This is a genomic window from Marinifilum sp. D714, from assembly GCF_030851345.1.
GTDB lineage: Bacteria > Bacteroidota > Bacteroidia > Bacteroidales > Marinifilaceae > Marinifilum.
Window position 1 is genome coordinate 346,030 of the sequence record NZ_JALPNU010000003.1, and the last position, 57,671, is coordinate 403,700.

General features: G+C 36.2%; 52 protein-coding genes (2 of these 52 only partly in view). 17 read left to right on the forward strand and 35 right to left on the reverse strand.

What is annotated here, in order from left to right:
* Positions 1–311 carry the 3' end of a hypothetical protein gene (locus M0051_RS04990; RefSeq protein ID WP_306740449.1) on the forward strand. The gene continues 1,885 nt to the left of window position 1, outside the view, so 311 of the gene's 2,196 nt are visible here — the last part of the coding sequence; its start codon lies beyond the left edge, outside the window; the stop codon is at positions 309–311.
* A 13-nt stretch (positions 312–324) separates the two neighbouring features.
* On the forward strand, positions 325–828 hold the full coding sequence (locus M0051_RS04995) for a GNAT family N-acetyltransferase (protein WP_306740450.1): 504 nt from the start codon (positions 325–327) through the stop codon (positions 826–828).
* A gap of 393 nt (positions 829–1,221) precedes the next feature.
* On the opposite strand, the gene M0051_RS05000 is transcribed toward M0051_RS04995, so the two are convergent.
* The 10 genes from M0051_RS05000 to M0051_RS05045 form a co-directional block, all read right to left on the reverse strand.
* Positions 1,222–1,971 (reverse strand): TlpA disulfide reductase family protein, encoded by a 750-nt coding sequence (locus M0051_RS05000; RefSeq protein ID WP_306740451.1) that lies wholly within the window; start codon positions 1,969–1,971, stop codon positions 1,222–1,224.
* A gap of 73 nt (positions 1,972–2,044) precedes the next feature.
* Positions 2,045–2,233 carry a hypothetical protein gene (locus M0051_RS05005; RefSeq protein ID WP_306740452.1) on the reverse strand — a complete coding sequence of 63 codons (189 nt, stop codon included), beginning with the start codon at positions 2,231–2,233 and terminating at the stop codon, positions 2,045–2,047.
* A 35-nt stretch (positions 2,234–2,268) separates the two neighbouring features.
* Positions 2,269–2,913: a hypothetical protein gene (locus M0051_RS05010; protein WP_306740453.1), complete on the reverse strand. Its 645-nt coding sequence runs from the start codon at positions 2,911–2,913 to the stop codon at positions 2,269–2,271.
* 60 nt (positions 2,914–2,973) lie between these two features.
* Positions 2,974–3,933, reverse strand: coding sequence for a hypothetical protein (locus tag M0051_RS05015; RefSeq protein ID WP_306740454.1), 960 nt, complete (start codon positions 3,931–3,933; stop codon positions 2,974–2,976).
* 18 nt (positions 3,934–3,951) lie between these two features.
* Positions 3,952–4,998, reverse strand: coding sequence for a hypothetical protein (locus M0051_RS05020; RefSeq protein ID WP_306740455.1), 1,047 nt, complete (start codon positions 4,996–4,998; stop codon positions 3,952–3,954).
* Positions 4,999–5,044: 46 nt separating this feature from the next.
* The gene (locus tag M0051_RS05025; RefSeq protein ID WP_306740456.1) at positions 5,045–6,292 is read right to left on the reverse strand and encodes an MFS transporter; all 1,248 of its coding nucleotides are present in this window, start codon (positions 6,290–6,292) and stop codon (positions 5,045–5,047) included.
* 268 nt (positions 6,293–6,560) lie between these two features.
* Positions 6,561–7,289, reverse strand: coding sequence for a hypothetical protein (locus M0051_RS05030; protein WP_306740457.1), 729 nt, complete (start codon positions 7,287–7,289; stop codon positions 6,561–6,563).
* 275 nt (positions 7,290–7,564) lie between these two features.
* Entirely contained in the window at positions 7,565–9,115 is a 1,551-nt protein-coding gene (locus M0051_RS05035) for a DUF4041 domain-containing protein (protein WP_306740458.1), read from the reverse strand.
* A gap of 252 nt (positions 9,116–9,367) precedes the next feature.
* Entirely contained in the window at positions 9,368–9,790 is a 423-nt protein-coding gene (locus M0051_RS05040; RefSeq protein ID WP_306740459.1) for a hypothetical protein, read from the reverse strand.
* Positions 9,790–10,440 carry a serine protease gene (locus M0051_RS05045; protein WP_306740460.1) on the reverse strand — a complete coding sequence of 217 codons (651 nt, stop codon included), beginning with the start codon at positions 10,438–10,440 and terminating at the stop codon, positions 9,790–9,792. Before M0051_RS05045 ends, M0051_RS05040 begins: the two co-directional genes overlap by 1 nt.
* A 1,438-nt stretch (positions 10,441–11,878) precedes the next feature.
* Here M0051_RS05045 and M0051_RS05050 point away from each other — a divergent pair.
* Both M0051_RS05050 and M0051_RS05055 read left to right on the forward strand, forming a co-directional pair.
* A complete protein-coding gene (locus tag M0051_RS05050; RefSeq protein WP_306740461.1) occupies positions 11,879–12,796 on the forward strand; it encodes a carboxypeptidase-like regulatory domain-containing protein in 918 nt (305 codons plus the stop codon).
* Between the two features lie 286 nt (positions 12,797–13,082).
* The gene (locus M0051_RS05055; protein ID WP_306740462.1) at positions 13,083–13,787 is read left to right on the forward strand and encodes a hypothetical protein; all 705 of its coding nucleotides are present in this window, start codon (positions 13,083–13,085) and stop codon (positions 13,785–13,787) included.
* A gap of 452 nt (positions 13,788–14,239) precedes the next feature.
* Here the strand turns inward: M0051_RS05055 and ovoA are convergent, their stop codons facing one another.
* Positions 14,240–16,375, reverse strand: a complete 2,136-nt coding sequence (gene ovoA / locus M0051_RS05060) for a 5-histidylcysteine sulfoxide synthase (protein WP_306740463.1) — start codon at positions 16,373–16,375, stop codon at positions 14,240–14,242.
* Between the two features lie 887 nt (positions 16,376–17,262).
* Positions 17,263–17,511 carry a hypothetical protein gene (locus M0051_RS05065; RefSeq protein ID WP_306740464.1) on the reverse strand — a complete coding sequence of 83 codons (249 nt, stop codon included), beginning with the start codon at positions 17,509–17,511 and terminating at the stop codon, positions 17,263–17,265.
* On the opposite strand from M0051_RS05065, the gene M0051_RS19740 reads away from it, so the two are divergent.
* Complete coding sequence (locus tag M0051_RS19740) at positions 17,449–17,595, forward strand: GlsB/YeaQ/YmgE family stress response membrane protein (RefSeq protein ID WP_373568301.1); 147 nt, start codon at positions 17,449–17,451, stop codon at positions 17,593–17,595. The two genes, M0051_RS05065 and M0051_RS19740, sit on opposite strands and share 63 nt — an antisense overlap.
* Positions 17,596–17,598: 3 nt before the next feature.
* On the opposite strand, the gene M0051_RS05070 is transcribed toward M0051_RS19740, so the two are convergent.
* Together M0051_RS05070 and M0051_RS05075 are read right to left on the reverse strand one after the other, a co-directional pair.
* On the reverse strand, positions 17,599–17,916 hold the full coding sequence (locus M0051_RS05070; RefSeq protein WP_306740465.1) for an antibiotic biosynthesis monooxygenase: 318 nt from the start codon (positions 17,914–17,916) through the stop codon (positions 17,599–17,601).
* Positions 17,913–18,860 (reverse strand): hydrogen peroxide-inducible genes activator, encoded by a 948-nt coding sequence (locus M0051_RS05075; protein ID WP_306740466.1) that lies wholly within the window; start codon positions 18,858–18,860, stop codon positions 17,913–17,915. The genes M0051_RS05070 and M0051_RS05075 overlap by 4 nt, the downstream gene beginning before the upstream one ends.
* Positions 18,861–19,082: 222 nt before the next feature.
* Here M0051_RS05075 and M0051_RS05080 point away from each other — a divergent pair, with 222 nt between their 5' ends.
* The 6 genes from M0051_RS05080 to M0051_RS05105 all read left to right on the forward strand — a co-directional run bounded on the left by M0051_RS05080 (position 19,083) and on the right by M0051_RS05105 (position 25,961).
* Entirely contained in the window at positions 19,083–19,781 is a 699-nt protein-coding gene (locus M0051_RS05080; RefSeq protein WP_306740467.1) for a 5'-methylthioadenosine/adenosylhomocysteine nucleosidase, read from the forward strand.
* Between the two features lie 15 nt (positions 19,782–19,796).
* Positions 19,797–20,276 (forward strand): S-ribosylhomocysteine lyase, encoded by a 480-nt coding sequence (locus M0051_RS05085; protein ID WP_306740468.1) that lies wholly within the window; start codon positions 19,797–19,799, stop codon positions 20,274–20,276.
* 99 nt (positions 20,277–20,375) lie between these two features.
* Entirely contained in the window at positions 20,376–20,825 is a 450-nt protein-coding gene (locus tag M0051_RS05090) for a DUF3592 domain-containing protein (RefSeq protein WP_306740469.1), read from the forward strand.
* A 131-nt stretch (positions 20,826–20,956) separates the two neighbouring features.
* Entirely contained in the window at positions 20,957–21,547 is a 591-nt protein-coding gene (locus M0051_RS05095; protein WP_306740470.1) for a DUF4251 domain-containing protein, read from the forward strand.
* A gap of 117 nt (positions 21,548–21,664) precedes the next feature.
* Positions 21,665–23,638 (forward strand): peptidase U32 family protein, encoded by a 1,974-nt coding sequence (locus M0051_RS05100; protein ID WP_306740471.1) that lies wholly within the window; start codon positions 21,665–21,667, stop codon positions 23,636–23,638.
* A gap of 208 nt (positions 23,639–23,846) precedes the next feature.
* Entirely contained in the window at positions 23,847–25,961 is a 2,115-nt protein-coding gene (locus M0051_RS05105; RefSeq protein ID WP_306740472.1) for a M3 family metallopeptidase, read from the forward strand.
* 91 nt (positions 25,962–26,052) lie between these two features.
* Here M0051_RS05105 and M0051_RS05110 read toward each other — a convergent pair whose 3' ends face one another.
* The 8 genes from M0051_RS05110 to M0051_RS05145 form a co-directional block, all read right to left on the reverse strand.
* The gene (locus M0051_RS05110; protein WP_306740473.1) at positions 26,053–26,640 is read right to left on the reverse strand and encodes a TetR/AcrR family transcriptional regulator; all 588 of its coding nucleotides are present in this window, start codon (positions 26,638–26,640) and stop codon (positions 26,053–26,055) included.
* A gap of 158 nt (positions 26,641–26,798) precedes the next feature.
* Positions 26,799–27,740 (reverse strand): NrfD/PsrC family molybdoenzyme membrane anchor subunit, encoded by a 942-nt coding sequence (gene nrfD / locus M0051_RS05115; RefSeq protein ID WP_306740474.1) that lies wholly within the window; start codon positions 27,738–27,740, stop codon positions 26,799–26,801.
* Positions 27,741–27,900: 160 nt separating this feature from the next.
* On the reverse strand, positions 27,901–28,434 hold the full coding sequence (locus tag M0051_RS05120) for a 4Fe-4S dicluster domain-containing protein (RefSeq protein ID WP_306740475.1): 534 nt from the start codon (positions 28,432–28,434) through the stop codon (positions 27,901–27,903).
* Positions 28,431–30,665 carry a molybdopterin-dependent oxidoreductase gene (locus M0051_RS05125; RefSeq protein WP_306740476.1) on the reverse strand — a complete coding sequence of 745 codons (2,235 nt, stop codon included), beginning with the start codon at positions 30,663–30,665 and terminating at the stop codon, positions 28,431–28,433. Before M0051_RS05125 ends, M0051_RS05120 begins: the two co-directional genes overlap by 4 nt.
* Before the next feature lie 196 nt (positions 30,666–30,861).
* Positions 30,862–31,707 carry a sulfurtransferase gene (locus tag M0051_RS05130; RefSeq protein ID WP_306740477.1) on the reverse strand — a complete coding sequence of 282 codons (846 nt, stop codon included), beginning with the start codon at positions 31,705–31,707 and terminating at the stop codon, positions 30,862–30,864.
* Between the two features lie 66 nt (positions 31,708–31,773).
* Positions 31,774–32,814 carry a porin gene (locus tag M0051_RS05135; protein WP_306740478.1) on the reverse strand — a complete coding sequence of 347 codons (1,041 nt, stop codon included), beginning with the start codon at positions 32,812–32,814 and terminating at the stop codon, positions 31,774–31,776.
* A gap of 90 nt (positions 32,815–32,904) precedes the next feature.
* Complete coding sequence (locus M0051_RS05140; protein ID WP_306740479.1) at positions 32,905–34,779, reverse strand: rhodanese-like domain-containing protein; 1,875 nt, start codon at positions 34,777–34,779, stop codon at positions 32,905–32,907.
* 59 nt (positions 34,780–34,838) lie between these two features.
* Positions 34,839–35,372: a rhodanese-like domain-containing protein gene (locus M0051_RS05145; protein ID WP_306740480.1), complete on the reverse strand. Its 534-nt coding sequence runs from the start codon at positions 35,370–35,372 to the stop codon at positions 34,839–34,841.
* 362 nt (positions 35,373–35,734) lie between these two features.
* Between M0051_RS05145 and M0051_RS05150 the strand changes: the two genes are divergently transcribed.
* A complete protein-coding gene (locus M0051_RS05150; protein WP_306740481.1) occupies positions 35,735–36,430 on the forward strand; it encodes a Crp/Fnr family transcriptional regulator in 696 nt (231 codons plus the stop codon).
* A gap of 52 nt (positions 36,431–36,482) precedes the next feature.
* Here the strand turns inward: M0051_RS05150 and M0051_RS05155 are convergent, their stop codons facing one another.
* The gene (locus M0051_RS05155) at positions 36,483–38,534 is read right to left on the reverse strand and encodes a helix-turn-helix domain-containing protein (protein ID WP_306740482.1); all 2,052 of its coding nucleotides are present in this window, start codon (positions 38,532–38,534) and stop codon (positions 36,483–36,485) included.
* Between the two features lie 257 nt (positions 38,535–38,791).
* Here M0051_RS05155 and M0051_RS05160 point away from each other — a divergent pair, with 257 nt between their 5' ends.
* Together M0051_RS05160 and M0051_RS05165 are read left to right on the forward strand one after the other, a co-directional pair.
* On the forward strand, positions 38,792–39,379 hold the full coding sequence (locus M0051_RS05160; protein ID WP_306740483.1) for an ankyrin repeat domain-containing protein: 588 nt from the start codon (positions 38,792–38,794) through the stop codon (positions 39,377–39,379).
* Between the two features lie 71 nt (positions 39,380–39,450).
* A complete protein-coding gene (locus tag M0051_RS05165; RefSeq protein ID WP_306740484.1) occupies positions 39,451–40,533 on the forward strand; it encodes an acyltransferase in 1,083 nt (360 codons plus the stop codon).
* 54 nt (positions 40,534–40,587) lie between these two features.
* On the opposite strand, the gene M0051_RS05170 is transcribed toward M0051_RS05165, so the two are convergent.
* Complete coding sequence (locus M0051_RS05170; protein ID WP_306740485.1) at positions 40,588–42,585, reverse strand: urocanate hydratase; 1,998 nt, start codon at positions 42,583–42,585, stop codon at positions 40,588–40,590.
* Between the two features lie 11 nt (positions 42,586–42,596).
* Entirely contained in the window at positions 42,597–44,087 is a 1,491-nt protein-coding gene (hutH, locus tag M0051_RS05175) for a histidine ammonia-lyase (protein WP_306740486.1), read from the reverse strand.
* Between the two features lie 686 nt (positions 44,088–44,773).
* Between hutH and M0051_RS05180 the strand changes: the two genes are divergently transcribed.
* Positions 44,774–46,096, forward strand: a complete 1,323-nt coding sequence (locus M0051_RS05180; RefSeq protein WP_306740487.1) for a M48 family metalloprotease — start codon at positions 44,774–44,776, stop codon at positions 46,094–46,096.
* 630 nt (positions 46,097–46,726) lie between these two features.
* On the opposite strand, the gene ftcD is transcribed toward M0051_RS05180, so the two are convergent.
* Complete coding sequence (gene ftcD, locus M0051_RS05185; protein ID WP_306740488.1) at positions 46,727–48,427, reverse strand: glutamate formimidoyltransferase; 1,701 nt, start codon at positions 48,425–48,427, stop codon at positions 46,727–46,729.
* Positions 48,428–48,563: 136 nt separating this feature from the next.
* On the opposite strand from ftcD, the gene M0051_RS05190 reads away from it, so the two are divergent.
* Positions 48,564–49,457: a LysR family transcriptional regulator gene (locus M0051_RS05190; protein WP_306740489.1), complete on the forward strand. Its 894-nt coding sequence runs from the start codon at positions 48,564–48,566 to the stop codon at positions 49,455–49,457.
* Between the two features lie 295 nt (positions 49,458–49,752).
* Here M0051_RS05190 and M0051_RS05195 read toward each other — a convergent pair whose 3' ends face one another.
* The 7 genes from M0051_RS05195 to M0051_RS05225 form a co-directional block, all read right to left on the reverse strand.
* Entirely contained in the window at positions 49,753–51,057 is a 1,305-nt protein-coding gene (locus tag M0051_RS05195) for an IS1380 family transposase (RefSeq protein WP_306740490.1), read from the reverse strand.
* A 190-nt stretch (positions 51,058–51,247) separates the two neighbouring features.
* Positions 51,248–52,060: a hypothetical protein gene (locus tag M0051_RS05200; RefSeq protein WP_306740491.1), complete on the reverse strand. Its 813-nt coding sequence runs from the start codon at positions 52,058–52,060 to the stop codon at positions 51,248–51,250.
* 260 nt (positions 52,061–52,320) lie between these two features.
* Positions 52,321–52,902 (reverse strand): hypothetical protein, encoded by a 582-nt coding sequence (locus M0051_RS05205; RefSeq protein WP_306740492.1) that lies wholly within the window; start codon positions 52,900–52,902, stop codon positions 52,321–52,323.
* Positions 52,903–53,250: 348 nt separating this feature from the next.
* Positions 53,251–53,784, reverse strand: coding sequence for a hypothetical protein (locus M0051_RS05210; protein ID WP_306740493.1), 534 nt, complete (start codon positions 53,782–53,784; stop codon positions 53,251–53,253).
* 1 nt (position 53,785) lies between these two features.
* The gene (locus M0051_RS05215; RefSeq protein ID WP_306740494.1) at positions 53,786–54,610 is read right to left on the reverse strand and encodes a hypothetical protein; all 825 of its coding nucleotides are present in this window, start codon (positions 54,608–54,610) and stop codon (positions 53,786–53,788) included.
* Positions 54,611–54,626: 16 nt separating this feature from the next.
* Entirely contained in the window at positions 54,627–55,205 is a 579-nt protein-coding gene (locus M0051_RS05220) for a hypothetical protein (RefSeq protein ID WP_306740496.1), read from the reverse strand.
* Between the two features lie 444 nt (positions 55,206–55,649).
* Complete coding sequence (locus M0051_RS05225; RefSeq protein WP_306740497.1) at positions 55,650–56,060, reverse strand: lipocalin family protein; 411 nt, start codon at positions 56,058–56,060, stop codon at positions 55,650–55,652.
* A 62-nt stretch (positions 56,061–56,122) separates the two neighbouring features.
* Here M0051_RS05225 and M0051_RS05230 point away from each other — a divergent pair, with 62 nt between their 5' ends.
* Entirely contained in the window at positions 56,123–56,437 is a 315-nt protein-coding gene (locus tag M0051_RS05230) for a hypothetical protein (RefSeq protein WP_306740498.1), read from the forward strand.
* 141 nt (positions 56,438–56,578) lie between these two features.
* On the opposite strand, the gene M0051_RS05235 is transcribed toward M0051_RS05230, so the two are convergent.
* Both M0051_RS05235 and M0051_RS05240 read right to left on the reverse strand, forming a co-directional pair.
* Positions 56,579–57,208: a lactate utilization protein gene (locus M0051_RS05235; RefSeq protein WP_306740499.1), complete on the reverse strand. Its 630-nt coding sequence runs from the start codon at positions 57,206–57,208 to the stop codon at positions 56,579–56,581.
* Between the two features lie 299 nt (positions 57,209–57,507).
* A protein-coding gene (locus M0051_RS05240) for a class I SAM-dependent methyltransferase (protein ID WP_306740500.1) crosses the window boundary here: on the reverse strand, positions 57,508–57,671 show its end. It continues 628 nt past the right edge of the window; only the last 164 of its 792 coding nucleotides appear in the window; its start codon lies off the right edge, out of view — the gene reads right to left on this strand; it ends in the stop codon at positions 57,508–57,510.

Here is a 57,671-nt window from a genome sequence, read left to right on the forward strand (position 1 = left end):
AGGTTAAAGCATCCAGAGATGGAAACTACAAACTGAGCTTTTTGTATGCAAATGGAAATGGAGATATGAATACCGGGGACAAATGTGCCAGTAGAAGCCTCTGGCAAAACAAAGGATATATAGGCTCTATTGTTTTTCCTCAAAGGGGAAAAGGCAAGTGGAATGAATACGGATACTCCAATTCTTTTTATGTAGATCTAAAAAAAGGTTATAATTTTTTCAAAATTAGTTTCGAAGAGTTCAACAACAACATGAATGGTGAGCGTAACGATGTTCGTATTGATAAAATTAAATTATTAAGATTGAACTAATTAAATGAGAATCATGAAAGTTGTATTGGAAACAGAGCGTTTACAATTAAGAGAATTTACTCCTGAGGATGCACAGAGCATGTTTGATCTAAATGCCGATCCTGAGGTTATCAAATATACCGGCGATCCCCCGTTCGAATCTGTCGAACAGGCCAAATCATTTCTTCAGAATTACAATGACTACAAAAAGAATGGCTTCGGAAGATGGGCCATGATAACAAAAGCAGAAAATGAATTCATTGGCTGGTGTGGATTAAAACTAAACGAAGAAAAGCTCATTGATCTTGGCTTTAGAGTCTTCAGGAAACATTGGAACAAAGGATACGCCAGCGAAGCAGCAAAAGCTTGCATAAGATATGGTTTTGAGACATTAGGATTCGAACAAATCATAGGACGAGTTCTTTCCGAGAACAAAGCTTCCATTAAAGTTCTTGAAAAGTTGGGAATGCAATATTGGAAAAGTGGTACATGCCATGGATTTGAAAATGCCAGATACTACAAAATCATCAAAGCATAATCAATTGCCATAAAAATATCCCTGCAAATTAAAACTCGCAGGGATAACATCGATTAGTTAGTATAGTGGTTAGCCAAAATCACACTTAATTTGCCTCTTTGCAAAACAACATATTTCTCAATGTAAAGCAAGTTAACATTACCCCAATTAAGCTTAATTCAGGTTAAATCTTCATACTTATCACTCTCCCAAAAACCAGGATATATGCGTACAATTCGCACACACAAGGCAGGTAGCTGAGCGATTGGCCCAGTCGAAATTAAAGAAAGAAGCTACAGCCGTATTTAATTGCGCTTCTCGCTCATAAAATAATACCCCTCCACATATCGGACACTTCAACTGATTTCCCTTTACTTCTACTCTTTGCGGTTCTGGTTTATTAAATAATCCCATCTATTTTAAATTTAATTTTAACACTTTCTCAATCTCATTCCTGATTTCATCCCCATCACCTAAAACGACCTCTCCATTTTCACTCACTACACTTTCAACACCCCCCATCACCTGTCGAACAATGCCATTTCTATCTATTACAATGGTTTTAGGATAAGCTGTTATTCCAATTTGATCGATAAGCGCTCTTCCCTCCACCAAATGGTAAAAATCAAAAGGATAATCTTGCAATACCTTTTTTACCTGATCTGCACTATTAAAAGTAATGGATACAAAGCGTACTTTTCCCTCATACTCCTTCTTAATTTGATTCAAAACCGGCATCTCTTTTTTACAGGGTCTGCAACCATTAAACCAAAAATTCAGTACCAAGGGAGCATTCAATAAACTATCAGAACTGCAAGTATTACCTTCCAAATCATGGAGTTTAAAATTTGGAAACTTTTTCCCCACCATTTCATACACCTTCTCGGTACCCGACAAATTAATCTTAACGCCTCCATCCATAACCATTTGCCTTTTGTAGACAATCACAAGAGAATCATTTCGTCTTGTTTCATCCACAACAATCAGATTCACATTAACAGTAGGCTTTGATTTGTTCTTGTGAATCAATACATCTTTTATCTGATCAAACTCGGCCTGATCGATAATTCTGCTTTTACCAAACTCCTTGTAATATTTGGTTTGCGACATAAGACCAAATGAAAAAGCCATAAAGGATAACAGAAATAATGTAATTCTTTTCATATTGCTTTACTTTATCAATTCTACAAACTCTTTATAATTGCCCTAACTAATTCCATTCGTTTGTCCGAAAAAATTACTCCTTCTTTCTTCCAACATTAAACAAGTAGAAAATTAAAAAACCAACTCCCACACCAATCAGAGCACCAGAAAGAAAACTTGTCCATTCATCATCAACAATTAGAATTTCATTACTGAAAGAATACAATAGAATACCAGCCACTAAGGCTACCAATGCAAATACTAGTTTATTTGTTTTTCTCATGAATTTATTTTTAGATGAAGTGCCCCAAGCTTCCTTTATTTCACCTCAAATGTCACAGGCGTAATTTTGATTTGATCCGGCAGATTCCTAAACATACTTCTATTCATTTCAAACACACCCTTTTTCTTTAGCCTCACACCAAACTCCCATACCGTGTTATGTACGCCATTTACTATACTTGTGGTAACCGACCTGGCATTCACCTTAAAAATTTCATTCTCTTTAATTACGGCTGTAAGCGATCCATTAAACTTACCTCTTAACTTGATTGTAATTTCCGCTCCCACTTTTCCTTCCTTGGGCATCTCAATCTTAAAAATCTCTTCGGGCTGTTCTATCACCTCAACAATTACTGTATTCGAAACAAACTCCCTGCCCATCATCTTTATGGTATAAGGCCCCAATACATTCTTTCCTATCTTATTGGGCACTTCGCTTACAAAAGTTCTAAAATCATGATTCTGTTGATAGTCACCAAAGAAACCATCCCAACTTTTTGTATCTCTACCTTTAAAAATATCACTCTCAATTCCTTCCAGTGTCAAACGCACTTTTACACTTTTGCCCATAACAATAGTATCGCTTAAAGCACTAGCCTTCAAATTCAACTCTTTTTGTGCGCAGGCCGACATCGTATAGCAGAAAAGCAGCAATACCATCAAATTCAATTTATTTTTCATTTTATACAGTTTCATTAGCTAAGCAATCTATTTTCAATTCGTTCTATACAGCAAAGGTCATTAGTTTATACTCTTCCTAATTCCAAACCTCTTGTTTTGATAATCAATCACGATTACATCATTCAGAAAAAGAGCATTTCCCGTCAAACCGAACACATTGTTCGATTCATAGAAAAAATCATACTTATTAGATGGATCGTAGTACACCTTAAGTTGAGGCAATACTTTCTCCCCAAATCTTAATTCAACATTGGATTCCAAACCAATGATTTTTTTCTTTTCGCCCCACGAGTTGATCAACAATGAATCAACAGCCTGGCTATCGCAAATCATTCTGGCATTTTTCTCGGGAGCCGATAATTGAAACATACTTGCTCCAGTATCAAACATCACCCTAAAATCTTGTCCATTGGCAGAAAATGGCAATAACAACCTGTTGTCTTCATTTTCCTTTAAAAACTGAAAGGGAATAAAAGAATATTCTGATACATCCACTGCCGAAGGATTGGCTATACTCATCCTATTGTTCGGATAATCTATAATGAGAATCTTATTTTTTAAAGCATCTACCCCAATGGACCCTATTAATATTTCGACTTCAGGACTAAGGGAATCAACTGGAACTTTCACTCCATACCCCTGAAAACAAGCCGCATTCACATTGCAATCAAATTCACCTCCAATCTTTACATTCAAATCATTGATATGTGGGCATTCATGCGTTTGCACCTTACACAAATTAATGGTATCCAACTTACTCTTCAAATCGGGATACTTTGGATAAAAGCTACCAATAGTATTTCCTCTAATTACAGTCTGATTCGAACCAAGATCCAACTGCATTAAAAAACGATTCGGCAAATTTTCAATCTGTACCGGCAACAGGATTGCCAATTTCTCGATATATCTCCCCGAAACACTATCATTCACCCATTTAAATTCAGCAAATTTCTGCGCTTTCACTTCATTCTGCATAAAAGCCAAGGCAAGAGTCACAAATACAAGTATTCTAAATTTCATATATTCAGTTCACAAACATTAAAAATCAAAGTCAAATCCACCATCCGAAACAGAATCAAACCAGCCACCGCCATCCGATTCAAATGCCGATTCGAACACACCACTATCACTGGTATCCAAAAACGAATCTCCTTCAAGCAAAGTACTTCCATCTGAAGCCGATAAGTCTTCAATGCTTACATCCTTATCAAAAATACTTCCCTCAACGGCATCCATTCCCGATTCTCCAACCTCGCCAAACAAATGCCCTTCCTCATTAATAATTTCCGCATCAGAAACATGAATATTCCTGTCAAAACAAAGCTCCGACCACAACACTGAGTACAACAAGAAATCGCCAAATCCATAGTATGTATAAGGAGTTCCTGCATAACTCGAAGGCTTAGCCTCTTCTCTGCTCTTTTCGGCCTGCTCTTTCTGAACAATCATTCGCTTGGTCGATTGAATCTTCACATCATCCACTCGCATTCGCTTTTGCAACTCAAAACTCAGGTTGTTTAGGAATGAATCAAACTTCTGCTTGCTATCATTGATATAGCGGTCGTAACGCTTTTGATTTTTAAACACGCCATTCAGCTTATTTTTCAGCTGTTCACCCTTCAAATCACCAAACTCCTTCAACAATCCACTTACAATAATCTCAATAGGATATTCATTTACCTTGTGGTTTCGATTCACACTAATCTCAATCAAATACTTAAACTCCTCATCTTCGTGCTCCAAGACCATCCACAAAGAATCAAAGTATTTCGACATGCTTTCATCAATCTCAATAGAGTACTTGTCCATGGCAAAATCCAAATCAGCCTTCTCTCCTTTGGTATCGAAATAAATCTCAATATCATCATGATTGATTCGAATCACATTATCAATCCCCATGCAAGCAAATGTGGAATGCATCTGTTGTATGATCGAGATGGCCTTTAAAGTTTCAATCTCTTTCTTATCACCAACTTTTCCTCCTGTAATATGATAAAACAGTTTCCTGAAACTCCCCTCAGGCTTCTCAACCTTAATGTGAGTCAATTGCTCCGGATCAACCGTTACTTTTCCTCTTAAAAACATATCTGAGTTTTAATATTTTCCTTCCTTTATTCTTATTACTTTATCCTTATTCTTTACCAATTGATTTCTTAACTCCAAACATCAACACCCCACTTGCCAGCATAATCCCCATCAAAATCAAAAAAGAAACAGTAGCTCCAATGTTCTCATACATTTTCACTCCCAAAATTATTATATAACTAGATAAACCTACAATTAAAAAAGAAAATCCTTGAAACAAACCTTTGTGCTTCAAAGGTGAACTTCGGTATACTGAATAAAACATTACAGAAGAAAGTAAACTATCCGAAAGCACAATCATAATCATGACGTTTAGAAATACCACATTGCCACTAATAATATTCGACAAAGGCTCATAGCCCAACACCAAAGTACAGGCCAACACACAAATGGCAATTCCTAACAGAATAAAATTAAATATCACCTTCCAATTCATTCGTTTCAAGCGTGATACCACAAAAAGAAATATCAACAAAAACATAATAGACAAATAAGGTAGCAAGCCATCTGTAAACCAACTTAAATCTATACTATTCGGCAAATAATCTCTCATGGCAAAAGTAAACGACAAATTTTTCTGATTCAATACAAAACGAATTAATACTCCAATCGATATCATAGCAACCAATATCAATTTATTAATCCTTCTAATTGAAACTTCAGTCTGATCCTCCTTCTGTTCTGCTACCAAATCCAATTTTCTATATGCTTTCTTAAACATGAGGAAACACATTAAAGCGAGTCCCGCAAAAACAAATGCAGCAATAAACACCGCTAGGTATCCCAACTGATTCTTCAGAACATTAGCCAAGAAAGCTGCCAACATTGCAGCAACACTTACAATTATAGAATACCATATAAAACCCGGTAAAGCTTTTATCTCTTTGCCCTGTTCGTTATAAATATTACCCAAAAACACAATCTGGTTAGGCGTTATAATAGCATGACCAAAGCCCATAATTAATAATACCATTACCACAAGCCAATTAACATTTGGAATAAAAACAAACAACAAATACATCACTATCATCATCAGAAACCCCAGCTTAACAAACTTTATCCGGTCGCATACATCACCTATCCAACCTGAAAATAAAGACCCTACCACAAACATCCCATAAAATAGACTGTATTGTATGCCAGCTGTTTTAGCTTCTACTCCAATTCCATTGGTTAAGTACTGCATCAATATTGCCATTACCATATAAAAGGCAATTCTTTCAAATGCTTTCGATAGCAGCAAAAAGAAAATTCCATTTTTCTGCTCTGCATTCAATCGTGTTCTTACATCCATATCAATCATTAATCTTATTCTACCAACTCACCCCAACTTTCTCCACACTCAAATTCTTACACTCAACTCCCCTTCTCCTCTAGGAGAAGGGGCTGGGGGTTGAGGTCTTTTCATAACACACCATTAAGCTAGCAAACTTCCACATCTCCCAACAAAGGCAACTATAATCCCTGCCCAAAATCTACACGAAAAGGTGTTGTACTTGTTGTTTATTTATTGATCTAATTATATTATAATCTCTTGATAGTGTATTTTCAATGTGAACCCATTAATTATTTTCGTAAAAAAAGAATTCATGAATGGAGATAATACTCTTTCTGCTTATTTGCACTAGATCTTCCGTCTCTTTTAAAAAGATTCCTAACGATTTTTCGTTGTATACAAATTTCATTTCATCAGAATAATCATTCGTAACATACATATCTCCATTAAGCTTAAAGAAAGGAATCACCAACTTACTCTTTATTTTAATTCCCTTATTTACAATCTTTCCCTTTTCAAGTTTTTCACGAATAAACTTTTCATCTTTGACGTCCGATGCTGCTTTTACATATGCAGTCATCATATTAATCCATTCTGTTGAACTAACTAAAAACCACTTAATTTTATCGAAATCAATTCCATATTCGTTAATCCACCCTTGGCTTGTAAATGCAAGTAATACATATTTATTTCCATCTAAAACGGGATTATCCTGACGAGTAAACTCTTGAATTTCATAGGTAATTACAGATACCGAAGACAAATCCTTAAGCTTCTTACCATCAAAGTCAAGTGTTTTTAATGAAAAACTTTTCATTTCGGGTCTATTTGATAAAATCCATTCAGTTGCTGTTAATTCAGCACGTTCTTCCATTTGCTGAACAGCAGCAATACCTGTACCTATAGCCACTAAGGCTCCTGCAGCAATCGCAGCAGCTTCCTTTTCTTGAGCCTTAACGTTATTTGGAATTAAATAAACTACAATCAAAAACAGTATTGCAATGGGCTTTCTCATGATTAAAATTCTTTTTAGGTTAGATACTTTAAGTTTTATATAATTACTTGGTTTAAGTATTGGTTAGTATCAATCTGCACTAATGAGAGCATTGATTGATTTATTCATTTACAAATTCAATCATTTTCAACCTTACTTTCTCATGGTAAAAGTCTTCTACTCCTGTGAATTTCCAATTCACAGGTTTCGAGTTTGGGTTTTACAATCCTACAAAATCAATTTTCAAATTCTTTACCCATAAGTCCTGATTACAAATCAGGATTAGCGAGGGGGTATTAGTTTACTCCAACCATCTTTTGTTCTCTTCGTTTTAATTCAACACTTTCACGATATTCTTTAGCTTCTGCTTTCATAGTCCACAGAGTTTCTAGGTTAAGATTATCAATTTTTTCTTTAATTGTAGTTATCGGAACAGTAAAGAACTCTTTTCTATAATTCACTTTATTAACTCTGTTATTTTCAAACACATCGTGTAATTCCTTTTCTAATTTAGGGGCATCTTCTGAATGTATCATAGCGTGAACATCAAAAGAAAAAGGAACCGAGGCATCGCCAAGTTCTTTTACTCTATCCATTGGTTCCAATCTTCTTGTTAATCCAATTTTCACAACTTCTTCTCCAAACGAACCAATATTAGAAATGATATAGACGTGACCTCGCTTAGTTTGTTGTGCCATAGATAAAGCTCGCTGGCCTCGTTCTTCCGCATCCGATAACTTTTGTTTTATTAGAGCTAGTTCTTCTTCAAGCTTAGCTCTATCGTCCGCTGCTGCTTGAGATAGTTTCGCTTCAGCTGCTTTCATAGCTTTTGCTAGTAGTTTTTCTTCTTTTTCTGCTGCTTTAAGAGCTCTTTCTACTTCTCTTCTAACCTTTTCTTCTTCACGCATTGCTTCGCGAATAGCTTTTTGCTCTTCTTGGTCTCTTTTCTTAAGTTCCTGTACAGTTACAGCTAACTTCAATTGTTCCATTACAACATCAAAATATCTTTCATTAATTCGAGCATTTCTAAATGGTTTTCCATTGTGATTAACAATTCTATAAGCATCTTTTAGCTCTTGCTTGAGCTTGCCAAAATTGTCGTGCTTTACTTTTGACATTATTGTATCAACTTTTCCGTTAAACGCATCAATAACAAACTCAATGGCTGTTTCTTTTCGGTGAGTTTCTACGTAATCACAATCTCCAACCTCTCTATTCTTAATCATTGATTTTATCAAGGCTCTTATTTGAGTTAATTCCTGTCCAGCTTCTTTATGTGTATATTCTTCTGCTAAATCATCTAATAAACTTCTGTTAGGTATCAAATACTCATCACCATAGCCTTTGATTATATTTTTCATAGCTTTTACTGTTTGAGAGTATTGATCTGCATATTGTTTCGCTTCCCAAGCTTCACCTGCAGTTTCCTCAGCCTTTTTATTTGCCTCATCCTCTATTTTCTTAGCTAAACTATGTGCTTGCTCTAAAACGGCCTCTGCCTTTTCTTTTACCTCCTTGGCCGTAATTCTTGCATCTTTTTTAACAGAAGCAGCTTCAATTTCAGCTTTTTCTTTTAACTCTTCAACTTCCTTACGAGCAACTTCTTGATTTTTTTGTATTTGTTTTGAGATTCTTTCAAGTTCAACTTCAATATCCCTTATCACTTCATATTTTCTTAAATACTCAGTATCTCGTTTGTACTTTTCACTTTCCGCCTTATAAGAATCAAACTCTTTGTCTTTCTTAATTAATTCTTTCTTTTTCTCATTAAGGTCATTTTTCAACTTCGATTTTTGCAGCAAAATAACTATCAGAAAAACACCTACTATAATTAATAACACCTCCATACTTAAATTCTTACTGGTTAATATTCAACTCTTTGCTTGTTACTAGTTTTAATTCCCACAACGGCAAATTGTATAGTGCGTAGGGCATTAGAAAACACTTTCTTGTCAAATCGCTAAGTAGCCAAAGTATAGGTTTGACACCTGCAGTTTGACTATTCGTCAAAGCTGCGCTTCGGCGGTGCTGTATAAAGCACGAATGATTAAATACTCACTTACTGCCCTATGCGCTATACAAAATGTTGGGTACAGTTATTAATTTACACAATATGCATTTAATCCCATCTTCCCGGCAATCGACAGCATAACGGCAACTGCTGGAGCTAATAATGTGGCAGCAAAACCCAAAGTCGCACCTAAGGCAGCAGAAATAACTGAAATCCAAATCGCCTTAACAACAGGAGATTCCATATTAAGTTTTTTTCTTTCCTCCTCATAATCTGGATGATTACAAACAAACTTCTTAAACTCAGCTTTAAATTTTTCGAGAAAAGGCTTAGTATCTGCTGATTGTAAGCCACCAAAAGGAACATTATCCTTTGGTCCATTTGCGGAGAGCCACTTTTCTACTGCATCTTCTTCTCCATATTCATCAATCAATGTCACAATTGAATTTCGCTGATATGCTTTTAATTCTGATAACCAATTATCTAATGTTATATTTTGTATTGCTCCCATTATATCATATCATTTAAATATTCTGCTGAAATACAATGTGTTGTTTGATGTAATTCTTGAGGATTAATACCCCCAAGAGAAATACCACCTCCTTGAGTTGGAGCATATGCACCTATTAATACACCAATTATTTTACTTAGTCTTGGGGAAAATATTAATCCTCCAGATTGTCCAGGTCTTGCCTGAGTATTAATTACAGCATGCTTTGACTTAATAGAATTAGATTCTAAAAGTACTTTAGCACCAATTTCAGTCTCTTGAAATGTTAATACTCTTCTTCCAGCGACACAATGAGGATAACCAAAAATGCCAACTTTATCTCCAACATTTACTTCGTCAAACGAACCAATTTGAGGCAATTGTCCAGAAAATGTAATATCGGCTTTCAGTACACACAGGTCTTTAATTGGATCCATTTCTAACACTGTCGTTTGTACTGGTTGGCAGCTTGTGTCAGAAGTATCTTGATAAGCATTGATGTCTCTAATATGTGGAGCAAGAATTACAAGATTTGATGGGTCAGAACCAACAACATGTTTTGATGTTGCAATCTTTCCATCATTAGTAATAATAAATCCAGTACCTAGCATACTGACTCCACTGGGTGTTATTTTTCCAATAACCACCACAATTTGTGTAAAAATATTCATGTTATGTTTGTTTTAATTGTACCCAAAGCACATATAAATGCATTATCGCATTTATTTCTCTTATATCGCTTATTGCACAATACATACCATATCGGTCAGCATCGTGCACCTTTCCTTCGGTATATTCTCACATCCCTTTTGCGCGAACTAGGAACAAATCCTTTCTAAGGTTCTCTTTTCCTAAAACTCTCTCACTCCCCCAAATCTACCAAACCCCACCCTCAATTCAAAACTTATGCTCAACTAATTTCACTCACAAAGCTATTGCCCATTCAAATTATCCAGTTAAACTAATTCAATCCAAATCAATGCCATTTAAAATACCCTCAAACGGCCAATAATTGCAAACAAAATGCAGAAAACAGCAATCAAGTTGACAAACAGAGAAAAGCTATTCATACCAATAAAACACACTTTCATCATGATTAATTGAACTTTAGAGTGACTCAAAGTTCATTTCCGGCAAAAACACACCCATTTTATTAATTATCATATTTTGAATGATTCTAAACAGTAATTATTTAAGTTTTCTTAAAATTATCGGGAATAGTAGTAAATTCAATAAATACAGGTTAAACATCTCAACTTTTTAAAACCTTACATTTCAAGTTTATTTTGTATTGTTAATTATTCTTTCATACATTCGATATGAGTTTAGCTAAACAATACGATATATATTATCAATTTACTGCATTAGCGAAGAACAAGAGAAGGATTTGTGAGAATGAAAAGAATGCATCGTTAAATGCGAGCCCTTACATGACTGACAGATTGATTTAAGATTAATCCAAATCAAATTACACAGTCATTTAGCCCTCTTACACATACTTTAGATACATTAAATCGTTTTACAGGTACACTTACACGTACTACAGGTACATTTAACCTGACAATCAGTCCTCTTCATCATTGTCCAGATCCATTTAATCTGACAATTAGTCCTCTTAACGTTACTCCAGATACCCTTAATCAGTTTACAGGTACACTTACACAAGGTCCAAATCCAATGAATTTGTAAATCTGCCTGCTTCATCATTGTACAGAGCCATATAATCTAACAATTAGCACTCTTAGCTTTACTACAGATAATCCTGATCAGTTTACAAGCACATTTACAAGTAGTCCAGGTACTTTTAACTTGTAAATCAGCCCTCTTCATCATGATTCAGATCTATTAAATACTACAATTGATCCTTTTAATGACACTGCAAATATTCTTATACATAGTACAGATTCATATTATTTATAAATGAAAACTGGCAAACCATATATATTCCTCCCTTTAAACCTTAGGCAACCACTGCTACCATAAGGATACAGGCAACTGTATCAAACTACTACCCTCCTCACACTTTTGTGAGTTGAATACCAATTTACTTTCTTAATTTCCGGTAAGTGCTAAAAACAAGAAGTCACTTATTGATTAATATTCAAAAAAATGATAGCAAGACAATCAAGTAAGCTAGCAAGCTATCAGCACCTCGAAGAGGCGTTGAACGACAACCAATCGGTATTCGAAACCGATGAATCTACAAAAGCTCAAATCATGGTATTTACAGGCTATCATACCAGATTGCGCACATTACGTAACGATTTGAATGAGCCAACACAGTGGATCACTAAGGCAAAGCGAGAATTGTTCGAAGAACTTTCAGACAATTCCAAGCTGGTAATCGTAGCGCTCATACGTTTCGCCAACGATACCAACAACCAGGAGCTGATCAATAAGCTGGATACCATACAGGAAAAATTATTGAGAACCTCTCAAAGCATACGTCTCGATGCTGCAGAACAATTGCACGATTTGGCGCTTGAAAACCAAACCGAATTGGCCAACTACTCTATTACAGCTGAATTCATAACTGCTTATAAAAAATGCATGGATGATATCGAGGACAAAAATGCAGAGAGAATTCGCATCAAAGAACAGAACAAACTCAACAAAAAGGAGTTTGAAGAATTGATTCGAACTACCGATATCTTTCTGAAAGAAAAGCTCGACTGGTCTATCGAAAGCTATCGTGTTTCTCATCCCGATATGGTAAATGCCTACTTTAGCGCACGCAAACTACAAAAGACTAACACCTCACATATCGACGTGCGAGGATTTATTGTAGACAAGGAAACTGGATCAGCCATTTCCTACGGTGAGGTAAGCGTTGTAGAGAACGATATGCAAACCAAAATCACTAAAAATGGGTACTTCTCATTCAAGAATTTCCCTGATGGTGAATTCACGCTAAAGGTAGAGAATATCAATTACGAAACTACAATGATTACCATTCGTCGTTACAGCAACCAATACCTTAACATTAAAGTAGAGATGCAGCCACAACCGGTTCCTCATCCGGCATAAAACAAACATCCTTACTGATGTTTATATAATAACTGTAAAGCCAAGGCATCCCCTTGGCTTTATCTGTAAAATGCTTTATGAATGAATAAGCAGAGTTCGATGTATAGCAGACATGGCATTTACACGATATTTACAAGTTTTAATTTCACCATCAAGTATTTATCAGATACACTTCATCAAATCTAACTTCAACAAAATACCATTACCCAAACAAACAATTTATCCTAATCCTTATTTTATTTTGAATTATTATCCTTACTTTTAATCAAAACATACAATAAACACAATGACAAAATATTACATTATTCCTGAAGCCTTCGAAGAAGCCATGAAGGCAAAAAACTTAAGCTCTGAACAAATTTTTGAAAAGTTAAAATTAAAACAATCAATCTTTGAATCTATTTTTTCCGGAGTGAAACGAATAGATGAATACAGCATTTTAGTACTAACAGAAATATTCGAGTTCGATTTTCATAAGATCATTGAGAAATCACAAGATCCTCACTACTCATTCAAAAATAAATGGGAGCAAAACCATAAGGATCAAGAAAAGTCACTTCCTATTATCACTGAACCTGATTTCACAAAAGATTACAAACTAAAACCAGCTGAAAAGCATTACCTAACACAACACAAGTGCACTTCATGTAACCATCTAATATTAGAAGCGCTAAACTACTGCCCCAACTGTGGGAATCAACTCCCTGAGCAAGTACGCTTTTGTAATGCCAATCAAGCCTTCGAAACTTCAACTGATCAACACAGGTTGATTTATCCTAATGTCCTAAAAACACGACTAAGGAAGCTAGGTCTTTTAATTCATGATCTGTCTACATCCCTTCCATTAACAAAACCAGCCTTCCAAGCTATTATGAAAGGGCAAATGACTGTTAGACCTGACATACAAAAATTAATATCTAAAAAATTAGAAGCTCCTGTTCATTACTGGTCTGGCGAAGCTGAAGAAATCATAACTGAGAACGACGAATAAAACACAACACATTTCTTCACATCCGGCTTGAAGACAAAACAAACCATATTATCCGTCGCAATAAACACACACAAAAAACATCAATCCCACTTGCGACGATTCCATTTAAAACATATTAACCCAGGGTGGCAGTCGCTCTCGCTCCTTTACCCTGGGCTATTAAGATATTTGCCCTTCAGGCAAACCCTCCAAATAACAATCCCTTCAATCAAGAACCGTCACCAATTTATCACAATCCCGATTCAAACCAGTTCGGTATGAGCAACGCAGGTGGGGTACCCATAGGCAAAAATGATGACTAAAAAGAAATTCTGTGGAGTGAGGTACGAACGCAACTATTATTTCTTTTCATCATTGAGCCGTAATGGGTCACCGAGTGCTTACACCTAGACTTTTTGATTCTTTTGTGGTAATGACAAAAGAATAGCCCATCCGGCTTGAGGATAAAAACATCACTTCTTTCTCCAAACCGTCATTTCTGCAACCGTATGCTGAAACTTACGCGATGTTTCCCTTATCACAAAAGGCACATCTTTAGGTCCTTCCACCATTTCAAACTGATCAGACAAGATATCCTTCAAGCCCTGTAGCGTAGAGTATGGTTCTCCGTCTTTTCTGAAGCCACCAATCCAGTTTTCTACTTCAGTGAACTCATCCAACCAGGTATAAGGAGAAGTCAACACCAACAAACCATCCTTATTGATTCTATTGGCAATCTCTTTTAAGAATTTCTTCGGATCATACAGTCTATCCAGCAAGTTCCCGGCAAAAACCAAGTCATAACCCGAATACAAAGTCTTCAAGTTGCAAGCATCAGCCTGGTAAAACTCTACCTTATCTCTATATTGATCCAAACCAAAATCACTCAGTTTAAACTCCTGGTAAGAATTCAGTTGCCCCTCCTCCTGTCTGATGTAATTCAACTTCCCGCTCTCTTTAAGCTGCGTACCAATTCGAATGAAACGAGCCGAAAAATCCAGTCCCGTAACATGATCGAAATACTTCGCCAGTTCGAAGGTCATGCGTCCGGTTGCACATCCCAAATCCAAAGCATTACTTCGCTTCACATCCTTTATGTGGCTTTTTATTAAACCAATACACGAAAGCGCATAATTTTCTACACCAAAGTACTTTTGCCCGTACTGGAACTCACAATATTGCGATACCAACTCATCGGTTTCATAATAATCGGATTTGATTTCTACCTCCTCTTCCGATTCGATATATCGGAATCCGGCATGCTGAAAGAAGTGACGACGAAAAGCGTAACGCGAATCTCGAATCGCAAGATTCCCCGTTGAAATCCACGATCCCCCTTTTATCAGATTGTGCTTGGCATCAAAAGTAGGAGTCGAAAAATCATCATAGAAAGGATGCACCTCAAAACCATCCAATCCTGAGATCGGCATTTCGGTCCATTGCCACACATTCCCAACCACATCGTAAAAACCAGCCGATTCAAATTGATCTATCGGACAAGGAGATGCATAATGCTCCAGATTGATGTTTCCAGGGGCTTGTTCCCATTCTGGTTGATCTGGCATTTGCACACTATCATATAAACGATAATACTCCGCTTCGGTGGGCATTCTCAATTTCTTTCCCACTTGCGCCGATTTCCAATTGCAAAAAGCCTTGGCCTCCAAATAATTTACTTCCACAGGCCAATTCCAGGGCATTTCAATCTCCTCGCTCATCAAACGAAGTCTCCACTGCTCTCCATCCTTCAACCAAAAGAATGGGAAGCTGCATTTCTTGTATTGCACCCAGGCCCACCCCTCTTCGGTCCACCATTTTTCGTTTCCATAGCCATCATCATCTACAAAGCCTTTAAACTCCTGATTCGAAACCAAATACTTCGAAGCATTAAAAGATTTAATTTCAGATTTGAAGCTTCCAAATTCATTGTCCCAACCATAAAGGGCATCATCACGATCCTTTCCTATGCTCACCCTACCAGCCTCTACTCTATCCAATACATTTTCAGGAGCCACATTACTATCTGTGCAGCTTTCAAACAAATCAATTTGCTGTACCTGATCAACAGGCAATTGCCTGATCAATACAGATGATGTCTCAATGTGAATACGCTGATGCTCAATGCCCATTAAAATTACCCAGAACTGAGATTCCCAATTGACAGGCATTTTTAGGGGAAGTTCAAGAATTAGGTTCTCGATTATTTGCTTCACTTGCCTGCGATACTGCTTCACATCCTCCAATTTAGGCCAGTCGTAATGTTTTTCATTCAAATCGTCCCACGACATTTCATCCACACCAACCGCAAACATCGATTCAAATTTGGGGTTCAATCTCTCGTTTAGAATTCCCGCCAGAATCAATTTATTAATGTAAAAGGTAGCCGTATGTCCAATATAAAAAATCAAAGGATGGCGAAGCGGATCAGCCCTCATGTAAAAAGCCTCTTCCGTTTTCAGGCTATCGTACAATCTATTATCCAACTCCCAGGTGACTTGAAAATATTTTAAAATCTCCGCCCTCTTTTCCTCAGGTGTACCCTGATTTAAAATTGGAGATTTGTTTACAAGTATGTCATTATCTAATAGGATATCTTTCTTATCTTCCATTACAAATTTCATTAAGCTTAATACTCATTTGAAGTTAATGAAAAAACAAAGCATCACAAATCAAACGTACAAAACCCTACTCATTTAAGAGAAAATTAACAGCTCGAAAACTAACCAATCCATTCTCCGTCGCAATAAACAAACCATACAAAACAACACTCTCAATTGCGACGATTACATTTTAAACACATTAACCCAGGGTGGCGGTCATTACCATTCCCTTCCCCTGGGCTATATGTTCTTTGCCCGTCAGGCAAAAACTACTAAGAATACTAAATCAATTAAAAGATTAATCTCGATCGGGAGCCGCCAATCGGACGCGAGTCGGGGCACACCGTCACCATGGAATGGCGAGCAGTATCCGATTGGCTTGATTCTTTTGCTTACTTTTCTCATCTAAGGAACCGAGCATTGCGAGCTCATGAATACCCGTTAAAATTATGAATGAATAAAAAAGTAAGAGCCCGTCTGGCTTGAAGACAAAACCAATCCATAGTATTCGTCGCAATAAACACACCACACAAAACAACACTCCCAATTGCGACGATCCCTTTCAAAACACATTAACCCAGGGTGGCGGTCATTACCATTCCCTTCCCCTGGGCTATATGATATTTGCCCTTCAGGCAAAATTCATTTAAAACATCACTCATTTATTGCAGTAACAGTGACATTCAAAAATTTGTTGGGACCCATAGATGAAAAAGTCGTTAAGAACAGAATTCCATGACTGAGGAACGAAGGAATATTATTCTGTTTAGACTTTAAATCGTTATGGGTAACTAAATTTTTGACGTCTAGATCTTTTGGTTCTTTTATAGCAATGATAACCGAGCTTTGCGAGCTCATGAATGCCCATGAAAATTATGAATGAATAAAAGAACAGCCTATCCGGCTTGAGGATAAAAATAATACGTCTGGCTCGAAGACAAAAACTTACATATTTTTTCGTATCTTAAAAAAAACCAATACGCAACATCATGACCTACATTCTCTTTATTATCATAGGAATCATTGCCGGCTGGCTGGGTAGCATTATCGTTAAAGGCAAAGGACAGGGACTTCTCATCAACATGATCGTGGGAATCATTGGAGCCTTCATTGGAGGAAGCATCTTGGATCACCTCCACATCCATATGCCTGGTTTTTTTGGAGTACTAGTCGCCTCAACACTTGGAGCCGTTATACTAATATGGTTAATTGGATTAATTCGTAGGTAAGCCTTATTTCTCAAAAAAGTAATCCGAATCCACCCTACAGATCCGAACGGCATATTTCTTATACCACTCTTCCTTTCCGCGTTTCTGGGCAATCTTATGCGCCGGATGTTCCTGCCATTTTTGAATTGCCTCTAAACTCTCCCAATAAGAAACCGTTATGCCCAATTCATTTCGTGCCGATTCCACTCCCAGGAATCCTGCTTGTGTTTGGGCCAACTCTATCATTGTATCGGCCATTTCCGAATAACCTTCATCTCCTTCTGCCCTTACTGATGAGAAAATTACAGCATAATATGGTGTTTTAAATGTCTTGGCAATCATTGTTCTGTAAAATTTGTTTTAACCACTTCCTTATTCTCTTTATTTAGCATTTGCCTGGGTATGCAATCCTTAATGGTAGCAATCACCGCGTTCAAAAGATTCTTTCGCACCTCGCTTTTCAGTTGAATCAAACTGATTTCCCTTACCTTATCATGTCCTTTGATCTCTTTGAGCAAGTCCTCCTGGTCGGATGGAATCATTAATGTTGCCAACTCAGGAACAAAAGTAATTCCTCCTTTGTATTCCACGATTCTTCGTAAGGCATCAATATTATTGCTTTCGTAAACCAGTTCATTTTCCTCTTTTCTGTTTAAAGAACAGATGTTGGTTACCTGATCCATAAAACAATTTCCTTCCTTAAGCATCCAAATGCTATCATGATCTAACTCATCAATACCGATTTCATCTATAGCAAACAAATCATGCTTATCGGAGACATACAAATAGAACTTTTCATAGAAAATCGGGCAAACTTCCAAATTGCTCTTCAATTGAATTGGAGTAGAAATGATTCCCCCATGCAAACTACCATCCTTCACTCCTTGTAAAACTTCCTCGGTTATCATTTCCTTAACGGTGAGCTTCAATTTCGGATATCGCTGATTAAGCTCATCCACAAACAAAGGCACTAAATATGGCGAAAGGGTTGGAATGATTCCCAAGCAAAGCTCTCCTTGAATGTCTTCGGATAAATTCACGGCAAAATCTTCCAGGTGCTTCGATTCTGTAATCAACAATTGCGCTTTCTCCAAAAAAAGATTCCCATTTGTAGTGGGTTCCACCTGTTTCCTACTTCTATCGAAGAGTTTTATACCCAATTCTTCTTCCAGTGCTTGTATTTGCAGGCTAACAGCTGGTTGCGACACTCCCATAAACTTGGCCACCTTCCCATATCCGCCTAATTTTTGCAAAGCCAAAGCATATTCAAGCTGTTTTAAGGTCATACGCTAATAATTATTTTTAATTAAAAATCTAAATTTAATTAAATTATCTAATACCACGAAGCGATCATGGGCAATGCCCATAATTTCAGGTAAAATCCACTTTTATTAAATGGCAAAAGATAAAAAAACACGAATTGTTTATAACTTTGTGAGCTATGAATAAATCGAACAATAAAGGCACTAGAACTTTATTATTCAAACTTTGAACTTTATACAGTATCCATGAAAATAGGTATTATTGGGGCAATGGAAATTGAGGTTGTAAGACTTCGAGCACTATTGTCGGATAAAAATGAACAAAAAAAAGGTGGCTTTGTTTTCTATACCGGAAAGCTAAACGGAAATGATATTATTCTTTTACAATCGGGCATTGGAAAGGTAAATGCAGCTATTGGTGCAGCCATCATGATCGATAACTACTCCCCTGACTTTGTAATAAACACAGGTGCTGCCGGAGGATTTCCTGGCGATTTAAAAGTTGGCGACATTGTAATCTCGAAAGAATTGATTCATCACGATATGGACTGTACAGTTTTTGGATACAAAACCGGTCAGGTTCCTGGGATGCCTGAGAGCTTTACTGCTGATGAAAAATTAATTGAATTGGCTGATAAATGCATCCACAAATTGATTGATGTAAAAACCAAAACAGCAACAATTCTTACTGGCGATCAGTTTATGAATAATCCTGAAGCCACTAAAAAAATTAAAGATACCTTTCCATCGGCCGAAGCTGTTGAAATGGAAGGAGCCGCAATCGCTCAAACTTGCTTTCAATTTGAAATTCCTTTTGTAGTTATCCGATCAATTTCGGATATTGCAGGACAAGAGAATGCAATCGAGTATGAAGAGTTTGTTGAAACAGCTGCTGTAAACTCAGCAAATATGGTTGTTGAAATGACAAAAGAATTAGCAAAATAGTTTAAATCAAAGAATATGGAAAAGATAGATAGCTTTACGGTTGATCACAATAAATTGAAAAGAGGTATTTACGTATCAAGAAAAGATCGATTTGGTGATGAAACCATTACAACATTCGATATCAGAACCAAATTAGCCAACCAGGAGCCTGCAATGGATATTCCTGCAATGCATACCATGGAACATCTGGGTGCAACCTTCTTAAGAAACAGCAAAGAGTGGGCCAACAAAACTGTTTACTTTGGCCCAATGGGATGTAGAACTGGATTTTACATTATTTTCCATGGTGATCTAAAATCAGAAGATATTATCGATGTTACCAAAGAAATGTTCGATTTTATGGCTGATTTCGAAGGCGAGATTCCAGGAACCAACAAAATTGAATGTGGTAACTACGTTAGTCATGATCTAACAGTCGCAAAATGGGAATCGGATAAGTACAGAAAAGAGGTACTTTCTAATCTTACTGAAGAAAATTTGAATTATCCACAATAATTCAAACCATATAAAAAAGGTAAAGGTCATCATTCTTTGATGACCTTTTTTATTTCCTAATTTTCATTAAATTTATGGAAACAGAAATTGCCCTAACCTATGAAAATTACTGGTTTTCGATTCTTTATTATTACCGCTTTAATACTACTTATTCCAATTTACAGCAATTGGAGATTGTTATTGGATGGTGATAAAACTGAAGGAATCGTTATAAAAACCAGTAAAGACAATATGGGACAACTCTATTCAATTTACTCCATCATCCAATATGAAGTCAAAGGTAAAACCTACCAATTAAAAGGATTGGAAAATGTTGAATATCCACTTGGAAAAAATTTTACCATACTATTTGATCCTGATAATCCCCATGACGCGATTCTATACAATTTCAAAGGCATTTACTTCAATCGTTCGACCTCCGTTGCCATTGTCATGTTCGTTTTATGGGTAGCTTTTTATTTAAGCTTTAGCCCTAAAAGTGATAAAAGAAGATCACAAAGAGAAAAGTTCAAATCCAACGGAAAATTCTCTTCTCAACAATTAAACTAGCCCCACTCTCTTCTTCAAATAACTAATTTTCAATCTTTTTAAGATTTGTTGACATTTAAATGGCACGCATCTTGCAATTGTGTGATCGACTGCAGTAAAATTATTTGGGTTAGAAATATTATTTTAAAGTTATGAAGCGAAATACATTAACATTAGTAGCAATTTTAATATTGGGAGCAATCTCATTTTCAAGTTTTGCCGAAGGCAAAGAATTAACCAAGCAAGAAAAGAAAGAACTTAGAAAAGAAAAGAGAGCAATTCGTAAAGCCGAAAGAGAAAGATATAATCAGGAAATGCATGACAAAGCATATCAAGCATTAAAGGATTTTAATTTTGTTCTAGAGGCCACAAGTTTACAAAACAAGAGAGGTAAAATGATTAATGTTTCTGATCATTTAAACTTTATTTCAGTTGAAAAAGACAAGGCTACTCTTCAATTGTCATTTAGAGGTTACGGCGGACCAAATGGATTAGGTGGAATTACATTAAATGGTAAAATCCGCAACGAGAAGTTCTCTACAGATAAACATGGTAACCAATATTTGGAGTTCAATGTAATGGGTGCTGCAATTCATGCTGAGGTAAGAATAAGTTTGAATGCTTCTGACAATTTTGCTGACGCCTCTGTTGATGCATCAACCAGAAGTAGTAAAATCCAATTTCGCGGAAGCCTGGTGCCAAAAGATGATACAAGAACTTACAAAAGTGGTTTCGACATATAGTTACATACAACAGCACTATCTCAACCGTTCTTCACAAAAGAGCGGTTTTTTTGTGTACAAAAGTCGTTTAGCCCAATTTTCAATTCTATCTTTGCATGCAGAACAAAATTTTGAAGAATGAGTAAACCTGAATTATTACTACCTGTTGGAAATCCTGAAATGTTTCATGCTGCTGTAAAAGGTGGAGCTGATGCCGTATACCTGGGATTGCGTCAATTTAATGCGCGTGGAAGAGCATCAAACTTTACAAGCTCACAATTGCTGGCACTGATAAAAATTGCAAGGAAGAACAACATAAAGGTTTACCTTACTTTAAACACGGTAATTAAAAATGAAGAATTACCTGACTTGCTGGATACTTTAAATTTAATTCAGAAAACTGGAATTGATGCCATCATCATTCAAGATTGGGGTGTTTACTATTTGGTGAAGAAACATTTTCCCAAAATTACTATACATGCCAGTACACAAATGGCTCATCACAACTCTTTGGGAGCCATTTATTGCAAAGACAAAGATTTTGAAAGAGTTGTAATGGCAAGAGAACTGACTCTTCCTGAGTTAAAGGATATTCGTAAGAAATCTGATATTGAATTGGAGATATTCATGCATGGAGCTTTATGCTACTCCTTCTCTGGCATGTGTTTGTTCAGTAGTTTTCTAGGTGGAAGTGGTGCCAATAGAGGTTTATGCGCTCAACCGTGCCGAAGATTCTATGAAACAGGAAAAGAGAAAAGCTATGTCTTTAGTTTAAAAGACAATCAAGCTGTGGATGTATTGCCTGAACTTATGGAAATGGGTGTAGAATCTATTAAAGTTGAAGGTCGATTAAAACCAGCAGAGTTTGTATATAATGTATCTAGAGCTTATAGAAAGGTAATTGATAATAATGATTTAAAAACAGCTAAGGAAATTCTTGCCTATGATATGGGACGAGAAAAGACAGGATATTTTCTTGCAGGAAATGTAAACAAAGCCATCACCGAGAACACCAATACCGGTATTTTAATTGGAACTGTTGAAAAAAGAAATAGAAACACCGTAATCTTCTCCTCTTCTCACGATATACAAGTAGGAAACAGAATCAGATTCAAGCAAAAGAATGGTGAACCACAAAAAGCTGTTAAGGTTAAAGAATTTAAAGAACTTGGTAAAGGGACTTATCAACTTGAAATCGGAAATGTTGTAGCTGAAAAAGGTGATCAGGTATATTTAGCTGGAATGATGCAGGAGAAATTCTCAAATAAGTTCCGCGAGGAAGGTAAACCACTCAAGGCTAACATGCATAGAACTGATAAAGCCAAAATCCTTAACTCATTAGGAAAAAAGAATATTCCTCAAAAGGAACAAATCTACATTCGAATTGATTCATTGGCATGGTTGCGTAAGGTAAATTTAAATGAAGTCAACTATTTAATTCTTAACCTAAAAAAAGCAGAATGGGAAGAGTTAAAGTGGGATGTTCCATTTCTTCAGAAAAATGCAAACAAACTAATCATTGAATTGCCAAAGTTTATTCAAGAGAAAGATTTAGGTTTCTATAAGCAGCTATGCAAAAAGGCCATGCGCAATGGATATCAAAACTTTATGCTGAGTCACCTTTCACAAAAACTATTGCTTCCAAATAAAGCTCGTGTTTCATGCAACGAGAATGTTTATTTGTTTAACGATGCTGCAATAGCTCACTTGCGTGATGAAAGAATCAATCTGTTCTGTCATCCTCAGGAAAATGATCTGGAAAACCTGTTAAAAAGCAATGATCGTTTTGGAATTGTTCCTGTTTACTTCTACCCTCAATTGTTCTACTCTCGTATGCCAGTAAAAACGGTAAATGATGAATTAATTGATGATATGCAGGGGGAATACAACAAGGAACTTCGTGATGGAATGACCATTGTTTATCCAAAACATCCGGTTACCTGGATGCAACAAAAAAACAACCTTTACAAAGAAGGATTCAGAAGATTTTTGATTGACTTGAGCAATGAGAAAGTATCATCAAACACTTTTAAAAGACTGATGAAAAACTTTCAGCAATCGAAACAAGTACAGCCATCAACCAGCTTTAACCTGAAAAAAGGATTGAAATAAACAATTAATAATTAGCAATGAGTAATTACGAATTTTGCAAAAACTTTTAACATAGACCTAATATTTCTATTGCAATCGTAATTCGTAATTGCCAATTCGTAATTAAATAAAACATGTTGCTAAATGGGTAAAAACCCTTAGTAAAGACAGAGTTTTTTTACTATTTTGGCGATCGAACAATTTTAATATTAACACTAAACCTAACAAAGTGAAAAAGACGTTCCTTTATTTACTTGTAGCAGGTATGGCATTTACAGCCTGCGATGGAAAAAAAAGCGAGCAAAAGACTGACAATCCGTTTTTTGCTGAGTACAACACTCCATATCAAACTCCTCCGTTTGATTTAATTAAATTCGAACATTTCGAGCCTGCTTTCATGAAAGGCATGGAAGAAGGTCGTGCGGAAATTGAAGCAATTGCAAACAGCAAAGAAGCTCCAACTTTCGAAAATACAATTTTAGCATACGAAAAATCAGGTGCTTTATTGGATAAAGTAGGAAATGTATTCTACAACATTAAAGGATCGGAAAACAACGATTCTATTGCTGCTTTGGCTAAAAGATTATCTCCAATTACAACCAAGTATTATGGTGATATCAGCTTAAACGAAAACTTATTCAAAAGAATTAAGGCAGTTTACGAACAAAAAGATCAATTGGAACTTTCTGTTGAAGAACAAACCATGCTAGATAAAATCTACAAAGGATTTGTTCGTGGTGGTGCTAACCTTCCAGCTGACAAGAAAGATCAATTGCGTAAGATTGATGAAGAACTTGCTTCATTAACTCTTCAATTTGGTGAAAATGTATTGAAAGAAACCAATAAATTTGAGTTGGTTATCGATAATGAAAAAGATCTTGCTGGTCTTCCTGCTGGTGTTGTTGCTGCTGCTGCTGAAGCTGCTAAAGCTGCTGGCAAAGAAGGCAAATGGTTATTTACAACTCAAAAGCCAAGCATGCTTCCATTCCTTCAGTATGCTGATAATCGTGATCTTCGTAAGAAACTTTACATGGGATATGTAAACCGTGGTAACAACAACAACGAGTACGATAACAAAGAGATTGCCAAAAAATTGGTAAACCTTCGTATTCAACGTGCAAAATTGTTTGGTTACAACAACTATGCTGAGTATGTGCTTGAGAAGAACATGGCTAAAACTCCAGAAAAAGCATTCGAATTGTTGAACAAACTTTGGAAAGCTGCTCTTCCTAACGCTAAAAAAGAAGTGAAGGAGATGCAAAAAATCATCAACAAAGAAGGTGGTAAATTTAAGCTAGCTTCTTGGGACTGGTGGTACTATGCTGATAAAGTAAAGAAAGCTAAATATGACCTTGACGAAGAAGAGTTGCGTCCATATTTCGAAATTAACAACGTTCGTGACGGTGCATTTGCTTTAGCTACAAAACTTTGGGGTATTAAATTCATTGAGAGAAACGACATTGCTAAATTCAACCCTGAAAACAAGGTATTCGAATTACAAGAAGCTGATGGAACTCACATTGGTATTTTCTATTTAGATTATCACCCTCGTGCTTCTAAACGTAGTGGTGCTTGGATGAGCTCATTCCGTAAACAATCAGGTTTTGGTACTGATAAAGAAGTTACTCCAATCATCATGAACATTTGTAACTTCACTAAACCTGTTGGTGATACTCCTGCATTGTTAACTCCAGATGAAGTTGAAACTCTATTCCACGAATTTGGTCATGCTCTTCACGGATTCTTCTCGAAGTGTAAATACAACTACCTATCAGGTACTTCTGTAGCTCGTGATTTTGTAGAGCTTCCTTCTCAGGTAATGGAAAACTGGTGCTTCGAACCAGAAATGTTAGCAATTTACGCGAAGCATTACAAAACTGGTGAAGTAATTCCTGCTGAATTGGTTAAAAAGATCCAAAACGCTGGTAAATTCAACCAAGGTTTTGCAACTGTTGAGTATTTGGCTGCTTCAATGTTAGATATGAAATATCATACTTTAACTGAGCCATTGACTGAAGATGTGATGACTTTTGAAAAGAATTATTTGGAAGGATTAGGTTTGATTCCTGAAATCTATTCAAGATATCGTTCTACTTACTTCAAGCACATTTTTGCTGGTGGTTATTCAGCTGGCTACTACGCTTACATTTGGGCTGGTGTTCTTGATTCAGATGCTTTCCAGGCATTTAAAGAAACTAGCTTATTCGACAAGCAAACCGCTAAATTATTCCGCGACAATGTATTGTCTAAAGGTGGTACTGAAGATCCAATGGAATTGTACAAGCGATTCAGAGGTGCAGAGCCAAACGAAGATGCTCTTTTAATTAAGAGAGGTTTAAAATAAAAATCGCATTTAGCGATACTCAATATAAAAACCGATTCACATTGTGAATCGGTTTTTTTGTTATTATTCATTACTCATTATTAATTTATAATTACTCTTCGTATTCTGCTTTAGTGATATACATATTCAAAACTTTCTGCTGCATGGCATCAATCGGATATCCTTCTGGTTCCAATACAAAATTCATAGCAATACCATCCAACATGGAAGTCAAGAATTCCCTTTCCATTTCCGGATCAGCAGCTCCACTCTTATTGAAATATTCATTCAACACATCAAACTTCATACTTACAATTTCATCTAACTCTTGCTGATACAAAGGCAAAACTCCTGGTTGCCAACGTAAAGCGTAAAACAGCTTAAAGAATTTTAAATTCTTCTCTATAGAATCAAAATAATCGTTGATAAAGAACAACAATTCTACTTCCTGAAGATCTCCATCTTCATTTGGATCTAAACCGTCGTATAATATATGAACAGCTTCGTCCACTATGGTATGTAGCAAATCTTCCTTGGTTTCAAAATAAGAGAATAATTGATCTTCCGAAATCTTGGCAGCTTTTGCAATTTTTGCCCCTTTTGCAGCAAAATACCCCTCCTGCACAAAAATCCCTAAGGCGGTATTTAGTATCTCCCTCCTTTTCTCAACATCTTGTGGTAATTTTTTTTTAGAAGCCATAACAACAATCATTTAGAAGATAAACATCGGTTTTTAACTAAGTTACGACAGAAATTTGCTTACTTCCAAAAAAAACAATGGATACATATAAATGCATCCATTGCCATTCACTTGATAAAACCATTCTGGTTTCCTAAAGCTTTATTTAAACACTAACCTTAATATAGATACTTGCTCAATTGTCCAGCATCAACCATAATAAATCTGAAAATCATTCCTCCCAAAAGAATTAAAAATGCAGGAAGTGCCACAGGAATTCTCTTCCCTCTTAGCTCTAAAATTTCAAGAATAGCTGGAACCAATAATCCCAGTACAACTACTCCACCCCAGAATAATAATGTATATGCACCTCCAAGGAAAAGCTGAGCAGCTTCAATTTGAGCAGCATTACTAGCTAAAAATCCCATAAACAGGTGAATAATAAAGAAGATTTCTATTCCAATCAATATCAAATCAATTTTACTGAATAGCGTTCTTTCCAAATGATCTTTCGACATCCACATGATAACAGCTGCTCCGGTAGATAAACCAGAAACCAAGAACAAAGGTCCCAAAATAGATGTATTCCACAATGGTCTTGCATTAAATGCAGACAGTAAAATACCCGTGTAGATCCCAAGAATAACTGATGATACAATCATCACCCAGGCGAGTGGTTTTCGATATTTATTTACTTGCTTCTCTACAAATTCTAGCCATTCCACTTTAAATTTCCAATTTGGCACCAAATCTCTCCAGTAGGCAACACACCAAACTATTGATAATGGCGTAACCAACATCAACACCCAAGCTCCCCATGACATTGGAGATTCTAATCGGATGGTTGTATACAATTGCCAGAAATACAATTTGTTTTTTAAATCAAGGAATAAGGCAAATAAACCTATGACTAAAATTGCAGGCACAATAAAAGTAGCTTTCCTAACTGCAGTTGGAAGTTCTTTTTCTCTACCTAAAATGGTGTAAAGTGCTGCAAAGAATAAAATCCCTGCGGCCAAACCACCTAAAAACAAATACAATGGAATTTCCCATCCCCAAATTCCCAAAGTAGGATCAATTTTAGGATTCATTCTTCCACTTATAATAATTTCTTCGTCCATAATTTGATTGTTTTTAGATTCCGTTCATCAGAATTACCCCAGCGCAAAAGAATCCTGACAAACGGAACCCGTTATAAAACTTGAACTTGTTAAAACCTGCCAACCAACCACCATACAAAAACCAACTTGAATAGGCTGATCAACATTATCTTGAATATTATTAAATCAGATAGTAAACATGTGGCTTGGTTCCCACTTCGGGAGCCAATACTTTCCAATTTCTGTTTTGTAACAATTGATATACTTTGCTTTCTTTATCATCCAAATCTCCAAAATACATACACTCAGTTGGACAAACGGATACACAGGAAGGAAGTTTACCTTCTTGTAACCTGTGATGACAAAAAGTACATTTATCCACAAATCCATCGGGATGAGAATAGCGAGCATCGTAAGGACAAGACTGAACACAAGCACCGCAACCAATACATTCTTGACGAGTAACTTTTACCAATCCCCCATCTTCGTAATGACTTGCTCCGGTAGGACAACATCTTACACAAGGTGAATTTTCACAGTGATTACAACGCTCCGATCTTAATTCGATACTTACATTTGGAAATGTGCCCTTTGCATGTTCAATCACCCAATCGCGACAATACCCAATTGGCACACGGTTTTCGTTTTGGCAAGCTACAACACAGTCGCTACAGCCAACACATTTCTTTGTATCAATTACCATTGCATATCTCATGATATTACCTCACTTTCTGGTTTATCGGTTACAAAACTTACAAAGTTGCCACGCATTCCGGTTCCTCCCATAACTGGATCAACCATCACGTTAGTTACCAATTGTGTATCACTAATTCCTTTTCCGAATGATCTCTTTAGTTTTTTATTGGCTCTACCAAATCCATGAACCATATAAACATTGTCTTTTCCAATTCGCTCTGTTACCCTAACTTTAATAGGAAAATCAGAAACTACACCATCCTGGTTCTTTAACCAAACTTCCTGGCCATTCTCCAAATTGTTATCAGCTGCAACAAACGGATTTACCCAAAGACAATTCTCACTCATCAATTCATTTAGGTTTGGATTGTTGGCTGTTCTTCCAAATGTATGCATTGGAGCTCTACCATAATTCAGGCGATAAAATCCTTGTGGTGGTTCAGGATGTGGTGTATAGTTTGGAATCGGATCAAAACCTTCCATTTCCAGATCCAATGAGTACAATTCAATCATACCTGTAGAAGTACCAAACTCGTGATAATCATCCTCTTCAATAAACATTGGAGTTTTACGTTCCATTTTCAGAACTCCCTTTTCTCTCATTTCCGCTAAGGAAGAACCCATTTGTTTCAATTGCCAATCGATTACTTCACCATAGCTTTCGTAATTGAAATGCTTGGATAGTTTTAATTTCTTAGCTAATTTTCTAACAATCCAATCCGATGGTTTTGATAGATATTTTGGCTTAACAGCTGGAACTCTTACCGCCACATTTGGGAATCTATTTGGAGAAACTCGCATATCATCGTAACGTTCCAAATAGGTACATTCAGGCAGAATAACGTCTGCATAACCTGTAATTTCCATAGGCATGGTATCTACCACGACTAACAAATCCAAATTTTGAATTGCCTCTAAAGTTCTCTGGGTATCAGGAATTGTTGAGATTAAATTTGTACCCACAACAAACCAACCTTTAATCTTATAATCCGATTCATTATCGGGATGAGACATATCGACAAATACATTTGCTATAGATGAACCAGCCAATGCATATGTGCCATCCAAATGATCTTTCCAAGTCCAGTTTACTGGTGGATATCCCGGATGTGGATAAGAAGGTACTTTTGCTTTTTCAGGGAAATAGAAGCCACCCTTTCTTCCCCAAGAACCTAACAATGCATTTAGCATAGCCATTGCTCTTAATCTTTGTGTATCATCACCATACCAGGTAACATGTCGTCCAGGATGTATTAAAGTTGCCGGAGCATGGAATGCCATTTCGCGTGCTGTCTGTCGAATTACATCAGCACTAATGGTGGTAATTTTTTCTGCCCACTCAGGCGTTTTGTCAACAATATGAGCCTGCAAATCTTCCAAGCCATAAGCATATTGCTCTATATATTTCTTATCGTATAATTCTTCGCTAACAATTACGTTCATCCATGCCAAAAGCAAAGCGATATCAGTGGCAGGTTTAATCGGCAACCAATACTTCGATTTACTTGCTGCTGTCGATAATCTTGGATCTACAGTAATAATTGTAGCGCCACGGTCTATGGCCTTAGACATTTCCTGCACATGGGAGTTATGCATGTTCTCTCCAATATGATTTCCGATTAATACCAGGCATTTGGTATTCTCAAGATCAACAGGTTCCGGAGAGTTGATATTTGATCCAAATGTAGTATTGAACCCAACTTCTCGTGGACCACGACATTGGGCATAGGAAGGAGCTGTAATATTCTTGGAACCAAAAGCTTTAAAAAGTTTTCCAAAATGTGCACCACCTGATCCATGTTTGAACAAGGCAAGACTTTCCGGTCCGCTTTCTTCCTTAATTTTATTCATTTTTTCTGCGATAAAACGGAAAGCTTTGTCCCAGCTAACTTCCTTAAAAGTTTGCATTCCATTTTCTTCAACTCTCATTAAAGGAGTTTTTAAACGATCAGGATCGTTGTACATTCCTAAACCGCCAGTACCACGAGGACAGAATCTTCCGTTTGAATGCGGATCATCCTCATTTCCTTCTATTTTCCAGATTTCACCTTTTTCGTCAGTGTAAACCCAACCGGCACACTTCCAGAAACAAACTTCGCAGTATGTTGGGAAGCGCTTTATTTTAGAAGCATCCATCGGTTCAGCAGCATTTACCTGCCCTATCATAGCATTTAAAAGCGGATTAGCCAATACCAATCCTCCTGCACCAATTGCGGATAACTTAATAAATTCTCTTCTCGACTTGTTCATCAGATTGTTGTTTTATAATTAAACTGATGCTGTTAGAACAAACACCTGTTTGTTTAATTTCGTTGAATCTTTCAACTTTCAACAGGACTTACTAGCACCTCTGCAATTTCAATTAATATGCACACGTAGTTGCAGAATGGCTTAAAATCATACCCTTCGCACTCGAAGGGTATGAAATAAATTTCATGAAAAGAAACTACTTCTGAACAGTTTCAGTAGCAGTCCACTCATATAGAGCGCCATCATATACTTTTACCTTTGGATACCCCAAAGCCGATTTTAAAGCCATGTATACTACACCTGCACGAACACTAGACTCACAGTATAAAATAACTTCCTTATCCTTAGTAACACCAGCAGTATTGAATAAAGCCTGTAGCTCTTCTTTCGACTTCAACTTACTTTTAGTAGTCATAACCTTTTTAAACTCAAGGTTAATCGCATTTGGAATATGCCCTTTGGGTAATTTTGATTCCTTGATTCCTTTATACTCGTCAGCTGAACGAACATCAACAATAACAGCTGCAGAAGAATTTGATGCTTTTTTCACTTGTACGATATCAGCAATAGCAGCCTTATTCACAGCTACATTAAAAGTTGTTGCTTTTCTTTTAACAGGATTCTTGGTTACAGGCTTACGAGCCATTCTCCAAGCTTTCATGTGTCCGTCAAGAATTTTCACATCTTTTGCGCCTAAATATTTCAAAATCCAGTAAACACGTCCTGAATATTTTCCTGATCCATTATCATACAATACAATGGTATTGGTATTACTGATACCTTTTGCTCCAAAAACTTTAGCAATCTCAGCAGTTGATTTTAATGTACTTTTTGGTTCAGCTTTGTACAGATCCTTATGGTTCAAATGAATTGCGCCATCAATATGAACTTTAGCGTAATCAGTAGCTTTTCGCGTACTCACTAGTACTACATTATCGTTCCCTTTAATTTTCAAGAATTCCTTAACTGAAATTACATCTTGAGCAAATGTCATTTGAATGCCTAAAAAGCAAACCAAAACAAGTAATAATATTTTTTTCATAATCTTTAAATTTTTAACAGTTCAATGAATCATTGGGAACCACAATGGCTCCCATGTGATAATCTTTTAGAATTTAACAGTTACCTGCAACATGAAAATATCGTTATCAATTTCATCGGCTCTTTCAGCACGATAAACATAGTTGGCCTGAATTTTTGTCCAATCGTTTAAAAAGTAGTTTAAACCATAGGTAGTACAGAATTCTGTATTGTTACCCATGTCTTTATCAGAATCAAAAAATTCACATTTAAATACTGGCTGCAGGTTGTTTTTAAACTTGTACATTGCCATTAAGAAACCACCATCACGCTTAACACTACCTTGATGCAGTGTTAGCTCTTCGCCACAACCACCACCAGTTGTGTAAGAACCTACATCCTTACCATATAGATATTCTGCTTGCAACATAAATCCACCGTTCTTGTACTGAAGATCTGCTCCATATCTTGTTCTTTCATCATCTGGCATACCAGCTGTTGCTGAAGCTGATTCTCCATACTTATAACTTGCACCAATTTTGAAATTCTTGTGAGGATTTACAACCACACGTGCAGCATAATCTTTCTTTTTATTGTCATCCTTATCGAACAATCCGTTACCATTGGTTACAGCAACACTGTATTGGAATAAAGTAGTGTCTGATCCACCAAGAACCATAAAACCACGGTCGCGATCAGGAGTCGCCAATTGCTCAACTACTCGTGAACGATTAATTGTGTGCAACTTGTGACAAGGAGTGTTTAATTCCAATGAAATAGGCGATTTGAAAGAACCCATGGAGATACGAGCGAAATCGTAGCGTGAATAAGTTACAAATGCATCTAATAAATAAGCATCTCCATCATGTCTTTGATTATCAGGACTTGCTTCAAGAACTACATAGTAACTGATATCATAAGGAATTTTCCCCATTACACCAATTCTAGCTCTATTAAAATCAAAAGTATTGGTATCATCATTTGCTGCATTTTCGTTATACTGATATTTAGGCTGAATAAAACCAAAAACGTTAACTCCTTCACCTGATGGCTCATCACATCCTTGTGCATTTACTAGCATAGGAATACAAAAAGCAAGTGCAAATAGTAATGCATATAATTTTTTCATGATTATCTTTTTTTTAGGTTATGGGAATTGTATTTCATCAATACAATTCCCGATATTCGGTTAGTTGTATGAATATATCTTGTTCCCGTACTAGTTTACTAGTGGTAAATCGGTTGTTGGAGCAACAAACTTATGACTCTCCAGTGATGGGTAAATCATCTTGTTAGAACCGAACTTTAATGATACAGCATCATAACCAAGTACATTTAAATATGCCGTAACCATAGAAGAAGTTTGACCGGTCCAACAATAGGTGCAAATTTGAGCACTTGAATCAAGATTAGCCAATTCACCACCTTCAATACTTAGTGGTTGAATTCTATATGCACCAGCAATATGCCCGTAATGGTCAACATCGGTTTGCGCCCAATAGTTGTTTATAAAATAGTTCGATGGTGATGTCAAAACATCTGTGGCATTAACCCCTTTAAATCCATTCGTTGTCATAGCGGTTACCCTTTCCTGAAGAATATTAGCTCCATCAGTATATGTTGACATAACACTTGGGTAATCGAAAGTTTGATTGCTTTCTACAGCAGAGGTAACCCAATTTGAATGACCTTCGGCAACTGCACCATTGGTAGCACCTGAATTACTTTCCCATGATCCTGACAAAGTTGAATTCCATCCACTCATTCCCCATTTTAAAACTTTTGCATCAGTGTAACCACTTAAGCGAAGTGCAACTACTGCATGAGCAGCTGTTTGTCCAGTATAACAAGCTACCAATATTGGCTTTGTTGTACTTGCTGCATCTGATACAATATTTCCTAAAGTAGAATTAATTGCACCTTCAATATGGCCAGCATTGTATGCATCTGTAGAACGAATATCAATAATATCATAAGTTGAAAGGAAAGTTGCTAAATCAGCCTGTGCTGGCGCAGCTGTAATCCATCCATTTAAAATGTCTGGTAAATCAAGATCATTAGCTACCAGGTAATCAGATAAGGTACTAAAAACATTTGCAGGTGTAGGTGTAACAAGTGGTAAATCAGTTGTTGGAGTAACAAACTTATGGCTCTCTAATGTTGGGTAAATCATATTATTTGAACCAAATTTCAACGAAACAGCATCATACCCAACAACATTTAAGTATGCTGTAATCATAGATGAAGTTTGACCAGTCCAGCAATAAGTACAAATTGTAGCATCAGGATCAAGATTAGCTATCTCATTGTTTTCAAGACTTAAAGGTTGAATTCTGTGTGCTCCAGCAATGTGTCCATAATGATCAACATCAGCTTCGGCCCAATAATTATTAATAAAATAATTAGATGGAGTAGTTAAAACATCAGAAGCATTAACTCCTTTAAAACCTCCCAAGATCATTGCATTAACTCTCTCTTCAAGAATAGCAGCTCCACTTGTAGCTGTTGTATTAAAACCTGGGTAATTGAAAGATTGGTTAGTTGCAACTGGAGTAGTTACCCAATTTGCATGGCCTTCACCAACAGCACCATTTTCTGCACCTGATTTTCCTTGCCAAGGTCCTGATAATATTGAGTTCCAACCACTCATACCCCACTTCAATACTTTTGCATCAGTGTAACCACTCAATCGAAGAGCAACTACTGCGTGAGATGCTGTTTGTCCTGTATAGCAGGCAACCAAAATTGGCTTAGTAGTATTAGCTGCAGTATTTAAAATATTCTCCAATGAAGAATTTACTGCGCCTTCGATATGTCCAGCAGCATAAGCATCTGCAGATCGAATATCAATAATATCATAAGTATCAAGGAAAGTAGCCAAATCAGCTTCTGCTGGTGCGCCAACAATCCAACCAGTTAAAACATCTGGAAGATCAAGATCATTAGCTACCATATAATCCTTTAGTATTTCAAAGTTTTCCGATAGATCAGGACCTGGTTCTGGGGTGTATACATCATTTTCTTCCTTACAAGAGGTCAGAAATAATGTCGGCACCAATGTAAAAATAAAGAAATACTTCATTAATTTTTTCATGACTCAATAGTTTAGATTTGTAATAGTTTAGGTTATAATTCAGGTTAGATAGTTCAAGTTTAACATCCGCCAGAATCTTCTTCTTCGGTGGCTGCATATTCCATCCCACCTTCTTCAATATTATCTTCGCTGATTTCAGGATAAGCTTCGTGCCAGCCATGCCAACCTCCACTTATTACCTTTACATTTTTGTAGCCTAATTGCTGCAAACGCAATGCGGCCAAAGGACTGCGGTTACTTTTCTTACAATAAAGAATAAGTAGTTCCTCTTTTTCCGGTACATAAAGTCCCTCTTCATCCCACACCTTCTCACTTCCAATTCTAAATTCAAGAACACCTCGTGGAATAGAAACAGAACCAGGTATATAACCTCTATTGTGTTCCATAGGAAGGCGTACATCTAATAGTACATATGGATCTTCACTGTTCATTAATGTGTGAAAATCACTCACATATATCTCAGTAACATTTGTACGGATATCAGCTACCATTTCATCAACACTTTCATAGGATTTAACAGGACCACTAGAATTACTGTTACATCCTACTAAAGCAATAAGGCAGATAAAGAAAAAAGCCTTGATTGTTTTCATAGATTCGATATTTAAGTTTAAAAACTGTAACATTTTGATAAGAATTATTATTTTTGCACACCTTTTTTCAAACGATTGCAATTATTTTGCTTAGAAATTTTTACTCGATTTAATACATCTGCAATTGATCGATTAAAGATTTATTTCTCTATTACAATATTACAGGATTCTTGTATCGGATTTTAGAAAATCATACCCCAATTCCTCAACCCAGAATTGGTAATTTGGAACAAATAGTTTGACGTTGGAAAGGCGTTTTCTTGATCTATTACATGTTTTTTGCTGTCGCTTGACATGTATTTATACTCTAAATTTGTATATATTTACAGGACTAGATACAACAACCTAAAATCTCCCTTACTATGGCAATGCCAGTAAAAACAACATGTTGCAAAGAATGCGTTAGTAAATCTGCATGCTTCAAAGAACTATCAGAAGAAGAGTTAGTTTTAATCGATCAAGGACGCTTCGAAGTCACTTTTAAGAAAGGAGAAATAGTATGTAAGCAAGGTATGCTTGCTTCACATTTGATTTATATTAAGAATGGATTCGTGAAATTGTACATCGAAGGAGGTCATAACAAAAACATCATTTTGACCATCGAAAAAGATGGTTATATGATCGGATTACAGTCTCTTTTCGGTAATAGTGTTTTTCACTACACAGCTGTTGCCTACGAAAATACTACCGTGTGTCTTTTCGAAATGAGCACCATTAGTAAAATTATTGAACAAAACCCTGGATTCGCTTCAAAATTAATTGCGCGCTTAAACGAAAATACCATTCGCGGTTATGGACGCCTCTTCTGTTTGACTCAAAAACAAGCAAGTGGAAGATTGGCTGATATTCTTTTATGCTTGTCAGATCGTTTGTACAAGAGCAACAACTTTGAGATGGCATTATCACGAAAAGACTTAGCAGAGATTACTGTAATGTCGGTTGAAAGTCTTTCTCGTGTTATTAAAGAATTTAAGGACGATAAAATCATTTCTTTGGAAGGCAGGTATCTTGAAATTATTGACAGGGAAAGGCTGGAACGAATTTGTGAAACAGGATAATCTATCTTACAGATATAAAAAGGGTTCTCAATATATTGAGAACCCTTTTCTTTTAGATCAATTTCTTCTCTTTTAATACTTTCTTTAGGTTTTTATGGCGTTTGTAAAATCTTTCCTCTAATAAGTTCATAAAATTCTTAAACCTCTTTGTTTTATTGATATCATCAAACAAAGGATCATCTTCAAGAAATAAAAGAATCCAGTAAGGATATTTATCCACTTCAGCAAAACGATACAAATGTTCAAAAGTCTTCTCCACATCTCCTTCTTGTACATGGCACACAGCCAAACTCAGTTCTTTATATATGGATTGATGTGTGTAGGCGAACTCTTTATATCTCTTAAAAAATATTTTTGCCTCTTCGTATTTGCCTACTTTAGCATACACATGGGCAATTTTAGCATCTTCACCGGGATAGATGTCCAAATTGGCATCTTCCCTGGCTTTTACAAACTTGCTGTAATACCTGTAAGCCTCTTCATAATCGCGCTGACAGTAGCAGACTTTTCCAATTTCCTGCAAAATATCAAGGCGAGTTTGATCTTTGTTCCAAGCATCAATAATCAGTTGCTTTGTCTCTTTCAAATCTTTATTTTTAGCGTACAATATATATGCTCTCAGGTATTCAGAATACAAATTGTTGGGATTATATTCCAAAGATTTATTTACAAACTTTTCTGATTCATCCACAAATCCGGTCTGTATCAACGCATTGCTAATATGTAGATAAATAAAACTTGTAGTTACAGAATCGTTGGCGGCAATATTCACTTGTATACCTTTTAATGCATACTCAAGATATTTTTGAGTGTCAGGCATGTAATTGGCATAAAAATCAGATAGGTAGTTCAATACATAAGCAGAGTTTGGATTGTACTCCAAAGCTTTTTCAAAATAAGGAACAGCAGTTTGGTTTTCATCCTTTGCTACATACGATAGTGCTTTGGCAATTAAGCTCTGATAATCCTTTGAGTCAAACAACATGGCCTTATCAGCATCCGCAATCACCTGATCGGTATACAACTTTTCTGCTTTAAAGATATCCAGATAGTAATAAGCCATTGATCGAAAAGCATAGGCACGTGCAAACTCATGATCCAATTCTACGGCCTTATCAAAATAAGGAATTGCTTCCTGCAAATACTCTCTCTTCCCTCTTCGCATCAAATCCAATCCTTTTAACAGTTCATCGTAGGCCTCAAGGTTATCTGTGGGCTTTTTATCTATTAATTTCGCCTCTTCAGGTGTAATGATGGCCTCTACACTTGCGGCTATTTTCTTGGCCACTTCCTTTTGCAGATTAAATATATCACTGGCTTGTCGATCGTACTGCTCTGCCCACAAATGCTTATCATTACTAGCTTTGATTAGCTGAATATTCAATAAAATTTGGTCTCCGATTTTCTGTCCGCTTCCTTCAACAAAATATCTCACATTCAACTCCTTGGCAATCTCAGGAATTGTGAGATTCGAATTTCGATATTTCTCCACCGAAGTCCTGCTAATAACCCTTACATCTTTAATTTTCTGTAAATGATTTAGGACCGATTCCATCAATCCATTTACAATGTATACATTAGATGAATCCTTGCTATCATTTTTAAATGGAAGCACGGCAATTGATTTATCCACCTCTTTATTGCCAATTTGAAATGGGCTCAGAATAAAAAAAGTAGTAAAAATGCCAAGCAAAACCACAATTACAACTATTATTGGTCTTTTTTGTGATTTTGATTTTTGAGGAGCACTTTCCACTCCAGCAAGCTCATGCTTTCCTGTTTCTCCAGGAGGATATCCATACAATTCCCTGAAACATTTTATGAAGTAAGATGTACTGCTAAAACCAACTTGATACGCAACTTCTGAAACATTAGAATCTCCTTCCAATAAAAGATCCTTCGCATTTTCAAGTCTGATTTGTCTGATAAACTGGCTAACGGAAAGGTTGCATTGCTTTTTTACTTTGCGTAGGAGATTTGATCTACTCATTCCTATTGCATCCGCCAACTCTGAAACACCAAAACTTTCGTTGGATAGGTTTTCTTCAACAAGTAATTTTAGCTTTAACAGAAATTCATTCTCTTCAAATAATTGGTTGGCCATTATATAGGGGTAAAATTGTCATCAATAATTTGAGAAAAAGATACAAATAATATCAACACTATTCATAGAGATATTCTCCTTCATTTGGACCTTTTCGATGGATAAAAAATACTTCATGCATCATATTTTATACAAATGCGTCATATTTTACACTGAGGCTCAAAAGCTTATATTCTTGGATTTTTAAATGATATGATCTGCATCACGATTTCCCAGACCTTTACATCAGATAAATGTTGAACTAAAAATCAGTAAAAATGAAAGCACATAAATTATTAGCGTTTGGAATGTATATCCTATTTGTATTGGCAGTATATTCATGCGAAAACAAGAATTCAAAATCAGCAGACAGTAAAATAAATACTGCTGAAAAAGTAAAAGCTCCTAAAACAGATATTCATGCTGCCACATTCATGGGAAATGTAAAAGTTGTAAAACAACACATTGCAGCTGGAACAGATTTAAACAGCAAAGAACCAATTGGTGGATCTACTCCTTTAATTACGGCATGCTTATTTGGCAAAACTGAAGTTGCAAAAGCTCTTATTAATGCCGGGGCTGATTTAAACCTTAAAAACAACGATGGTTCCACAGCCTTACATGTTGCAGCATTCTTTTGCAGAACAGACATTGTGAAAACTCTTATTGAAAAAGGTGCTGATCAAAGTGTAAAGAACAATGCTGGTGCTACCGCTTTAGAGAGTGTTTCGGCTCCATTTGTAAAAGTCAGAGGTATTTATGAATTCTTTAATAAGGAATTAGGACCTCTTGGTTTAAGATTAAACTTTGACAGAATTGAAAAAACAAGACCTGAAGTAGCAGAATTATTAAGTCAGCAAAGCTAACTGACCTTTTGTAATAAATTGATAAACCATAAAATTCAGGGGGCATTGCCCTCTGAAAAAAAATACAAATCATGACAACAACAGAAAGAAGATACGATATTGACTGGTTGAGAGTGATTACCATTGGACTGTTATTGATCTACCACATCGCCATTGTATTTCAACCATGGGCGCCATTTATAGGCTTTATCAAAAGTGATACATCCTTGGAAAGCATCTGGATTCCTATGTCGATGCTGAATATCTGGAGAATTCCATTATTGTTTTTCGTTTCGGGAATGGGAGTTTGCTTTGCCATGCGTAAAAGAACAACGATACAACTACTTCAGGAACGTAGCATTCGAATTCTAGTTCCTTTTCTATTTGGAATGTTTTGTATTGTACCACTTCACTTTCTTATATGGAAGAACTATTACAATCAGGATCTTGCTTACCAAGCAAACCCAAGTCATTTATGGTTCTTAGGCAATATATTCGCCTATGTTTTGATATTATTGCCTCTGTTTCTCTATATGAAAAAGAATCATTTCGTGATAAAGAGCTTGTTGAATAAACTGTTCAAAACACCATTGGGATTATTCGTTATGATGATACCTTTTGTACTGGAAGCCATTCTTATTAATCCGAATCCTTTTGAGCTGTATGCCATGACTCTACATGGATTTATATTAGGATTTCTGGCCTTTTTCTTTGGCTTTGTGTTTATTCTGGCTGGAGAAACTCTCCGAAGAACATTGATCAAATGGAAATGGCTCTTCCTAATTCTTGCAGCAGGATTATATACTGTCCGTTTGGTAATTTTCCAGTTGCAATCACCAAACTACCTAATGACGATAGAGTCAAACTTATGGATATTTGCAGTATTTGGATTTTCTTTTCAATACCTTAATAAATCCAGCAATATATTAACTTATCTAAGCGAGGCTGCTTATCCTATTTATATTATTCACATGGTGATATTATATGCAGCATCTTACCTGATATTGCCATTAGGAATGCCTGCATTTCTGAATTTTGTTATTATTAATTTAATCACACTTATAGGATGCTTTGCATTGTATGAGTTGGTCATCAAGCGAAATATTATTTTACGACCTTTGTTTGGGCTAAAAATTAATCTCAAAAACAAACCAGCACTAAAATTACAAACGTAAAAAAAAGGCTCAGGAAAAACCTGAGCCTTTGTATTTTAAATTGAAATTCTTGTATTAAAACAAGTCTTCCAATAATGAATCTTCAACCAAGTTTGGAAGCGTAACTTTTAAGTCTGGACGACGTTCCATTTCACGTTTGATAGCGAACATAGCCTCATCGTTTCTGGCCCAGCTTCTTCTTGCAATACCATTGTTCACATCGTAGAACAACATGTTTTTCAAGCGAGCATCAGCTTCAGGAGTTCCATCAAGCAGCATACCAAAACCACCGTTGATTACTTCTCCCCAACCTACACCACCACCATTGTGGATCGATACCCAGGTTGCACCTCTAAAGCTATCACCAATTACATTGTGAATAGCCATATCGGCAGTAAACTTACTTCCATCGTAAATGTTCGAAGTTTCTCTAAACGGAGAATCGGTACCACTTACATCGTGATGATCGCGACCTAGAACTACAGGACCAATTTTGCCAGCTGCAATGGCATTGTTGAATGCCTCAGCAATTTTTGCTCTACCTTCGGCATCAGCGTAAAGAATACGAGCCTGAGATCCAACCACCATTTTGTTTTTCTTTGCATCCTTAATCCAGGTAATGTTATCCTGCATTTGCAACTGGATTTCTTCTGGTGATGATTCCATGATTTCCTGCAATACATTCATTGCAATCTCATCGGTCATATCCAAATCTTCTGGCTTACCCGAAGTACAAACCCAACGGAAAGGACCAAATCCGTAATCGAAACACATAGGACCTAAGATATCCTGAACGTATGATTTGTATCTGAAGTCGATGCCATTTTCAGCCATGATATCAGCGCCAGCTCTTGAAGCTTCCAATAGGAATGCATTTCCGTAATCGAAGAAATAAGTTCCTTTCGCTGTGTGATTATTGATTGCAGCTGCATGACGACGCAATGAAGCTTGTACTTTTTCTTTGAATACCTCTGGTTCTTCACGAATCAATCGGTTCGATTCTTCAAAAGTCACATCAACTGGATAGTAACCTCCAGTCCATGGAATATGAAGAGAAGTTTGGTCAGATCCTACGTGAATGAAAATATCCTCTTTATCGAAACGTTCCCAAACATCAACAACATTACCAATGTAAGCTATAGAAACAACTTCACTTTTAGCCTGAGCTTCTTTTACACGGCTAACCAAGTCATCCATATTGTCAACTAAAACATCAACCCATCCTTGTTCGTGACGCTTGGTTGCTGCTTTCGGATTTACTTCGGCTGCAATGGTAATACAACCTGAAATGTTACCAGCTTTAGGCTGAGCTCCACTCATACCACCTAAACCTGCTGTCAAGAAGATCTTTCCTGATGGCGTTTCACCTTTTTTCAACATTTTACGGAAAGCGTTCATTACCGTAATGGTAGTACCGTGAACGATTCCCTGTGGGCCGATGTACATGAATGAACCTGCAGTCATCTGACCATATTGTGATACACCTAGTGCATTAAATTTCTCCCAATGATCTGGCTTCGAGTAATTCGGAATTACCATACCGTTGGTAACAATTACACGAGGAGCTCCTTTTGATGATGGGAACAATCCCATTGGGTGACCTGAATACATGTGCAAAGTTTGCTCATCAGTCATGGTCGCCAAATATTTCATCGTAAGCAAGTACTGCGCCCAGTTTTGGAATACCGCACCATTACCACCATAAGTAATCAATTCCTCTGGATGTTGTGCTACTGCTGGATCCAAATTGTTTTGCATCATTAACATGATACCTGCAGCTTGCTTCGATTTAGCAGGATACTCTTCGATTGGGCGAGCATACATTTTGTATTCTGGCTTGAAGCGATACATGTAAATGCGACCGAAATCCAATAGTTCCTGTGCAAATTCAGGAGCCAATTCAGCATGCCACTCTACCGGAAAATAGCGAAGTGCATTGCGAATAGCCAATTGCTTTTCTTCTACCGATAAAATGTCTTTTCTTTTAGGAGCTCTGTTGGCATCCTTTGGATATTCTCTTTTTGCAGGCAATTCTGATGGAATTCCCTGTAATATTTGTTCTTGAAATGTCATCTTATTTTCTCCTATTTTACGATGAAAGCTCTGTTTTTCACAAACTCAACCATTGCATTGATATCATCTTTCAACACACGATCGTCTTCCAATTTGTCAACCTTAGATCTGATGATATCAAAATTCTTTTCGATGATATCAGACAATCTGTTTGGTCTTCTGAATTCAATTGCCTGAGCAGCATACATCAACTCAATGGCAAAGATTTTCTCAAGGTTACCCAAAATCTGGTTGAACTTACGTCCAGAGATAGATCCCATAGAAACATGGTCTTCCTGTCCTAATGAAGTTGGAACACTATCAGCTGATGGAGGGAAACACAATGATTTGTTTTCAGTTACCAATGCAGCAGTTGTATATTGAGGAATCATGAATCCTGAATTCAATCCTCCACCATTTGTCAACAAACGAGGCAATCCATATTTTCCTTCCAATAACAAGTAACATCTTCTATCAGCAATATTACCTAGCTCTGATGCTGCCAAAGCACAGTAATCAATTGCCATTGCCAAAGGCTGACCGTGGAAGTTACCACCAGAGATTGCTTCTGTTTCGCTCAATACGATTGGATTATCAGTTACCGAATTCATTTCGATTTCCGCCATTTCCTTAACGTGAGCAAATGCATTTCTTGATGCTCCGTGAACCTGAGGGATACAACGCAATGAATAAGGATCCTGAACACGCTCGCAATTGCTATGCAATGCCAGGTTTTCAGATTCATCAAGCAACATGCGCATGCGCTCAGCAACTTTTATATTTCCTGGGAACGGACGAATTTCGTGCAATGCTGATTTGTAAGGAGCTGCACTTCCCATAAATCCTTCCAAGCTCATTGCTCCGGCAACATCTGCCAAGTCAAGCAAATATTCCATTCTGTGCAGACCTTTAATGGTATGAGCCAAAATAAATTGTGTACCATTAATCAATCCCAAACCTTCTTTAGCAGCCAGACTAATTGGTTCCAAACCATGTTGTGCCAATACTTCTTTAGCAGGAAGAATTTCTTTTCCAACCCAGAATTCACCTTCACCCAATAAAGGTAAGAATAGGTGTGACAATGGTGCCAAATCACCTGATGCTCCTACAGAACCTTGCTCAGGTACAACTGGCAAAATATCATTTTCAATGAAGAATAAAATACGTTCAATCACCTCTAAACGAACACCTGAGAACCCTTGAGATAAAGCTTGAACCTTACAAATCATCATGATTTTAGACAACTCCTTACCAATTGGATTACCTACACCAACGGCATGAGTAATAAGCAAGTTCTCTTGAAGTTTGCTGGTTTCTTCTGGTGAAATCTGAGTATCACAAAGAGGTCCGAAACCAGTGTTTACACCATAAACCGCTTTGTCTGAATTGGCCATAGTCTCAACCTTGGCTCTGCACTCATTTACTTTAGCAATAGCTTCTTCAGTTAAGACAGCTTTTAGCTCTCCACGAGCAATCTGTATTGTTTTATCAACTGTTAGTCGATCTATCCCGTATTTAAACATTGTTTAAGTATTTTATATCGTTTATTCTAAACCTCTCAGTTTTATTTATTGCAAATGTAAACGGTATTTTAATACCCAACAAGACTAGTTTTATCAAGATATAATAACCCAGAGTTATCAATTAACAATTGGTAATGTGTAATGAATAATAAAGAGTACCCATTAATTTTGATTTCGTTATTAAAATCAAAGTCAGTTTCTCATTCCTCGATAAACAAAAAGAATTCCATCAGGTCAAGTGACATTAAAATACTTAAGCATTGCTACGTCGGCAATAAGTCAATAATTAATAAGGCCTATTATCAAAGCAAATATGAATAACAGATCGTTATTCGTATTTGTGTATAAAGATTGGCACTCAAGTGAGAGCTTCAAAAGCCTGCAGTTTTGAAATAAAAACCTGCCAGAAAACTGGCAGGTTCAACAACAAGGCTCATCAATATTATTGCAAATCCACTTCACATTAACATATACAAACAATCATTATTTTACAATTACTTATTTTTATATAGATTAGTATATGCATATAACTAAATTAAGAATCAATAGAAGTCAAACTTACCTTAATTCTTATTGCTTTTACTCCTTAATGGTAATCTCTATAAAAAATATTATTTTTATTAAACAAAGATATTGATTGGCATAATATTTGATTATAAAAAAACATAACCAAAAGAACGATAAATATGAAAACTAAACTTACCCTAATCGTGTTATTATTAGTTTGTTTTAATGGCATGGCAAACAAATCAAACTACAGTTTTTGGACACAAAAATGGATGGATCAAGAAAGTTCTTATGAAGCCGATTCCGGAGATTATTATACAGCTCTAAGTAATCATTCCTGGAATTACAAGAATCGTAAAATATTGCACGATGCAGCTCAAGAGTACCTTATTCAATTGGAGCAGCAAAATGCTTTTTACATCGACCCTGAATTGGAAGATTATTTGTATCAATTGATCAATCAAATTCACCCAAAAGATTTTCCTGCCCAACAAAAAATCAATTTGAACATTAAGGTGATCAAATCTGCAATTCCAGAGACATTTTCATTTGCCAATGGTACCATTATTACTAGTACAGGTATGCTATCACTATTACAATCAGAAGATGAATTAATGGCAATTTTAGCCAGAGAAATTGCTCATTTAACCTTGGATCATAACGTAAAAACCTACACAGCAACGCAGACAAAAAAAACAATTTCTGCAATAATTGGTGCAAGTGTTTATGTTGCAAGTACAGCAAATAGATTAGATAAAGGTGATAGCTACTGGGAAGCCGATTACCTGGGAAGTTTTATGGGAGCAAGTTCAGAACTTCTTTCTTATGGGATTTTAAGTGCCTTAGGTGTTGGTTACAATCGCTCAAGAATATATGAGGCTGACGAGATCGCCCAGGAATGGATGATGAAAAACAATCGAAACGTTCATGCTTTAGCTCAAGTCATAAGAAGGTTACAATTTTTTGAGGCTCAATCCAGAGGAACCATCAATGAACTTTCGGAGAATCGTTTTTTTCTTAAAAATAGATTTGAAAATATTTTGAATAAAAAGAAATATCATTTGAAACCTACTGGAATTAAAATGACTATTCTTGATAAGGACTACGACACCTACATTTCAGACTGTTTAAAAACCAACGCCAAATTATTGGTGGCCAATGAGTATTATACTGAAGCTCTTCCTCTATTGAATCGCTCAATTCAATCACATTGGACTGAAGGAGAAACTTACTTGCTAAAAGCAGTTGCATTGCGACACACAAATTATAGCGAGGAGGATAACCAAAACATTCTTACAATTCTTGACAAAGCGGAAAATAATGCTGTTGCCGATTTACCATGGGTTTGGTCTGAACGAGCATTGATTCACCTGAGATTGAATGAAAAGAAGAAAGCTCTAGATGCATTAATTAGATACGAAGAATATTTTGCTCAGGAACAATCGGAAAACATGTTTTGGGCCAGAAGAATGATTGCCAAGTTAAATAAAGTAACAAACTAATAGATTTGTTTGATGAACCAAATGAGAGCCATACACATGTGTGGCTCTCATTGTTTTTGTACAAATTACATTTAGCCGGACTTCAAAAAAAAGATTTATTAGAAAACTCTTAGGGTCTCACTCAAAGTGAGGCTCTCAATTAAATCTGGATTGATACCCTCACTCAAGTACTTCTCTTTATACACAAATATTTCAGATTTTCACTTTTTTTTAAGGATCGTTATTCTCTTAAAAGTCTATATTATGGCTTACTAAATATGCTATAGATTGTTCCGTCGCATTGTAGCTGAAATCTATTTTTAACGTCTTCATGTGCGACGAATTTAAACTTACAACTTTAACCCAGGATGGCAGTCGTTATCACTCCTTTATCCTGGGCTACAAAGATATATGCCCTACAGGCAATACTTACATGTCCCCATATTACCGCGTAGCGCTTACATGATGGTAGCTATGATGTTCAAAATTTGGTTGATACTCCGCAGGAGTTACACCATCTAATTCACATTTTAAAGATGTATATAAAGAGTAGCACTCAAGTGAGAGCATCAAAAGTCTATAGTTTTGAAATAATAAAAAACCTGCCAGAAAACTGGCAGGTTCAACAACAACATAGTAATTCACTAATTATTAAATCTTAGTATTCACTATATCAACAATTTCTTTTTCGTATGCTACTGCTTTGTCTACAATTGCTTGTCCTTTAGCGATGATGTCTTCAGCCCAAGCTTTATCTGTAAGGTCAGCAGCATTGATCTTCACATTCATGAATGCACCAATTACACCCGAACGAGCAGCCAATGCACCTACTCCAGCATCGGTAACCGAGTTAGGATTTCCGATTTCAGCCATTGCTTTGCAAACATCCATACAACCTAAACAAAGTTCCATAGTTTGGAAAGGAACCATAGTTGCAAACTTGGTAGCCTCTTCCATTGCTTCAGCACGAGCAGCTTTTTCTTCTTCGCTTCCTTTTGGCATACGAACCGCATCCATAATTTTGTTGAATGCATTTGTATCTTCATCAACCAACCAAGTTAGTTTGGTGTGGTATTCTTTTCCTTTTTCAGCCCAATCAGAGAACTCTTCCCAACGCTCATCCCATCCTGGTTTGTGAGCAGAAAGATTAGCAACCATTGAACCAAGAGCAGCTCCCATAGCACCCATATAAGCAGAGATAGATCCTCCACCCGGAGCCATAGATTCTGAAGCTGTTTCTTCAACGAACTCAGTCAGGTTCATGTCAACCAATTTCTTCTGACCTTTCTTCGCTTCGTTCTCCAAGATGTACTCAATGATTTTCTTATCAGCATCGAATGGATACAATTCATCCAATCCAAGAGATTTCACTGCAATCTTGATGATTTCACGATCGGCAATACCAGTAGAACGACCTTGCATGCGTAGGTAATGCTTACCAGCATCCAACATTGCTTTCAATGGTACAACTCCTACCAACTCAGAACCTGTTACGCGGATACCGCGAGCCTGAGCCTTAGCACATACCTCATCAAATGCTTCGTGAATTGATGTCACAGAGATATCAGTCATGTTCATTGAGATCTGAGCCACTCCAAATTCTTCAATAAACCATCCGATTGCCTTGGTAGCTTTCAAAGTACCTGGAATCATAACTGGTTTACCGTTTTCATCTTTCACAATTTTACCTGTGATAGGATTTCCTTCACGCTTGGTACGACCACGCTCACGAACGTCGAATGCAATTGCATTAGCACGACGAGTAGATGTAGTGTTCAAGTTGAAGTTATATGCAATTAGGAAGTTACGAGCACCAACAGCAGTAACACCTGATTTAGCTACTTCATCAGTAAATGCAGCTGGTCCAAAATCTGGCTTCCACTCTTCTGTTCCGATTCTTTCTTTTACAGCTTCGTACTCCCCTTCGCGACAAACAGCAAGGTTCTTACGATCTGCCTTACGAGCAGCATGCTCATAACAGTATACTGGTACGCCAGCTTCTTCACCAATACGCTGAGCCAATTTGTGTGCATACTCAACCGTTTCTTCCATTGTAATGTTCGCTACAGGAACCAATGGACAAACATCGGTAGCACCAAAACGTGGATGAGCACCAGTGTGCTTGCTCATGTCAATTAATTCAGCCGCTTTTTTTACAGCACGAAAAGCTGCTTCACAAACCTCATCAGGAGTTCCCACCATAGTAACAACTGTACGGTTAGTAGCTTTTCCCGGATCAACGTCAATTAGGCTAACGCCTTCTACAGATTCAATTTCGTTAGTGATCTGCTTAATGATATTCATGTCGTTCCCTTCAGAAAAATTAGGAACACATTCGATTAATTGCTTCATATTGATTTAGATCTAAATTTGTTGCTTAAATTTTCCCATTACATTACCCGAGTAATCGCAATAGGATTTCTAATTGTGTAAAGTTATCACTAAGTTTGATACCTAACAATACTATTTTATTTAGGGATTCATAACTATGAGTTATCAAACGGAATTTAGACATTTCAGGTATTTTTTAGCACTGGCCGAGGACTTGCATTTCAGAAAAGCTTCGGAACGATTATTCATCTCTCAACCCGGTTTGAGTCGACAGATCAAACAAATGGAGGAAGCATTGGGGGTTAATCTGTTTGAAAGACACAATAGAAAAGTGAAGTTGACCAAAGCTGGCGAATACATGCAAAGAGAGTTAATCAACAACTTTCAACGCCTGGATGATATCATTTCGCATGCCAAATTACTGAACGATGGTATGGATGGCCATTTAAAGCTGGGCTATGTAGGTTCGGCCATGCAAAGGGTAATTCCTGATTTATTACTAAAGTTCAAGGAGGAACATCCAAATGTATTGTTCGACATCAACGAAATGGACAACAACAAGCAAATTAAAGCTTTGCTGAAACAAGAAATTGACGTTGGTTTTGTAAGAATGGAACGTGTGCCGAGAGGTCTGAATATCCTTCCTCTTTTCGAGGATACTTTTTCACTGGTTTTACCTGCTGATCACAAGGTGGATGCCAGCAACTTTAAAAGTTTATCACAATTTAAAGATGAACCTTTCATTCTGTTTGATTCTTCCTATAGCCAATCCTATTACGAAAAGGTAATGCAGATTTTCGATGATGCCGGCTTTGCTCCAATCATCTCACACAATACGGTAAATGCAAGTTCCATTTTCAGATTAATTGAAAACAAGTTTGGGGTATCCATTGTTCCAACCTCTTTAAAACTGGGTTACGATATGAATATAAAGTTCATTGAACTGAATGAAATTCCTCAGCGCACCACCTTAAAGTTGGTATGGAACTCGGTAAATACCAATCCTTTATTGGAGAATTTTTTGGATATTGCTGAAAAGGTTGATTTTTAGTAGTAACAAAGAATTTCACAAATGATCTATATTTAAATGGCATTGTTTTCCTTGCTGGTTCGAGCTTGTACCTAAAATCCGCAGGTATCTAATGTAACAGTAATTTTTCGAATTCTATTATCATAAATAATGCTCAAGATCGGATAAAAGTAAAACAAAAACTCATTTTCGGGATGCAACGGAGTGAAATTTCTGTTGTGTGCTGATAATGAGAGAAAGGTATCTCATTCGTTACTCTATAAGAGTATCCGTTCTTGGGCATTGACAAAAGAAATTAAATAGCAGACAGTCCGTACTAAGTCTTGAATGCTATTTTCCCATATATTTTTAATTGTTTATACCGTGCATGTTTGATCCACTTTGCAGGTATACAAATGAATCGAAATATGAATTTCTTGATTCTATAATTCGATTTCAGATTCTGATAAAGAGATGAGAATTTTTGAATAATGTAGTCATACAGATTTCTACACATTGCAGTAAGGATTAGAAAAACTGTGTTTTGTTCAAGTTTAGAAAATGGTAAATGTTTCCATCCAAAATCATTCTTTAATACATCAAATTCTCTTTCTATAGTACCTCTTTGATTGTATAAGAATACTATTTCATCATCAGTTTTTTCAAAATCAGAAGTCATTATACAACTATAAACACAAGCTTCATTGGTGAAAATATTGATTTGCCCGTCATTGTTATTTTCTTTGGTAACAATAATTCTATATTCTCTAAGTAAATCTTTTTTCTTTTGGTTTTGTGCTGCTCTTTTGAAAGGAGTAAATTTAGAGGATCCCCTGTGCAAAGTTCTTCCGTCTTTTGCAGTAATTTCAACCCAATTGTCTATTTTATTAATTACGTGATAAATACTTGGCCGCATTTTTACACGCATATAAACTTTGTTGACGTGACGATTAACAACATTTAAAATGTCAAATTTATAAGAGCCACTATCTGCTCGAAATGCATCAATCGAAATGCCTTCTTGTTTTAAGTTTTCAAACATTGTTTCCAAAGTGTTTTCTTGTAAAGCATAGGCTACGCTGTTACCATTTCTGTTTTGAATCCCTACAATGTCACTACCAATTATTCCAACACCTGGACAATAACCATATTCTTTTAGATAGGTATTTCTTGCATCAGCTTTATTGGTAAAGATGATCGTGTTATCATAGTCAAGTATTAAATCTCTTCTTGTATATTTTTCTGGATTTATTCTCTTTAGTATTTTAATGTTCAATAAATTCAGTGCAGTGTTTTCGCTAAATTCATTAATGGCTTTGCCTCTTGGAGTTTTACACAAATATTTTGGTTTTGAAAGTTCTTTAAATCTGGAAAGTACTCTGTCTGGACTTGGAGCTTTTACATATGGACTATCTCTTAGGAAACCTCTGAAATTTTCTCCAAGATCTTCGATGCAGCTTCCTCCACAAAAATAAACAGACCAGAAGGAAAAGATCAGGTCTTTCCAAGAGTAATGACTATTAGAAGCTAACTTGGGTAGATTACTGGTTAATAACTGATCGATTCTAAGCTTTTCAAATTCTTCCAGTATAAAATTTAAACCACCAAAAGGTGATAAATGAGAACTTTGTTGTATTTTCATAGTGCGAGGTTTTATCACCAATTTAGGTGAAAAAATCAAAGTTGTAAAGCTTTGAAATATTAAGCTTTACAACTTTTTACACTTTTACTTGCGGATTTTAGGTTGTAGCTCGGACCTCTTCCAATGGACAGATAAGCATTTTGCTATTAATAGAACGAGCATATACCTCTCGCCATTAGGGATGTTGTAGCTAGTTTGTTTTGTTGTAAGATATTTTCCTTCTTACAATAGATCTTTTTCTCTTTTGTTTGCCATCTAAAATTATCCATCTCCTTTTAATCCAATTACCTTCGTTATCATATTCATACTCCAAACTATGAAGAACGTTTGTGCCTGATCTTGACCTCGGCCATTTCAACAATACTAAATCTCCGTATTCATTTAATTGGTTTGCTGATTTGTCCAAATTTAATGACTCTGTTTTTTCCAATTTTACTGTGCCACTAGAATCAAAGACCTTGTAAATAAATGTTTTTTCCGCATCATTATATTCGGCTGTTTCATATGATTTAATTCTATCAGAAGCGTCAAATATGGTCAACCTTACAAGTTTGCTATCTGAGTCATATTCATATTGAGCATAGTCAATTAATTGTAAATCTTCACTATAATTCTTTTCATATATTAGCAAATCAGATTCATACTCATATTCAATAACCTTAGATTGCCATCCAACCAGAGGTCTTTTAGATGCAAGTGACTTTCGTAGAACTTTTCCTGATTTATCGAACTCATATTCAAAACTAGATCTAAGCTCTCCATCTTTATGAAGTTGCCCTACAATCTTAAAGGAGTCAACAAAGTTATAAATCCACTTTTCTTTATAAGTTGCTCCTGATGCATAATATCCAGTTTTGTTTGCTACAATTTGCTTAACATTATTTGATTTAAACACATATAAATCTTCTAAGTCATATATGTTCATCCAAAAGGATGGAATTGACTGACTGGAACTTGTTTTATATACTGAAAATAGAATAAGTAAAAGAATTAATTTCTTCATTATATTATAATTTAAGCGATTATGAGATGAAAATTAGCTACAACGGCCTTACTTAAGTTTTAGGACAATTTTCAACCACCACCTTATCTACCGACCAATGTGAGATCACGATACGATGTGAGTTACCCACTTGTGTTTATTTTGTTACATTATCCCTTGCTGGGTCGAGCTTGTAGCTCGGATCTCTGCCATTGGGCAGTTAAGCAGTCTGCTACGCAGAACACGAGCTACAAGCCCGCGCTATCTGGGGTTGTATGCTGTTATTTTATCCAATTATCATTCATCTGTTTGTCCTGATCTTTTTTTATCCACTTCATTTCAGATATGTCCAAAACATTTTTCGCAATTTCAAAAGCACATTCTTTGTCGTCAATCTCTACTAAAATACCATTAAAAGGTATTAATTGATTTATAGAAAATTCCTCAAAATTAGTAGTTGGATAAGTTTCAGGATTTAGATTAACTTTTCCTTTAATTTCAACATTAAATTCGTTCTTGGTTTGTTTTGTAAATTTCAAACTTGCTTCGAAATAATGAGCATCAAATATGTAGAAATCTCCTTTCCAATTCTCTGTTTTACTATTATATGCAGTTGTTTTATCCCAAATAAAGAACTTGTCATATTCAAAATCTGTGGATGGTTCAAGCTCTATAAAACTGAATTTAGGAGAAACGGAATGTTTGTCCACTTGCCCTTGTTTTGCATATACATCAATTGCCCAGCAGAACTTTTTTTCTTTATTTATGATTCCTACTAATCCACTTGTTTCAATTTCGAATTTGTTACCTTTTACAATAAAACTAGGAGTGGTATTTTTGCTTTTAAATATTCTATTTAGCATTTGAACAGTTGGTTATTAAATTGCAAACTACTTATATATAAACACAATCAATTGCGTTTATTTCTCCATTATTCATTCAATGTTTTGTGTTTATACTCCTGCTAATTCGAGCTTGCAGCTGGGACTCTGCCATTGGGCAGTTAAGCAGTCTGCTACGCAGAACACGAGCTACAAGTTCGCGATATCAGGAGTGGATTTTAAAGAAATATTTTATCCCCAAAAATTATAATTATTGCAATAAGAATAAAAAATCCCATTACAAAATAGCATCCAAACTTTGTTGCTTGTGGTGAACGAGGTCGAAAATCAGTGATATCACATTTCTTAAATGTTCCGGATGGCATAATCTTATCCTTCAATTACTTCAATCTCATCTGCTATAATGGTAACTACAGTAATATAGTCATTACCTGATTTTTGCATCTTATCCCTTAGTTTCTTCACATCAACAGCCGATAAACTATCCGAAACTCCTGTTTCCTGTTTGCGCTTTACCCATTCCTTATCGATACAAGGTGTATGATCGATATGACACAAAAGGGTTTTCTCGCGATCTGCTTTGTCAACAAATGATCTTTCCACTCGCCTGGTCTCTACTCTGCCAACAATCTTTAGCTTTTTGTGATTGAGCTTGGCACTAAAATGTAGTAACAAACTAGAAGGAATCACTTTTACCACCGAACCATCCTCCGATTTCAATTTTAGCTTCTTTTTCCCGGCTCCACAAAAATGAACAGCCATGCCTTCGGTCTCTATCCTCTTCCCTTCGAATTGTTCTGCTCCATTTACCAATTTGTCGATGCTTAGTTTTTTCGCCTTCTCTTGCTTACAGGCAAACATTGCGATAAATAGTACTGGTACTAACAATATGCACTTCTTCATATTAGTTTTGTTTAAAATTTTCAACATAGGAAACAGGGATAGAAGAGATATTTTCCCGTATGTGTGTTCTGTATTTCACCAATTCAGGAAACTGGTAGAAAAATTTAATCTTTTGATATTTGCCTCCACTTCTCATTGGCTTATCCGATAGAACAAAAAATGTCCACGACTCAGCAATGTCTTCCTCCGGACTCTCAGCAGCATAGTCTGTTACAAACTCCTGGGCATGATCGAGATAAAAATCATACAAGCGATCTACCAACTTTTTCTTGTTCTTTTTCTTATTGATTCTATCCCATTCCTTTAACAAATTTGGCTTCCAAAACGCTTCAACAAATCGGTTTAAATAGCTCCCTTTAATGGCATATCCCTCGGTAGTTAAATATCCTCGGTCTGGATCTTCCGTTTCATCATCTGTCAATTCTATCTGTGAGGTATTTAAAGTGAGCAAATGACCAAATTCATGAATCAGCGTATGCGTGTAATCCAATATTTGAATGGAATCTCGGGTAAAAATATTCATGTCTGCAGTGTCCAAATCGATTTGCCAAAACTCGACAGTTTCATCCAATTGATTCATTCCTCCCATGTCCTCACTTTTGCCATCGGAAAACAACCTCAAGGATAGCACATATTTATTTAACAGATCATTGGGCAAAATAGAATGTATGCATTCCCAATACTGAACTCCCAACTGATCATTTTCGGATTTGTTGGTTTCAATCTTTCCATTTTTCACATTCCAAACCCCTACTTGTTGTTGGGCATTTGTCAGTTGCAAAACAAAAAGGAATGTAGGAATCAGCAATAGGCCTTTTTTCATCATAAACGAAGTGCTGTATTTATAGGCTTTGGGTATATCTTCTGTATTTTGATACGATTTTGGTTCTAATCCATCCTTTTTTGGTATAAAGATTTCGAAGGGTAATAACTTTTATCTGTTCATTACCCTCAACCATTACCGATTCAAAGCTCAACAAGGTATTCACCGAATTTTTATCAGGATCTTCAAGAAGATGAATTTCAGTATGATCTGCATTAAAAACAAATAAACCAAGATTAAAATAAGTATCATATCCCAATGCATATGCTGAATACTCCTTGTTGGGATCAAAAGCCTCATCCCTGGAAACTTGTGAAGAAACCATAGGCCATTTTTCTTCGAAAAGATGATATTCATATTCAGGATCAAGAATTTTGATCATGATAGCAGCTTCAGAAAGCTGAGTATTTTCCTTAAAAAGGTCTGTGGAGTTCACTCCATCCATATTCATATCCACAGGGATTTCTGATTCAGCAGATATCAATTCATATTTACCCTGAAACTGTGCCTTTAAGCTTTCTGAATCCTCAATAGCATCATCCTTGCTGCAAGAAGCAAAAATAAGCACACAAAGTGCAATAAGTAGTTCTTTTCTCATTATTAAGTAATCGTTAATATTATCAATTCAGGTATACCTGATATTATTCAATCTTTTCTTCTAATCGCGTATTTAAATAGACATTTTTATCAGATAATGTTTTACTAATCAATTTAGCCTCTTTACGATATTTCTCCATTCACATTGTTTCAGTAAAGTGGAGGCTTCAGAAGGCTTATGATTCTATCGACCAACAGTTGTTCACGATCGAATCGAAAACATACACAGCTTATATATGTTTTGTAAAACCAATCAAATTTATAAACAATAATTTAAACCGAAACATTTTACAGTAATAATATTTAAGAGAATTACCACTCATCACCTATCTTGTTGTAAATGGTAAGCGCATATAAAAAAAGCTTTAAAACCTAGGATTTTTCCCAAGCCTTAAAGCTTCAATCAATATCTTTTAACTGGTAATTACCAGCCTAACAGCTATTGTTATTCTGTAACTGTTTTCCTTGTATATTCCATGGCATAATCACCATTTTGCAGCACCAACTTTTCTTCCGTTAATGTTTTAATCTCATAGCTTTCCTCATCGATTGATGAACTGCCATTGCCAATGCTTTTAACGGTTAAAATTAATTTGCTCCCCTCTACTCTCCATTTCTGGTACAAAAGCGTTGCCATATTATCAGAACGTGCCGTTCCATCTTCAAGTAGAGAAAAATGAAGTTGAGATGCAGATGTATCCAACCAGGAGCCTACCAGTAACTGTTTATTGACAAGGACTTCAGATTTTTCAACTCCTTCTTTTTTAAGCTTTTTCTCTTCAGTGTTTTTGTTTTCTTTACAGGCTCCAAGAGAGATTAATCCTAACAGTAGCAAGCCTAATATTGTTCTAGTCATGTTCTATTTATTTTTAAATTCTGGTTCTACATTAAATACAGTGGATCATTAAAAACAAAAAAATGAATACTACTATCATTCTTCAGTTTAACTTTGCTCAAGCCGCATGGCTCATCCTTTTTATTCATCAAATGATTTCGTTAAAAGGAATTCATGAGCTCCCTTCGGTCGGTTCCATTGATGAAAAAGGATGCAAAAAATCTAGGGCGTGTAAGCCCAAACTTCTTCTACTTGAAAAATTTAAGTGCGGCGGGGTGATCTTCGAACAAGTTCTCAGCTTCCCCGTCTTTCTAAAAATTTTTCTGCGTCTAATCAGCTTGTCCTTCCAATGCCCATCCACTCTTGATCAAAGTATAAATCAATTTACTAATTTATAAGTAATTTTAATAGAAACCCACTATACATATATTACAGAGCCTTAATTATTATTCATCTTTAAAATGCGGGAAAATCAAGATGCATATTTTATGCCATATCATTCTTTGCCCAAATACTTTTCCTTTTTATTGCTATCTGCTTTAATACCCAAGATCTTCGTTTATCAGTACAATTTTAATCCGATTTTTTGGATAGGACTTTTCTGTAATGGTCCACGAATTACAAATTCTATGCGGACTACTACAATCCATACATTTCCCTGTTTTCTGACAGGGAATGTTTAAGTTCTTATGGCTTTGAGCATTCTTTATTGCTGCAACATCTTTCACCCGCTTCCTGGCTGATTCCAAATCCTTTACAATCTTGTTTCTCCCAACAAACAAAACCACATGTCTCGGTCCGAAAGTTAGAGCTGCAATCCTATTTCCAATCATATCCAGATTCACCAGGCAACCAGTTTCTGTGATGGCATTGCTCCCGGTTAAAAACAGATCTGCTGTTAAAGCCTTTTTCCTTTGTAAAATTTGTTCTCGCCAGGCATTCTCCGGATTAAACGTGTCAATAAACTCGTATGAATTGCAAGTTTTGATATAATCAAGCACTCTGGTTTCATGCATTGTTTTAGAATCACCATAGGAAACACTTTTCGCATTTAATGTTGGCAATATCTCATTAACAAATGTCTGATATGCAGCTTCCGAACTTTCCGAAATGTGCACTTCAAAATTGTTCCGTTCCAGCTGTTCTTTCGTCTTCACTAGTAAATCCATAGTATACCCTATTTTGATTGCTGTCTATTGGTACAAGTTGACTTTTTCTCATGCCACTCTTTGTGACTTACATACTTTAAAAACAAGTACAACGTAAGTATATTGAATAAGAGCAATCAAATTTATAAACAATAAATTTGAAACAAAACATTTTCCCCTTATAAACATAGAACTACAACACTTCTGTTCCTTCTTACTTCAAATGAAAAAAGCTCTAAAGTCAGGAGTATTTCCATAGCTTTAAAGCTTCCATATGATTTACAGGGAGAACATTTTTAATCCACTCCACAAACAGTGTTTCACATTTTCCTGGCTTTTATTGAATACATATGAGGAATTTTAGCTCCATGTTTTTCGGATACCCATTTTCCTTCGCCAAGTTCAGTTAGGTTAGGGAAACAGTTGTAAACCTGATAAGGAAACTCATTCATGAACTCAATTTTCAATCCATTTGAAATTAAAC

Excerpts from the sequence above, each read along its gene's own strand:
- M0051_RS05005 (WP_306740452.1), bottom strand. The coding sequence starts at position 2,233 with ATGAGAAAAACAAATAAACTAGTATTTGCATTGGTAGCCTTAGTGGCT.
- M0051_RS05160 (WP_306740483.1), top strand. The coding sequence starts at position 38,792 with ATGAAAGCACATAAATTATTAGCGTTTGGAATGTATATCCTATTTGTA.
- M0051_RS05130 (WP_306740477.1), bottom strand. The coding sequence starts at position 31,707 with ATGAAAAAAATATTATTACTTGTTTTGGTTTGCTTTTTAGGCATTCAA.
- M0051_RS05200 (WP_306740491.1), bottom strand. The coding sequence starts at position 52,060 with ATGAAGAAATTAATTCTTTTACTTATTCTATTTTCAGTATATAAAACA.
- M0051_RS05075 (WP_306740466.1), bottom strand. The coding sequence starts at position 18,860 with ATGACCTTAAAACAGCTTGAATATGCTTTGGCTTTGCAAAAATTAGGC.
- M0051_RS05220 (WP_306740496.1), bottom strand. The coding sequence starts at position 55,205 with ATGAGAAAAGAACTACTTATTGCACTTTGTGTGCTTATTTTTGCTTCT.
- M0051_RS05050 (WP_306740461.1), top strand. The coding sequence starts at position 11,879 with ATGATAGCAAGACAATCAAGTAAGCTAGCAAGCTATCAGCACCTCGAA.
- M0051_RS05020 (WP_306740455.1), bottom strand. The coding sequence starts at position 4,998 with ATGTTTTTAAGAGGAAAAGTAACGGTTGATCCGGAGCAATTGACTCAC.
- ftcD (WP_306740488.1), bottom strand. The coding sequence starts at position 48,427 with ATGAAGCAATTAATCGAATGTGTTCCTAATTTTTCTGAAGGGAACGAC.
- M0051_RS05225 (WP_306740497.1), bottom strand. The coding sequence starts at position 56,060 with ATGACTAGAACAATATTAGGCTTGCTACTGTTAGGATTAATCTCTCTT.
- M0051_RS05195 (WP_306740490.1), bottom strand. The coding sequence starts at position 51,057 with ATGAAAATACAACAAAGTTCTCATTTATCACCTTTTGGTGGTTTAAAT.
- M0051_RS05125 (WP_306740476.1), bottom strand. The coding sequence starts at position 30,665 with ATGAACAAGTCGAGAAGAGAATTTATTAAGTTATCCGCAATTGGTGCA.
- M0051_RS05215 (WP_306740494.1), bottom strand. The coding sequence starts at position 54,610 with ATGATGAAAAAAGGCCTATTGCTGATTCCTACATTCCTTTTTGTTTTG.
- M0051_RS05095 (WP_306740470.1), top strand. The coding sequence starts at position 20,957 with ATGAAGCGAAATACATTAACATTAGTAGCAATTTTAATATTGGGAGCA.
- M0051_RS05145 (WP_306740480.1), bottom strand. The coding sequence starts at position 35,372 with ATGAAAACAATCAAGGCTTTTTTCTTTATCTGCCTTATTGCTTTAGTA.
- nrfD (WP_306740474.1), bottom strand. The coding sequence starts at position 27,740 with ATGGACGAAGAAATTATTATAAGTGGAAGAATGAATCCTAAAATTGAT.
- ovoA (WP_306740463.1), bottom strand. The coding sequence starts at position 16,375 with ATGGAAGATAAGAAAGATATCCTATTAGATAATGACATACTTGTAAAC.
- M0051_RS05140 (WP_306740479.1), bottom strand. The coding sequence starts at position 34,779 with ATGAAAAAATTAATGAAGTATTTCTTTATTTTTACATTGGTGCCGACA.
- M0051_RS05230 (WP_306740498.1), top strand. The coding sequence starts at position 56,123 with ATGAATACTACTATCATTCTTCAGTTTAACTTTGCTCAAGCCGCATGG.
- M0051_RS04995 (WP_306740450.1), top strand. The coding sequence starts at position 325 with ATGAAAGTTGTATTGGAAACAGAGCGTTTACAATTAAGAGAATTTACT.
- M0051_RS05040 (WP_306740459.1), bottom strand. The coding sequence starts at position 9,790 with ATGGGAGCAATACAAAATATAACATTAGATAATTGGTTATCAGAATTA.
- M0051_RS05065 (WP_306740464.1), bottom strand. The coding sequence starts at position 17,511 with ATGGATGTGGAGGTGATCCAAGATGCTTCCTCCAATGAAGGCTCCAAT.
- M0051_RS05210 (WP_306740493.1), bottom strand. The coding sequence starts at position 53,784 with ATGAAGAAGTGCATATTGTTAGTACCAGTACTATTTATCGCAATGTTT.
- M0051_RS05000 (WP_306740451.1), bottom strand. The coding sequence starts at position 1,971 with ATGAAAAGAATTACATTATTTCTGTTATCCTTTATGGCTTTTTCATTT.
- M0051_RS05110 (WP_306740473.1), bottom strand. The coding sequence starts at position 26,640 with ATGGCTTCTAAAAAAAAATTACCACAAGATGTTGAGAAAAGGAGGGAG.
- M0051_RS05080 (WP_306740467.1), top strand. The coding sequence starts at position 19,083 with ATGAAAATAGGTATTATTGGGGCAATGGAAATTGAGGTTGTAAGACTT.
- M0051_RS05045 (WP_306740460.1), bottom strand. The coding sequence starts at position 10,440 with ATGAATATTTTTACACAAATTGTGGTGGTTATTGGAAAAATAACACCC.
- M0051_RS05135 (WP_306740478.1), bottom strand. The coding sequence starts at position 32,814 with ATGAAAAAATTATATGCATTACTATTTGCACTTGCTTTTTGTATTCCT.
- M0051_RS05190 (WP_306740489.1), top strand. The coding sequence starts at position 48,564 with ATGAGTTATCAAACGGAATTTAGACATTTCAGGTATTTTTTAGCACTG.
- M0051_RS05180 (WP_306740487.1), top strand. The coding sequence starts at position 44,774 with ATGAAAACTAAACTTACCCTAATCGTGTTATTATTAGTTTGTTTTAAT.
- M0051_RS05235 (WP_306740499.1), bottom strand. The coding sequence starts at position 57,208 with ATGGATTTACTAGTGAAGACGAAAGAACAGCTGGAACGGAACAATTTT.
- M0051_RS05165 (WP_306740484.1), top strand. The coding sequence starts at position 39,451 with ATGACAACAACAGAAAGAAGATACGATATTGACTGGTTGAGAGTGATT.
- M0051_RS05085 (WP_306740468.1), top strand. The coding sequence starts at position 19,797 with ATGGAAAAGATAGATAGCTTTACGGTTGATCACAATAAATTGAAAAGA.
- M0051_RS05100 (WP_306740471.1), top strand. The coding sequence starts at position 21,665 with ATGAGTAAACCTGAATTATTACTACCTGTTGGAAATCCTGAAATGTTT.
- hutH (WP_306740486.1), bottom strand. The coding sequence starts at position 44,087 with ATGTTTAAATACGGGATAGATCGACTAACAGTTGATAAAACAATACAG.
- M0051_RS05070 (WP_306740465.1), bottom strand. The coding sequence starts at position 17,916 with ATGATTGCCAAGACATTTAAAACACCATATTATGCTGTAATTTTCTCA.
- M0051_RS05010 (WP_306740453.1), bottom strand. The coding sequence starts at position 2,913 with ATGAAAAATAAATTGAATTTGATGGTATTGCTGCTTTTCTGCTATACG.
- M0051_RS05025 (WP_306740456.1), bottom strand. The coding sequence starts at position 6,292 with ATGGATGTAAGAACACGATTGAATGCAGAGCAGAAAAATGGAATTTTC.
- M0051_RS05015 (WP_306740454.1), bottom strand. The coding sequence starts at position 3,933 with ATGAAATTTAGAATACTTGTATTTGTGACTCTTGCCTTGGCTTTTATG.
- M0051_RS05090 (WP_306740469.1), top strand. The coding sequence starts at position 20,376 with ATGAAAATTACTGGTTTTCGATTCTTTATTATTACCGCTTTAATACTA.
- M0051_RS05205 (WP_306740492.1), bottom strand. The coding sequence starts at position 52,902 with ATGCTAAATAGAATATTTAAAAGCAAAAATACCACTCCTAGTTTTATT.
- M0051_RS05035 (WP_306740458.1), bottom strand. The coding sequence starts at position 9,115 with ATGGAGGTGTTATTAATTATAGTAGGTGTTTTTCTGATAGTTATTTTG.
- M0051_RS19740 (WP_373568301.1), top strand. The coding sequence starts at position 17,449 with ATGATCGTGGGAATCATTGGAGCCTTCATTGGAGGAAGCATCTTGGAT.
- M0051_RS05170 (WP_306740485.1), bottom strand. The coding sequence starts at position 42,585 with ATGACATTTCAAGAACAAATATTACAGGGAATTCCATCAGAATTGCCT.
- M0051_RS05150 (WP_306740481.1), top strand. The coding sequence starts at position 35,735 with ATGGCAATGCCAGTAAAAACAACATGTTGCAAAGAATGCGTTAGTAAA.
- M0051_RS05120 (WP_306740475.1), bottom strand. The coding sequence starts at position 28,434 with ATGAGATATGCAATGGTAATTGATACAAAGAAATGTGTTGGCTGTAGC.
- M0051_RS05055 (WP_306740462.1), top strand. The coding sequence starts at position 13,083 with ATGACAAAATATTACATTATTCCTGAAGCCTTCGAAGAAGCCATGAAG.
- M0051_RS05155 (WP_306740482.1), bottom strand. The coding sequence starts at position 38,534 with ATGGCCAACCAATTATTTGAAGAGAATGAATTTCTGTTAAAGCTAAAA.
- M0051_RS05030 (WP_306740457.1), bottom strand. The coding sequence starts at position 7,289 with ATGAGAAAGCCCATTGCAATACTGTTTTTGATTGTAGTTTATTTAATT.